This window comes from Leisingera sp. UBA4491 (assembly GCF_002388965.1).
GTDB classification, from domain to species: Bacteria; Pseudomonadota; Alphaproteobacteria; order Rhodobacterales; family Rhodobacteraceae; genus Leisingera; species Leisingera aquaemixtae.
On the sequence record NZ_DGNN01000017.1, the window covers coordinates 1 to 55998 of the forward strand.

The 55998-nt window shown below is 65.1% G+C and carries 54 protein-coding genes and 1 pseudogene (1 of these 55 only partly in view); 35 read left to right on the forward strand and 20 right to left on the reverse strand.

The genetic code is table 11. The annotated features are described in order from the left end of the window. Both B2P87_RS09230 and B2P87_RS09235 read left to right on the forward strand, forming a co-directional pair. A partial coding sequence (locus tag B2P87_RS09230) for a hypothetical protein (RefSeq protein ID WP_349678060.1) occupies positions 1–362 on the forward strand: 362 nt, incomplete at its 5' end. Between the two features lie 93 nt (positions 363–455). Continuing rightward, entirely contained in the window at positions 456–869 is a 414-nt protein-coding gene (locus B2P87_RS09235) for a hypothetical protein (RefSeq protein ID WP_141891206.1), read from the forward strand. A gap of 137 nt (positions 870–1006) precedes the next feature. Here the strand turns inward: B2P87_RS09235 and B2P87_RS09240 are convergent, their stop codons facing one another. Beyond that, positions 1007–1174 (reverse strand): hypothetical protein, encoded by a 168-nt coding sequence (locus tag B2P87_RS09240; protein WP_167510263.1) that lies wholly within the window; start codon positions 1172–1174, stop codon positions 1007–1009. 189 nt (positions 1175–1363) lie between these two features. Here B2P87_RS09240 and B2P87_RS09245 point away from each other — a divergent pair. Next, positions 1364–1779, forward strand: a pseudogene (locus tag B2P87_RS09245) (VOC family protein). 540 nt (positions 1780–2319) lie between these two features. Further along, positions 2320–3360 (forward strand): radical SAM/SPASM domain-containing protein, encoded by a 1041-nt coding sequence (locus B2P87_RS09250; protein WP_058285022.1) that lies wholly within the window; start codon positions 2320–2322, stop codon positions 3358–3360. Positions 3361–3438: 78 nt separating this feature from the next. Here the strand turns inward: B2P87_RS09250 and B2P87_RS09255 are convergent, their stop codons facing one another. Then, entirely contained in the window at positions 3439–4236 is a 798-nt protein-coding gene (locus B2P87_RS09255; RefSeq protein WP_141891207.1) for a phytanoyl-CoA dioxygenase family protein, read from the reverse strand. A gap of 99 nt (positions 4237–4335) precedes the next feature. Here B2P87_RS09255 and B2P87_RS09260 point away from each other — a divergent pair, with 99 nt between their 5' ends. Then, on the forward strand, positions 4336–5265 hold the full coding sequence (locus B2P87_RS09260) for a LysR family transcriptional regulator (protein WP_141891208.1): 930 nt from the start codon (positions 4336–4338) through the stop codon (positions 5263–5265). Here B2P87_RS09260 and irrA read toward each other — a convergent pair. After that, positions 5230–5646, reverse strand: coding sequence for an iron response transcriptional regulator IrrA (gene irrA, locus B2P87_RS09265; protein WP_058285244.1), 417 nt, complete (start codon positions 5644–5646; stop codon positions 5230–5232). The two genes, B2P87_RS09260 and irrA, sit on opposite strands and share 36 nt — an antisense overlap. A 215-nt stretch (positions 5647–5861) precedes the next feature. Between irrA and fabA the strand changes: the two genes are divergently transcribed. Genes fabA through B2P87_RS09280 form a run of 3 tightly spaced genes read left to right on the forward strand, consistent with a single transcriptional unit; the run spans position 5862 to position 8444 of the window. After that, on the forward strand, positions 5862–6371 hold the full coding sequence (fabA, locus tag B2P87_RS09270) for a bifunctional 3-hydroxydecanoyl-ACP dehydratase/trans-2-decenoyl-ACP isomerase (RefSeq protein ID WP_058285019.1): 510 nt from the start codon (positions 5862–5864) through the stop codon (positions 6369–6371). 45 nt (positions 6372–6416) lie between these two features. Then, the gene (gene fabB, locus B2P87_RS09275; protein ID WP_141891209.1) at positions 6417–7646 is read left to right on the forward strand and encodes a beta-ketoacyl-ACP synthase I; all 1230 of its coding nucleotides are present in this window, start codon (positions 6417–6419) and stop codon (positions 7644–7646) included. A 6-nt stretch (positions 7647–7652) separates the two neighbouring features. Beyond that, positions 7653–8444, forward strand: a complete 792-nt coding sequence (locus B2P87_RS09280) for an enoyl-ACP reductase FabI (RefSeq protein WP_141891210.1) — start codon at positions 7653–7655, stop codon at positions 8442–8444. Positions 8445–8712: 268 nt separating this feature from the next. Here the strand turns inward: B2P87_RS09280 and B2P87_RS09285 are convergent, their stop codons facing one another. Next, the gene (locus B2P87_RS09285) at positions 8713–9141 is read right to left on the reverse strand and encodes an FKBP-type peptidyl-prolyl cis-trans isomerase (protein ID WP_141891211.1); all 429 of its coding nucleotides are present in this window, start codon (positions 9139–9141) and stop codon (positions 8713–8715) included. A 137-nt stretch (positions 9142–9278) separates the two neighbouring features. Here B2P87_RS09285 and B2P87_RS09290 point away from each other — a divergent pair, with 137 nt between their 5' ends. The 11 genes from B2P87_RS09290 to B2P87_RS09340 all read left to right on the forward strand — a co-directional run bounded on the left by B2P87_RS09290 (position 9279) and on the right by B2P87_RS09340 (position 19276). Next, positions 9279–9965: a haloacid dehalogenase type II gene (locus B2P87_RS09290; protein ID WP_141891212.1), complete on the forward strand. Its 687-nt coding sequence runs from the start codon at positions 9279–9281 to the stop codon at positions 9963–9965. 8 nt (positions 9966–9973) lie between these two features. Then, positions 9974–10804, forward strand: a complete 831-nt coding sequence (locus B2P87_RS09295; protein WP_141891213.1) for an alpha/beta fold hydrolase — start codon at positions 9974–9976, stop codon at positions 10802–10804. Beyond that, positions 10801–11778, forward strand: a complete 978-nt coding sequence (locus B2P87_RS09300; RefSeq protein WP_141891214.1) for a threonine ammonia-lyase — start codon at positions 10801–10803, stop codon at positions 11776–11778. The genes B2P87_RS09295 and B2P87_RS09300 overlap by 4 nt, the downstream gene beginning before the upstream one ends. 43 nt (positions 11779–11821) lie before the next feature. Next, positions 11822–13018, forward strand: a complete 1197-nt coding sequence (locus B2P87_RS09305; RefSeq protein ID WP_141891215.1) for an endonuclease/exonuclease/phosphatase family protein — start codon at positions 11822–11824, stop codon at positions 13016–13018. A gap of 132 nt (positions 13019–13150) precedes the next feature. Next, positions 13151–13942 (forward strand): 3-oxoadipate enol-lactonase, encoded by a 792-nt coding sequence (gene pcaD / locus B2P87_RS09310; protein ID WP_141891216.1) that lies wholly within the window; start codon positions 13151–13153, stop codon positions 13940–13942. Beyond that, entirely contained in the window at positions 13935–14645 is a 711-nt protein-coding gene (locus B2P87_RS09315) for an alpha/beta fold hydrolase (protein ID WP_141891217.1), read from the forward strand. The genes pcaD and B2P87_RS09315 overlap by 8 nt, the downstream gene beginning before the upstream one ends. Next, positions 14645–15982 carry a class-II fumarase/aspartase family protein gene (locus B2P87_RS09320; protein ID WP_141891218.1) on the forward strand — a complete coding sequence of 446 codons (1338 nt, stop codon included), beginning with the start codon at positions 14645–14647 and terminating at the stop codon, positions 15980–15982. The genes B2P87_RS09315 and B2P87_RS09320 overlap by 1 nt, the downstream gene beginning before the upstream one ends. Positions 15983–16151: 169 nt before the next feature. Further along, the gene (locus B2P87_RS09325; protein ID WP_141891219.1) at positions 16152–17240 is read left to right on the forward strand and encodes a Zn-dependent alcohol dehydrogenase; all 1089 of its coding nucleotides are present in this window, start codon (positions 16152–16154) and stop codon (positions 17238–17240) included. 24 nt (positions 17241–17264) lie between these two features. Further along, the gene (locus tag B2P87_RS09330; protein WP_141891220.1) at positions 17265–17633 is read left to right on the forward strand and encodes a hypothetical protein; all 369 of its coding nucleotides are present in this window, start codon (positions 17265–17267) and stop codon (positions 17631–17633) included. 3 nt (positions 17634–17636) lie between these two features. Next, positions 17637–18869 (forward strand): mandelate racemase/muconate lactonizing enzyme family protein, encoded by a 1233-nt coding sequence (locus tag B2P87_RS09335; RefSeq protein WP_141891221.1) that lies wholly within the window; start codon positions 17637–17639, stop codon positions 18867–18869. Positions 18870–18991: 122 nt separating this feature from the next. Then, positions 18992–19276 (forward strand): ArsR/SmtB family transcription factor, encoded by a 285-nt coding sequence (locus B2P87_RS09340; protein WP_058285005.1) that lies wholly within the window; start codon positions 18992–18994, stop codon positions 19274–19276. A gap of 140 nt (positions 19277–19416) precedes the next feature. Here B2P87_RS09340 and B2P87_RS09345 read toward each other — a convergent pair whose 3' ends face one another. Together B2P87_RS09345 and B2P87_RS09350 are read right to left on the reverse strand one after the other, a co-directional pair. Further along, positions 19417–20265: a fumarylacetoacetate hydrolase family protein gene (locus tag B2P87_RS09345; protein ID WP_141891222.1), complete on the reverse strand. Its 849-nt coding sequence runs from the start codon at positions 20263–20265 to the stop codon at positions 19417–19419. 32 nt (positions 20266–20297) lie between these two features. After that, entirely contained in the window at positions 20298–23243 is a 2946-nt protein-coding gene (locus B2P87_RS09350; RefSeq protein ID WP_208764495.1) for an ABC transporter transmembrane domain-containing protein, read from the reverse strand. A 247-nt stretch (positions 23244–23490) separates the two neighbouring features. On the opposite strand from B2P87_RS09350, the gene B2P87_RS09355 reads away from it, so the two are divergent. Next, the gene (locus B2P87_RS09355) at positions 23491–23883 is read left to right on the forward strand and encodes a DUF3307 domain-containing protein (RefSeq protein ID WP_058285002.1); all 393 of its coding nucleotides are present in this window, start codon (positions 23491–23493) and stop codon (positions 23881–23883) included. Positions 23884–24006: 123 nt separating this feature from the next. On the opposite strand, the gene B2P87_RS09360 is transcribed toward B2P87_RS09355, so the two are convergent. After that, positions 24007–24465 (reverse strand): Lrp/AsnC family transcriptional regulator, encoded by a 459-nt coding sequence (locus tag B2P87_RS09360; RefSeq protein WP_141891224.1) that lies wholly within the window; start codon positions 24463–24465, stop codon positions 24007–24009. A gap of 146 nt (positions 24466–24611) precedes the next feature. Between B2P87_RS09360 and B2P87_RS09365 the strand changes: the two genes are divergently transcribed. Next, positions 24612–28034 carry an indolepyruvate ferredoxin oxidoreductase family protein gene (locus B2P87_RS09365; protein WP_141891225.1) on the forward strand — a complete coding sequence of 1141 codons (3423 nt, stop codon included), beginning with the start codon at positions 24612–24614 and terminating at the stop codon, positions 28032–28034. Between the two features lie 32 nt (positions 28035–28066). Here B2P87_RS09365 and B2P87_RS09370 read toward each other — a convergent pair whose 3' ends face one another. Beyond that, positions 28067–28732, reverse strand: coding sequence for a TetR/AcrR family transcriptional regulator (locus B2P87_RS09370; protein WP_008556855.1), 666 nt, complete (start codon positions 28730–28732; stop codon positions 28067–28069). Between the two features lie 418 nt (positions 28733–29150). Here B2P87_RS09370 and B2P87_RS09375 point away from each other — a divergent pair, with 418 nt between their 5' ends. The 5 genes from B2P87_RS09375 to B2P87_RS09395 are packed head-to-tail and all read left to right on the forward strand — an operon-like array spanning position 29151 to position 36360. After that, entirely contained in the window at positions 29151–30932 is a 1782-nt protein-coding gene (locus tag B2P87_RS09375; RefSeq protein WP_141891226.1) for an ABC transporter ATP-binding protein, read from the forward strand. Next, entirely contained in the window at positions 30925–32838 is a 1914-nt protein-coding gene (locus B2P87_RS09380; protein WP_141891227.1) for an ABC transporter substrate-binding protein, read from the forward strand. Before B2P87_RS09375 ends, B2P87_RS09380 begins: the two co-directional genes overlap by 8 nt. Beyond that, positions 32838–33866 (forward strand): ABC transporter permease, encoded by a 1029-nt coding sequence (locus tag B2P87_RS09385; RefSeq protein ID WP_058284997.1) that lies wholly within the window; start codon positions 32838–32840, stop codon positions 33864–33866. Before B2P87_RS09380 ends, B2P87_RS09385 begins: the two co-directional genes overlap by 1 nt. Further along, positions 33863–35017 carry an ABC transporter permease gene (locus B2P87_RS09390; protein WP_058284996.1) on the forward strand — a complete coding sequence of 385 codons (1155 nt, stop codon included), beginning with the start codon at positions 33863–33865 and terminating at the stop codon, positions 35015–35017. The genes B2P87_RS09385 and B2P87_RS09390 overlap by 4 nt, the downstream gene beginning before the upstream one ends. Continuing rightward, positions 35014–36360 (forward strand): CoA transferase, encoded by a 1347-nt coding sequence (locus B2P87_RS09395; RefSeq protein WP_141891228.1) that lies wholly within the window; start codon positions 35014–35016, stop codon positions 36358–36360. Before B2P87_RS09390 ends, B2P87_RS09395 begins: the two co-directional genes overlap by 4 nt. A gap of 106 nt (positions 36361–36466) precedes the next feature. On the opposite strand, the gene B2P87_RS09400 is transcribed toward B2P87_RS09395, so the two are convergent. Next, positions 36467–38968, reverse strand: coding sequence for a mechanosensitive ion channel family protein (locus B2P87_RS09400; RefSeq protein ID WP_141891229.1), 2502 nt, complete (start codon positions 38966–38968; stop codon positions 36467–36469). A gap of 393 nt (positions 38969–39361) precedes the next feature. Between B2P87_RS09400 and B2P87_RS09405 the strand changes: the two genes are divergently transcribed. Genes B2P87_RS09405 through B2P87_RS09435 form a run of 7 tightly spaced genes read left to right on the forward strand, consistent with a single transcriptional unit; the run spans position 39362 to position 45876 of the window. After that, on the forward strand, positions 39362–40588 hold the full coding sequence (locus B2P87_RS09405; protein ID WP_259943409.1) for a glycosyltransferase family protein: 1227 nt from the start codon (positions 39362–39364) through the stop codon (positions 40586–40588). Beyond that, positions 40585–41829 (forward strand): glycosyltransferase, encoded by a 1245-nt coding sequence (locus tag B2P87_RS09410; RefSeq protein ID WP_141891230.1) that lies wholly within the window; start codon positions 40585–40587, stop codon positions 41827–41829. The genes B2P87_RS09405 and B2P87_RS09410 overlap by 4 nt, the downstream gene beginning before the upstream one ends. 6 nt (positions 41830–41835) lie before the next feature. Then, on the forward strand, positions 41836–42924 hold the full coding sequence (locus tag B2P87_RS09415; RefSeq protein WP_141891231.1) for a glycosyltransferase family 4 protein: 1089 nt from the start codon (positions 41836–41838) through the stop codon (positions 42922–42924). Further along, a complete protein-coding gene (locus B2P87_RS09420; RefSeq protein WP_141891232.1) occupies positions 42921–43508 on the forward strand; it encodes a histidine phosphatase family protein in 588 nt (195 codons plus the stop codon). The genes B2P87_RS09415 and B2P87_RS09420 overlap by 4 nt, the downstream gene beginning before the upstream one ends. Beyond that, positions 43505–44641 (forward strand): glycosyltransferase family protein, encoded by a 1137-nt coding sequence (locus tag B2P87_RS09425; protein ID WP_141891233.1) that lies wholly within the window; start codon positions 43505–43507, stop codon positions 44639–44641. The genes B2P87_RS09420 and B2P87_RS09425 overlap by 4 nt, the downstream gene beginning before the upstream one ends. After that, entirely contained in the window at positions 44638–45396 is a 759-nt protein-coding gene (locus B2P87_RS09430) for a polysaccharide deacetylase family protein (RefSeq protein ID WP_141891234.1), read from the forward strand. Before B2P87_RS09425 ends, B2P87_RS09430 begins: the two co-directional genes overlap by 4 nt. Then, positions 45397–45876 carry a class I SAM-dependent methyltransferase gene (locus B2P87_RS09435; RefSeq protein ID WP_141891235.1) on the forward strand — a complete coding sequence of 160 codons (480 nt, stop codon included), beginning with the start codon at positions 45397–45399 and terminating at the stop codon, positions 45874–45876. Positions 45877–45935: 59 nt separating this feature from the next. Here B2P87_RS09435 and B2P87_RS09440 read toward each other — a convergent pair whose 3' ends face one another. Then, a complete protein-coding gene (locus B2P87_RS09440) occupies positions 45936–47078 on the reverse strand; it encodes an alpha-D-ribose 1-methylphosphonate 5-triphosphate diphosphatase (protein ID WP_141891236.1) in 1143 nt (380 codons plus the stop codon). Positions 47079–47128: 50 nt separating this feature from the next. Here B2P87_RS09440 and B2P87_RS09445 point away from each other — a divergent pair, with 50 nt between their 5' ends. Next, positions 47129–47812: a DUF1045 domain-containing protein gene (locus B2P87_RS09445; protein WP_141891237.1), complete on the forward strand. Its 684-nt coding sequence runs from the start codon at positions 47129–47131 to the stop codon at positions 47810–47812. Here B2P87_RS09445 and phnN read toward each other — a convergent pair. Genes phnN through phnG form a run of 7 tightly spaced genes read right to left on the reverse strand, consistent with a single transcriptional unit; the run spans position 47794 to position 52860 of the window. Continuing rightward, positions 47794–48354, reverse strand: coding sequence for a phosphonate metabolism protein/1,5-bisphosphokinase (PRPP-forming) PhnN (gene phnN, locus B2P87_RS09450; RefSeq protein ID WP_141891238.1), 561 nt, complete (start codon positions 48352–48354; stop codon positions 47794–47796). The two genes, B2P87_RS09445 and phnN, sit on opposite strands and share 19 nt — an antisense overlap. Beyond that, complete coding sequence (phnL, locus tag B2P87_RS09455; RefSeq protein ID WP_141891239.1) at positions 48351–49034, reverse strand: phosphonate C-P lyase system protein PhnL; 684 nt, start codon at positions 49032–49034, stop codon at positions 48351–48353. Before phnL ends, phnN begins: the two co-directional genes overlap by 4 nt. A gap of 10 nt (positions 49035–49044) precedes the next feature. Beyond that, positions 49045–49815 carry a phosphonate C-P lyase system protein PhnK gene (gene phnK / locus B2P87_RS09460; RefSeq protein WP_141891240.1) on the reverse strand — a complete coding sequence of 257 codons (771 nt, stop codon included), beginning with the start codon at positions 49813–49815 and terminating at the stop codon, positions 49045–49047. 49 nt (positions 49816–49864) lie between these two features. After that, a complete protein-coding gene (locus B2P87_RS09465; protein WP_141891241.1) occupies positions 49865–50722 on the reverse strand; it encodes an alpha-D-ribose 1-methylphosphonate 5-phosphate C-P-lyase PhnJ in 858 nt (285 codons plus the stop codon). Continuing rightward, positions 50719–51819 carry a carbon-phosphorus lyase complex subunit PhnI gene (locus B2P87_RS09470; RefSeq protein WP_141891242.1) on the reverse strand — a complete coding sequence of 367 codons (1101 nt, stop codon included), beginning with the start codon at positions 51817–51819 and terminating at the stop codon, positions 50719–50721. Before B2P87_RS09470 ends, B2P87_RS09465 begins: the two co-directional genes overlap by 4 nt. Before the next feature lie 4 nt (positions 51820–51823). Then, positions 51824–52408, reverse strand: coding sequence for a phosphonate C-P lyase system protein PhnH (phnH, locus tag B2P87_RS09475; RefSeq protein WP_141891243.1), 585 nt, complete (start codon positions 52406–52408; stop codon positions 51824–51826). Beyond that, the gene (gene phnG, locus B2P87_RS09480; protein WP_141891244.1) at positions 52408–52860 is read right to left on the reverse strand and encodes a phosphonate C-P lyase system protein PhnG; all 453 of its coding nucleotides are present in this window, start codon (positions 52858–52860) and stop codon (positions 52408–52410) included. The genes phnH and phnG overlap by 1 nt, the downstream gene beginning before the upstream one ends. Before the next feature lie 107 nt (positions 52861–52967). Between phnG and phnF the strand changes: the two genes are divergently transcribed. Then, a complete protein-coding gene (phnF, locus tag B2P87_RS09485) occupies positions 52968–53681 on the forward strand; it encodes a phosphonate metabolism transcriptional regulator PhnF (RefSeq protein ID WP_141891245.1) in 714 nt (237 codons plus the stop codon). Between the two features lie 233 nt (positions 53682–53914). Here phnF and B2P87_RS09490 read toward each other — a convergent pair whose 3' ends face one another. The 3 genes in view from B2P87_RS09490 to B2P87_RS09500 are tightly spaced (each overlapping or abutting the next) and all read right to left on the reverse strand, a layout consistent with a single transcriptional unit that may run on beyond the window. Next, positions 53915–54718 carry a substrate-binding domain-containing protein gene (locus B2P87_RS09490; RefSeq protein ID WP_141891246.1) on the reverse strand — a complete coding sequence of 268 codons (804 nt, stop codon included), beginning with the start codon at positions 54716–54718 and terminating at the stop codon, positions 53915–53917. After that, the gene (locus B2P87_RS09495) at positions 54715–55425 is read right to left on the reverse strand and encodes an ATP-binding cassette domain-containing protein (protein WP_058284975.1); all 711 of its coding nucleotides are present in this window, start codon (positions 55423–55425) and stop codon (positions 54715–54717) included. Before B2P87_RS09495 ends, B2P87_RS09490 begins: the two co-directional genes overlap by 4 nt. Beyond that, positions 55425–55998, reverse strand: the 3' portion of a protein-coding gene (locus tag B2P87_RS09500; protein ID WP_027244766.1) for an ABC transporter permease. The gene runs 131 nt beyond the window's last position; the window shows 574 of its 705 coding nt (coding positions 132–705); its start codon lies off the right edge, out of view — the gene reads right to left on this strand; the stop codon is at positions 55425–55427. The genes B2P87_RS09495 and B2P87_RS09500 overlap by 1 nt, the downstream gene beginning before the upstream one ends.

The window sequence follows — 55998 nt, forward strand, 5'->3', positions numbered from 1 at the left end:
ATTTCGCGGGGGGCAGGTCAGATCTGAAAGACTTCTTTCAGAACCAATCAGAGGCCCTGCAGAACGCTGCGGTGCTGCTCGGCGGCCAACCTGCGCTCCGCTGTGTTCATGCGCTGTTGGATGATCTGACAATTCAACCCAGCATCACGCGCCGCATGAAGACAAACCTGGTAAAGCTTCAGAAGGTGCTGACCCTGGAAAATGTCCACGACATGGACCGTATCGAGGCCGCGCTTTTTGCTGAGATTGATCCAGCCTCACCTATCGTGGAAGAGATTTGCCTGCTGTCGGATCAACTCGACGATTTGCTCCAGCCAATCCTGTCAGAGAGGCACGAGGCATACTCGGCTGTGCCCGTGTGAATTCCCAAAGCTGGGGTGTTCCTGCCCATCCCGGCTTCTTGAGAGGCATTGAGACCTCAAACTTCAGATACGCCAAAGCAAAGGAGATTTCGCATGGCGCAAGACATCAATGGGCAGCTCGAGCACGCGGTACTGTCATCTATCAAACAGGGCCGATGGCTGGCGGAAGAGTGGGAAGAGGTCGGCATATATCCGGGCAAACGGTTGCAAGCCCTTTTACCGCAGTTGTTGCAACGGCTGAAGGATGGGGAGCCGTTGGCCGTCAATGACGAAGATGCGCTGGATCTCATGGCTGAGGGAATTGTCGAAGCATTGAACGAGCTCAAACCAGAGTATGGAGATTTGGCTATGCGCATCGATACGTCGGAGCACCTAATCTTCGATCAGCCACGAGAGCAGTTAAGGCGACTGGCTGAACGGTGGAAGTCCTTCCAAGGACTTCGGCGTCATATTCGGGATCTTCAGGCGGCTTTACGAAAAATCAAGCTGGCGCATCGGCGTACATAAATTTAGCACAAAGCTATTCAGGAAAGCTTCGGGCCCAAGAGCTCTATTTGGGGCCCGAAGCCATTTCTTATCGGTCTATATTGGCGACGGCTTTACCTCGCTCAAAATGGCTCGCTAATCGTGGTGATATATACCGCTCAATCGAACTCAGCTGTCAGTGTCGGATCTTCGGACCACAATAGCATTTCGCCGAAGAAACGGTTCGAACTTTCACCAGTTGGGTCCACCAAATCTTCATGAAATGCATCGTGTAGCTCAACTGTATTTGGCATACGCATTGCTGTTCCTTCGGCAACCAGCGCCATAAACCTCCCTGCTATGCCACGTGCTTGCGGATCAGCCCTGCGGGACGACGTGATCTTTCACCGTATGCGCAACAAGGCCCGCTTCTAACGATTAGGAAGGGGCCGTTTGCAGTGACGAATCCTGCGCAAGCCTGCAATATTGCAGAAGCTTCACTGCAATGACCGGCCTTCCGGAAAAAACCGCAAAGCATGATTGCCTATATCACAGTCGGTGCGGATGATATCGCGCGCGCGAAACGGTTTTATTCTGCGTTCCTGCCCGCCCTTGGTTATCAGCTGAAGGAGGGGCCTGCGGGACTGAGTTTCAGCCTGCCGGTCAAACCGGGTCACCCCCCGTGCAGCCGGACTTTTACGTTAAACCCTCTTTCGATGGTCGCCCGGCCTCGGCCGGCAACGGCTCTATGGCCGCGTTCGAGGCGCGCAGCCAAAAGCAGGTGCGCGATCTTCACGCCGCCGCGCTTCTCGCAGGCGGTTCCGGCGAGGGTCAGCCGGGCTTTTGCGACGATTACGGACCGCACTTCTACGCCGGCTATCTTCGCGACCCCCAAGGCAACAAGATCGCACTTTTCTCCAGCAATCCGAATGAGCCTGGGCGCGACGGATAGCGGGGATATCGCGGCGGACAACAGCCATCCGCCGCTTTGCGGAAGGTTGGAACAAACGGCGCTGACCGCGCGTCGGTCGCCCCGTGGCCTGAGCGTCGGTCCGGAACGGGCACACCCCGAACTGTCAGGACATTGACGGGCAGCGCCCGGATGCCGGCGGCGCTGGAGCCCGAACGGGATCAGGGGGAGGCAGCCCCCTCCGCGGATAGCGGCGTTTGCCTCCAGCTGCAGGCAGCTGCGCCGCGCTGCCTTGAAGTCCGTCCAGCTGCGTTCAAGCGGATTTCCCCAGGACGCCAGCAGGTGCGCCCTTTGCCGCCTTTCAATCCACTGACTAATCTGCGCACAATGGGCCGCACGTCTTCTGGTGCGCATTCAGATCAGGCCGCTGCCGGTCCGGCGTCCCCCTCCCAAGGCACCGCTCCGACGGACGGCGCGCTGCAGCAGCTCACGTAATGCTCACAAACCGTGACGCGACAAAAGGTTGCCTGCCACTCCCTGAGCCTTAAGGTAGGTTCTGCCAGCCCCTGCGGAGATCCTCGCATGAAAGATCAAGCCCCCGCGCCGGACCTCCGTCCGGACACCGCGCAGCCAGACCTTCCCGCCAAGCCGCCCGGGCTGCATGAGCGGGCGCTGCATCTGATGGCCCGGCTGCTGCCGCTGGCCTTTTTCCGCCGCCCGCCCAAGATCATCATCATCGACGCCACCAACAGCTGCAACCTGCGCTGCCCGGTCTGCCCCGTCACCTTTGCGATGAGCCGCAAGCGCGGGATGATGAAACCGCATGTGTTCCGCAAGATCATCGACGATTTCAAGGATCAGCCGGAAAAACCCGCGATCTACTTCAGCTTCTCGGGTGAGCCGACGCTGCACAAGGACCTGCCCGATTTCATCGCCTATGCCCATGAAAACGGCCACGACACCTACTTGTCCACCAACGCCACCCGCCTGACGCCGGAGATGAGCGAGCGGCTGATCCGCTCCGGGCTCGCACGGGTGAACCTCTGCATGGACGGGTTCTCCAAGGAGGCGCAGGAGGCTTACCGGGTCAATTCCGACTTCGATAACGTCAAGGCAAGCATCGAGGAATTCCTCAGCATCAAGAAAGACCTGGGCTTCAAAACCCCAATCACCGTGCTGCAGACGCTGCTGACCAGCTACTCTGAGCCGCAGATGGACGAAATGGAAGCCTGGGCGCGGGAGGCGGGTTTTGACCGGGTGCGGTTCAAGACCTTCTCGATCGGCTCTTACACCTCTGCCGATCAGAAACGCGAGTTCGCCCACTTCCTGCCGCGCCAGAAGAAACTGCGCCGCCACCCGCGCCACACCAGCCACGCGCTGTGCACGGTGCCGCTGTTCCAATCCGTGGTGTTCTGGAACGGCGATCTGGGCCTGTGCTGCATCGACTATGACCAGGTGATTCAGCTGCCCAATGTGGAGGAGGACGGCTTCCTGGCCGCCTACCGCTCGGACGAGGCCGCCCGCGCCCGCAAGCGCGGCTTCCTGAAGCAGTTCGGCATCTGCAAGACCTGCTCCTTCTCCAACGCCGAAAACATGGGCATCCGCCGCGACCTGAAAAAATAGACTTTTACGGCCTTCATCTTTCCCCAAATACTCTGGGGGTGAAGGCCGCCAGGCCGAGGGGGCAACGCCCCCTTCCCTTTACCGCTGCAGCAAGATCGGAAACCAGTCTTCGCGCAGGCGCTGGCCGGGCTGCATACCGTGGCCCGGAAACGGCGGCGAGGTGCGGCCCGGCCGCTCGACATAGCGCGCGTCATCGCCCACCAGCCGCAGCGAAAACGCGCGGCGGCGCGAGGCCGAGGTATTGCCGCGGGCGCCGTGCAGGGTCTTGTAGTTGAAGGCCACCGCATCGCCCGGCTGCATCGGGTATTCCAGCACCGTCATGCCTTCGGCATCCGGATCCGGGACGGGCATGTACTGGCCCTCGTCCGGAAAGAAATCCTCCTCCGATACCCAGCGGGTCGGCAGCACTTCCTTCTCCCATTTGTGGGAGCCGGCCACGCAGCGCAGGGTGGCCTCTTTCACCTCATCCAGCGGCGACCAGAAGCTGATGGTCTGCTGCCCCTCGACAAAATAATAGGGGCCGTCCTGATGCCAGGGAGTGGCCATCGAGGTGCCCGGCTCCTTGACCAGCACATGGTCATGGAACATTTGCACTGACTGGGATTGCATCAGGTCGGCGGCGACTTCGGCAACCGGGGATTCTTCAATCGCTTGCTGGAATTCGGGAATGCGGGTCCAGTTGCAGTAGTCATCAAAGAACCGGCCGGTCTGCCCGGCCTTTTCGTTGTCCGACGCATAAGGCCCGGGGTTTTCCATATTGGCCGCAACGCCTGCACGCAGCAGCTCGGCTTGATCTGCGAACAGGCCGCGGATCAGGACCACGCCGTCGCGCTGGAACTGCGCCACATGTTCCGGGGTGATGAGGGGGTGGACCATTGCTGTCTCCGCTGCTGAATGATGCAAATCCGATGCGCCATTCCTGCCGCGGCACAGGTATAGTTTCAAATCATATCTTTTTAAGATACCCTTCGGCACATGTTATACCTGACCCTGCGCCATTACGAATACGTCTGCGCCGTCGCCCGGCACGGCAGCCTGTCGGCGGCGGCGGATGCCGTTCATGTAAGCCAGCCCGCGCTTTCGGCGGCGTTGAGCCGGATCGAGGAGCACCTGGGCCATGTGCTGTTCCTGCGCAGGCGCGGCGCGGCGCTGGCGCTGACGCCGCAGGGGCGGCGGTTTGCCGGGCAGGCGCAGGCGCTGCTGGATCGGGCGGCGCGGCTGGAAAACTCCAGAAACGCCGGTGCCATGCACAAGCTGACGCTGGTCTGCTTCTCCGACTTGGCCCCGTTTTTGCTGGCCCCTGCCCTGAAGGCCCTGCGCGCGGCCCTGCCCGATGTGGAGGTCAGCCACCGTGCCTGCGGCTTTGACCCGTTGATTTCCGCGCTGAGCACAGGCGCGGCGGATCTGGCCATCACCTATGACCTGGGGCTGGATGCGGCTTTCAGCCGGGCCGAGCTGGACAGGATCGCGCCGCATGCGCTGGTGCCGCCGGAGCATCCGCTGGCACAGCGTCGCGGCCTCTCGCTGGCGGAGCTGTCGCAGCACCCGCTGGTGCTGTCGCAGGAAGGGCTGTCGGTGCAGCACATGCTGGGTCTGTTCAAGATGCAGGGACTGGTGCCGCGGATTGCGCACCGGGCGGAGACGCTGGAGCTGCTGCGCAGCCTGGCTGCCAATGGCGAGGGCGTGGGGATCAGCTACAGCCTGCCGCCCGGCGGAATCAGCTATGACGGCAAAGCCCTGTGCGCGGTGCCGGTCAAGGATGCGGCGGCGCAGGAGCCGGTGATTCTGGCAGCCCACACAGGAATGCCGGAGGCATCCCCGGCCTTCAAAGCACATGAAATTCTCCGCAAAGCGCTGAGCGGCCGCCGGTCAGACCTTGCGCAGGCGGATCACCACATCGACTGAGGCGATCTCCATCCCTTCCGGCGCTTCCGGCAGCTTGTGAATCACCAGATCCTGAGCGGGCGCATCGCTGACCCGGCCCTCGTCCTCCCAGAAGAAATGCGGGTGGTCGTGGGTGTTTGTGTCGAAATAGCTTTTAGACCCATCGAGCGGTATCTCCTGCAGCACGCCCGCATCGCAGAACGCGCGCAGGGTGTTGTAGACGGTCGCCAGCGACACCGCGGCACCCTTTTTCTTGGCCGACTCGAACAGGCTTTCGGCGGTGATATGGCGGTGCTTGCCGTCGCCGACCAGCAATTCGGCAAGCGCAACCCGCTGCCGGGTGGGTCTCAGCCCGGCCTCTGTCAGCCAGCGTGTGGCCACTTCTTCGCTGTTTGGCGTCATGAGCAGGTCCTGCATCGCGTTGCTGACCGTATATATAGGAGCAACACCCAAGGTTTTTCAAATGAAATTCATTCGCAGCTGAACTCCCCTTTCCGGTGCGTCTGTGGCACATTCAGCGCAGGAAGTGACGCGGGGTCCCCTTGCAGGACCCTTTCGCGCGGTGCTACAGGGAGCCAGATATATAGACCCGAACCCCAGGCAGGAGAGACGCCCGAATGGCCGATTACCCCAGCAGCTTTGACAAGAACGATTTGCTGAAATGCGCGCGGGGCGAGCTGTTTGGGCCGGGCAACGCCCAGCTGCCTGCGCCGCCGATGCTGATGATGGACCGCATCACCGAGATTTCCGGCGACGGCGGCGAGCATGGCAAAGGCCATGTGATTGCAGAGTTCGACATCACCCCGGACCTGTGGTTTTTTGACTGCCATTTCCCGGGCAACCCGATCATGCCCGGCTGCCTTGGCCTGGATGGCCTGTGGCAGCTGACCGGCTTCAACCTGGGCTGGCGCGGCTGGAAGGGCCGCGGCTATGCGCTGGGTGTGGGTGAGGTGAAGCTCACCGGCATGGTGCGCCCGGACCGCAAGATGCTGACCTACCGCGTCAACTTCACCAAGGCGGTGCAAACCCGCCGCCTGACCATGGGTGTCGCCGACGGCATTGTCGAGGCCGACGGGGACGTGATCTATCAGGTCAAAGATATGAAAGTGGCCCTGTCCGAGAGCTGACAGGCTTTCCGGCAGGACAAGAGTCACAGGAACAGGAGTACGCACATGCGCCGCGTCGTCGTCACCGGTCTGGGGATTGTCTCCTCCATCGGGAACAATGCCGAAGAAGTCACAGCCTCGCTGAAAGCCGGTAAGTCCGGCATCGTTGCCAGCCCGGAAATGGCCGAGCACGGTTTCCGCAGCCAAGTGGCCGGCACGCTCAAGATTGATGTGGCTGAGCATGTGGACAAGCGCGCCCTGCGTTTCATGGGCCCCGGTGCGGCCTATGCCCATATCGCCATGAGCCAGGCGATTGCCGATGCGGGCCTCAGCGAAGATCACGTGGTGAACGAGCGCACTGGTCTGGTGGCCGGGTCCGGCGGCCCGTCCACCTCGGCCATGCTGGCGGCGCATCAGACGGTGCTGAAGACCGGCGCAACCAAACGCATCGGCCCGTTTGCGGTGCCGAAGTGCATGTCCTCGACCATCTCGGCCAACCTGGCGACCGCGTTCAAGATCAAGGGCATCAACTACTCGATCACCTCGGCCTGCTCCACCTCGCTGCACTGCATCGGCAATGCGGCCGAGCAGATCATGATGGGCAAGCAGGATGTGATGTTCGCGGGTGGCGGCGAGGAGTTGGACTGGACGCTGAGCTGCCTGTTCGATGCGATGGGGGCGATGTCCTCCAAGAAGAACGACGCGCCGGAAAAAGCCTCCCGCGCCTTCGACAAGGACCGCGACGGGTTCGTGATCTCCGGCGGCGGCGGCATCGTGGTGCTGGAAGAGCTGGAGCACGCCAAGGCCCGCGGCGCCAAGATCTATGCCGAGGTGACCGGCTTCGCTGCAACCTCTGACGGCCATGACATGGTGGCGCCCTCCGGCGAGGGCGGCGAGCGGGCAATGCGGCTGGCGCTGGCCACCCTGCCCGAAGGCCGCAAGGTGGATTACATTAACGCACACGGCACCTCGACCCCGGTCGGCGATGTCGGCGAGGTTGAAGCCGCGCGCCGGGTGTTCGGCGAGGGCAAGGTGCCGCCGATTTCCTCCACCAAGTCGATGACCGGCCACGCCCAGGGCGCTGCCGGCGCGCTGGAGGCAATCTTCTGCCTCCTGATGCTGGACAACGACTTCATCACGCCGTCGATCAACGTCGACACCCTCGCCGAAGGCATCCTGCCGGGCGAGATTGCCACCAGCATGGTGGAAAACGCCGGCCTCGACTCGGTGATGACCAACAGCTTCGGCTTTGGCGGTACCAATGGCTCGATGGTTCTGAGCAAGTACAAGGGATAAGTGACGATGGCGGGACTTCTGACCGGCAAGCGCGGCCTGATCATGGGCGTTGCCAACGACCGCTCCATCGCCTGGGGCATTGCCAAGGCCATGGCGGACGCCGGGGCCGAGCTGGCCTTTACCTATCAGGGCGAGGCCTTCGGCAAGCGGCTGGAGCCGCTGGCCCAAAGCGTCGGCTCGGATTTCATGGTCGACGTGGATGTGACCGACGACGTCTCGCTGGACGCCGCGTTCGAACAGCTGTCGGCACGCTGGCCCACGATCGACTTCGTGGTGCATGCGATTGCCTATTCGGACAAGTCGGAGCTGACCGGGCGGTTCCTGAACACCACCCGCGCCAACTTCAAGAACTCGATGGATATCTCCGCCTATTCCTTCATCGAGGTGGCGCGCCGCGCCTACCCGCTGATGAAGGACAACGGCGGCACCCTCTTGACCCTGACCTATCAGGGGTCGAACCGGGTTGTGCCGAACTACAACGTGATGGGCGTGGCCAAGGCGGCGCTGGAATCGGCGACCCGCTATTTGGCCAACGATCTGGGCCCGGAAGGCATCCGGGTGAACGCGATCTCGCCCGGGCCGATGAAGACCCTGGCGGGTGCGGCTATCGGCGGTGCGCGCAAGACCTTCAAGCACACCGCCCAGAACGCGCCGCTGCGCGATAACGCGACGCTGGAGGCGGTGGGCGGCACTGCCGTGTACCTGGCATCCGACGCCGGCGCCTGCACCACGGGCGAGGTTATCCGGGTGGACGGCGGCTTCCACGTGCTGGGGATGCCGCAGCAGGATCACCTGTAACCGCTTCCCCAAAGGCCCCTGTTCAAAAAAGGCGCTCCCCCAGGGGGCGCCTTTTTCTGTCTCTTCTCCAAGCTTCAAACAGCGCGCGCTGTTCTGCATCCGGCCTGCGGCGCTCTCCCGCCCGTCGCCGGGCTTCTGGCGAAGCCCGCTCCCGTTGGGCGTGGCACCGCGCTCTGCACGGTGCCACGCCCAACGCCGCCAAGCGTCTGCCGGCGCAGCCGGGGGACCTGCGGGCGCGGGAGCACTCCCCGCCCCCGCAGGTGGAACCTTAGTTGATAGACACCAGCTCGATGTCGAAGACCAGATCTTTGCCTGCCAGGAAGTGGTTGGCATCCAGCGTCACGGTCTCTTCGGTCACTTCGACCACGGTGACCGGCAGCACATGGCCGTCGGGGCTTTGCATTTGCAGCTGAGTGCCCAGATCCAGCGGGATGTCGGCAGGGATGCCTTCGCGCGGGATTTGCTGGCGTGCCTCGGGATTGATCGGGCCGTAGCCATCGGCGCAGGCGATTTCCAGCGTCTTCTTGCCGCCGGGCTCCATGCCTTCCAAACCGGCATCCATGCCGGCAATGACCTGACCTGCGCCCACGGTGAACTCCAGCGGGTCGCGCCCTTCGGAGCTGTCGAAAACGGTGCCATCCGTCAGCTTGCCTGTGTAGTGGATGCGCACGGTGTCGCCGTTTTTTACCCCGGTCATGAGACCTCCAATCGGTTGCGGGTTGATAAAGGGGCGCAGCCTAGCGCCCGCAGATGTGATGTAAACCCGTATGCGGGCAATTTCCGGCTTTGCCAGCCCGCCGCCTTCGTGCAACTCTCGCCGCAACGGAGGGAGCCATGCCGATTACCACCTGTATCTTTGACGCCTACGGGACCCTGTTCGATGTGGCAGCCGCTGCCCGCCAGGCCGCCGGCGAGCCGCAGTTTCCGCATCTGCAGGACAACTGGGCAGAGCTGGCCGGCCACTGGCGGCTGAAGCAGCTGCAATACACCTGGCTGCGCGCCATCACCGGGGCCCATGCGGATTTCTGGGATGTGACCCAGGACGGGCTCGACTGGGCGATGGAAGCCGCCGGGCTGGACGGTGACGCAGCCCTGCGCCAGCGCCTCCTGGATCTTTACTGGGAGCTTCAGGCCTACCCGGAGGTGCCCGCGATGCTGAAGGCGCTGAAAGACGCTGGATTGAACACTGCGATCCTGTCGAACGGCTCGCCTGCGATGCTGGACGGTGCGGTGCAGTCAGCAGGCCTGGGCAGCGTGCTGGACGACGTGCTGTCGGTGGAAAGCGCCGGCATCTTCAAACCAGACAGCCGCGTGTACGATCTGGTGGGCAAGCGTTTCGGCTGCGCCAAAGACAATGTGCTGTTCGTGTCCTCCAACGGCTGGGATGCGGCGGGGGCTGCGGGGTACGGCTTTGTCACCGCCTGGGTGAACCGGGCGGGGGAGCCGGTGGACAGGCTGCCCTGGAAACCCGCGCATATCCTGCCGGACCTCACCACAATTCCCGACCTTGCCAGGAGCTAGGCGCACCCATGGCGTACTTTGAAACTTCTGACGGGCTGCGGCTGTATTACACGGACAGCGGCGCGGGCCTGCCGCTCCTCTGCCTCGCAGGCCTCACCCGCGACAGCCGGGATTTCCGCTATTTCGCGCCACATGCCGGGCAGTACCGGATGATCACCCTGGACGCGCGCGGCCGGGGGCAGTCGGCGCATGATCCCGCCTTCGCGAACTACAACGTGCTGCGCGAGGCGCAGGATGTGCTGGAGCTGCTGGACCATCTGGGACTGGAGCGCGCCGCGGTGCTTGGAACGTCGCGCGGCGGACTGGTGGCGATGACGCTGGCGGCAATGGCCAAGGACCGGCTGGCGGCGGTGATCCTCAATGACGTGGGCCCGGAGATCCCCCCGGGCGGCATTGCCCGGATCATGGAGTATGTGGGCCGCCGCCCGGCCGCCAAAACCCATGCGCAGGCCGCGCAGTCGCTGGCGGCGCTGATGGCGCCGGCCTTCCCGGACGTGCCCGCGGCGCGCTGGCGCGAGGAAGCGGAGGCGTTCTATGACCAGAGCGCAGAGGGGCTAAGCCTGCGCTATGACCCGCGGTTGCGTGACGCACTGCTGGCGCAGGCCGAGGCTGGCCCGGCCCCGGATCTGTGGCCGCTGTTCCTGGCGCTGGAGGGGCTGCCCTGCGGCGTGATCCGCGGCGCGAACTCGGACATTCTGAGCGCCGGAACCTTCGCAGAAATGCAGCGCCGCCTGCCCGGCCTGCACGCTGCGGAGATCGCCGGACGCGGCCATGTGCCGTTTCTGGACGAGCCGCAGGCGCTCGCCCTCATCCATTCAGTTCTGGACCCCGTCAAATGACCTCAATTGCCATGATCGAAGCCGCGGCCGAGCGGCTGAAGGGCCATGCCCGCGTCACCCCGCTTTTGTCCTCGCCGTTTCTGGACGAGATTGCCGGACGCCGCGTGCTGGTGAAGGCGGAATGCCTGCAGCATACCGGATCGTTCAAGTTCCGCGGCGGCTGGTCGGCGGTCTCGGCACTGCCGGAAGAGACGCGCAAGCGCGGTGTCATCGCCTATTCCAGCGGCAACCACGCGCAGGGTGTGGCAGCCGCCGCCAAGGCGCATGAGGTGCCTGCCGTGATCGTGATGCCTGCCGACGCGCCCCGGCTGAAGATCCAGAACACCCGCGATCTGGGCGCCGAGGTGGTGCTGTATGACCGCGCGGGCGGCGAGAGCCGCGAGGCGGTGGGCGCGCAATATGCGGAAGCGCGCGGGCTGACCCTGATCAAACCCTATGATGAGCCGCAGGTGATTGCGGGCCAGGGCACCACGGGGCTGGAGATCGCGGAACAGGCCGCCGCTGAAGGCGTCACCCGGGCGGATGTGCTGGTCAATTGCGGCGGCGGCGGGCTGTCCTCGGGCATTGCGCTGGCGCTAGAGGCCCGCGCGCCGGGCCTGCGGGTGCGGACGGTGGAACCGGAAGGCTTTGACGACGTGGCCCGGTCGCTGGCGGCGGGCGAAATCTGCCGGAACCCCAGCCAGTCCGGCTCGATCTGCGATGCGATCCTGACACCGCAGCCGGGGGAGATCACCTTCCCCATTCTCAGCCGGCTGTGCGGGCCGGGGCTGGTGATCACCGAGGAGGAGGCGATGCGGGCGATGGCGATGGCCTTCCTGCGGCTGAAAATCGTGCTGGAACCCGGCGGCGCGGCCTCGCTGGCCGCGGCGCTGTTCCACCCCGGACGGCTCGCCGGCGCCGCGGTGATTGCGGTTGCCACCGGCGGCAATGTGGATGCGGAGCTGTTCCGGGAGGCGCTCTCGCGCTATGCTTGACCCCTGGCCGCGCGTTTCATGGCGCGGCAGTCAGGGGGCCGTCATGACACGCTTCACAATCGCCTCGTTCAACGTCAAGAATCTGATCGGACCGGAGCGGGAATACTACCGCTTTCAAAGCTACACGCCGGAGGAATACGCCTGGAAGGCGGATTGGATGGCCGACCAGCTGCTGACGCTCAACGCCGATATCGTGGGGTTTCAGGAGATCTTTGACGAAGCACCGCTGCGCCAGGTCATCGCCGAAACTGACCGGCGCGGGGCGGAGGCCAACGCCGCCAGCATCCCCGACCCTTCCAAACGCTATCACCGCAAGGCGGTTTTTCAGAAGCTGGCGTATGGCTCTTACGCCGAAGCGGAACTGGCCTTTGCCCCCAACCTTAACGACACCGGTGATCCGGGCGAGCGGCGGCCCGGACTGGCAGTGCTGTCGCGGTTCGGCTTTGCGGAGGATCCCGAGGTGATCCAGGACCTGGATCAGCCGCTGGACATCCCGATGGCCTGCCTGGGCGAGGAAGAGGACGCAGGTTTTTATACCCTGCGCCGGCTGTCGCGGCCGATCCTGAAAGTACGGGTGCCGGTTGGGGATCAGGTTATTACCGTGTTCAATTGCCACCTGAAATCGAAACTCGGCGAATACATCAAGCCGCAGGGCGCGCCCTATCCGCCCGAAACCGTGCTGACCGCCTATGATGCGGCGGGCCGGGCGATGGGATCACTGCGGGCGGCGCTGAGGCGGATGGGCGAGGCCTGGGTGCTGCGCCGCGCGGTGCTGGACGAGCTGGAGCAGGGCCGCCCGGTGATGGTGCTGGGGGATTTCAACGACGGCGAACATGCGGTCAGCAGCGAGATCATCGCCGGCGAGATGCCGTTCACGAACTACGCCTGGATGCTGCGCCATGACGCCCGGCACCCCGGCGACCGTTACAGTGCGGAGGAAGACAAACAGATCCGCGAGGACGTCGACCGGGTGCGGCTGCGCTCTGCCGAGAAGATGTTCCTGAAAAGGTCTTTGCGCAATGTGGTCTATACCACAGCCTTTGGCGGCGTGCATGAGAGTGCCGACCAGATCTACATGTCGCGCCATTTCGACCCGTCCTGGCCCGGTTCCATCGGGGAAATGCAGTATTACAGCGTCTTCAACGATCATCTGACCGACGGCAGCCACCCGGAAGCGCCTTACAACAAGCCCGCCTCCGATCACGCGCAGATCATGGCCCACATGGAGCTGCGCGGCTGAGGCGGGCCGGACAAACCGGTTTTTCCGGCCAATTTTCTTTGGAAAGAAAATTCCCCCGCCCGCGGCAGGCGGCTGGTTTACCTCGCCGCCTTGGCACAGGTAAAGTGCTGCGGAACAGCAAAGAGGCGCTCCATGCAGATTGCAGACCTGGGCGATGTCCAGCTTCATTACCGCATTGACGGGGACCCTGACGGCGCCCCCATCGTTTTTGCCAACTCGCTTGGCACCGACCTGAGGGTTTGGGATGCGGTGGTGGACCGGCTGCCTGCAGGCCTGCGCATCATCCGCTATGACAAGCGCGGGCACGGGCTGTCCTCCTGCCCGCCCTCGCCCTATTCGATGGGTGCGCTGGTGCGCGACGCGGAGCGGCTGCTGGATCACCTGCAAGTGCGCGACTGCATGTTTGTGGGGCTGTCGATCGGCGGCATGATCGCGCAAGGCCTGGCGGTGAAGCGGCTGGATCAGATCCGGGCGCTGGTGCTGTCGAACACCGCCGCTAAGATCGGCACCGCGGAGATGTGGAAAGAGCGGGTGCAGACAGTGCAGTCCGACGGCATCGAAGCGCTGGCCGAAGCGGTGATGGAGCGCTGGTTTGCCCGCGGCTTCCGCGCCACGCCAGAGCTGCAGCTGTGGCGCAACATGCTGGTGCAGCAATCCCGCGACGGCTATGCCGGCTGCTGCGCGGCAATTGCCGGCACCGATTTCTATACCCCCACCAGCGGGCTGCGGCTGCCCTGCCTGGGCATTGCGGGATCTGAGGACGGCTCCACCCCGCCCGATCTGGTGCGCGAGACGGTGGACCTGATCCCCGGCAGCCAGTTCCACCTGATCCGGCGCGCGGGCCACATTCCTTGCGTCGAGCAGCCGGAGGAATACGCGGCGCGGCTGACCGCGTTTCTGAGGGAGACCGGGCACATTGGCTGAGGTTCTTCTGATTCACGGTTCCTGCCACGGCGCCTGGTGCTGGCGCGATGTTGTCCCGGCGCTGGAGGCGCGCGGCCACACCGCCCGCACAATCACCCTGCCCGGCCATTGCGACGGGCGCGATCCGGCGGGCGTCACACTTGCAGAAACTGCCGAGGCGGTGCTGGCGGCCTCGACGCCGGACACCATTGTGCTGGGCCATTCCTGGGCCGGGTTTCCCATTTCCGCCGCGGCAGAGGCCGGTCCTGACAGGTTGCGCGGCCTGATCTACCTGTGCAGCTATATTCCGGTCAGCGGCCTGTCCCTGATCGGCATGCGCAAGGCCGGGCCGCGGCAGACGCTGACGGGCGCCACCAGCAAGAACGCGGCCGGCACCAGCTACAGCTTCGTGGCAGAGATCGCGCCGGAGCTGTTCTATCATGACTGCCCGGCTGAAACGGTGGAGTTCGCGTTGGAACACCTGTGTCCGCAGCCAATCCCGCCGCAGGACACGCCAATCCGGCTGGGCGACCGGTTCGAAGGCGTGCCCAAGGCCTATATCCGCTGCACGGAGGACCGGGTGATCCCGCCGGAATACCAGGCGCAGATGGCGGCACAGCTGCCGCCGCAGCGGGTCTTTGAAATGCAAACTTCCCATTCGCCCTTCTTCGCGGACCCAGAGGGGCTTGCGGATCTGATCGGGCACATCGCAAAGGACTTCTGATGGCAGGTTCGGTTTTTGACAGCCAGGTGTATGGCGGCCTGTTCGGCTGCGGCGAGGCCAGCCGCCTGTTTTCGGACAGTGCGGAGGTGCGCGCCATGCTGCTGGTGGAGGGCGCACTGGCCAAAGCGCAGGGTGACGCGGGCGTGATCCCGCAGGAAAGCGCCGCCGCCATCGCCCGTGCGGTGGTGGAAATCGCCGTCGACCCCGGCGTGCTGAAACAGCCCAGCGCGCAGAATGGCGTGCCGGTGCCGGGGCTGGTCGCCGCCTTCCGCGAGGAGATGAAAGCGCCGGAGCACGCGCAGTATGTGCATTGGGGCGCCACCTCGCAGGACATCATGGACAGCGCGCTGATGCTGCGGCTGCGCCAGGTTCTGGCGCTGGTGGAAGCAGACGTGAAGGCCGCTGCGGTATCGCTTGGCGCGCTAGCCAGAGCCCATGCGGACCTGCCGATGGCTGCCCGCACCTATGGGCAGCACGCCACCCCCACCAGTTTCGGGGCGGTGGCGGCGGGCTGGGGCACGCCGCTTTTGACCCTGCTAGAGGAGCTGCCCGCGCTGCGCCAGTCCTGCCTGCTCGTGTCCCTGTCGGGTGCAGCGGGAACGTCCAGCGCGCTGGGGCCAAAGGCAGCAGAGGTGCGCGCTGCGATGGCCAAGGGGCTGGCCCTGCAAGATCCGGGGCGCAGCTGGCACACCGACCGCACGCCGATCCTGCGGATCGCGGACTGGCTGCAGCGGGTGACGCTGGCCTTCGGCAAAACCGGCGAGGACTGCATCGCGCTGGCGCAAAGCGGCATTTCGGAGATTTCGCTGGGCGGCGCCGGTGCCTCGTCCACAATGCCGCAGAAGCAGAACCCGGTGGCGCCTTCGGTGCTGGCGGCGCTGGCGCGGCAGGGCAGCGGCTTGTTCTCTGTCCTTCAGGGGGCCTCGGTGCTGCAGCATCAGCGCGACGGGGCGGCCTGGTTCAGCGAATGGATGAGCCTGCCGCAGATCGTTCTGGGCGCGGCCAGCGCCGCAAAGACGGGCAAGGACCTGTGCGCGGGCCTGGCACCCGATCCGGAGGCGATGGCCGCCGCGCTCTCCGGCGGGCTGGGCATGATCCACGCCGAGGCGCTGAGCTTTGCCCTGGCAGAGCAGATGCCGCGGCCCGATGCGCAAGCGGCCGTGAAGGCGCTGTGCCGGGAGGCGCAGGCCTCGCAGACGCCGTTGCGGGAGCTGGTGGCGCGCGACTATCCGGATCTCGACGCGGCGGCGCTGTTTGATCCGGGGCAGCAGATGGGCCGGGCGCCGTGGGATGCCTTGCAGTTTGCCAAACGGGCTGAGGAGCTAGGCAGCCAGTAAAGGACGTTCAGGAGAGAACGCCTGTTCACGCTGCTCCTCATGGCCATCGGCTGCACAGTGTTTCAGTGCAGCGAGTCTTCCGTGACGTAATACCGCCGCCGGGCTGCCGTATTCCCGCTTGATGCAGCCAGGCCGCCGCGCCACCTTGCCTGAAACGGGGAGGAAAACCATGCAAACCATCAAAGCCGCCGTCTGCCATGCCTTCGGAGCCCCGCTTGTGATCGAACAGGTGAAGCTGGCCCCACCCGGCATGGGCGAAGTGGAGGTCACGCTGGACGCGGTTGCCATTTGCCACAGCGACATCTCCTATGCCGAAGGCGCCTGGGGCGGGCATCTGCCTGCGGTCTACGGGCATGAGGCCGCCGGGGTGATTACCCGCCTCGGCGGGGGTGTGCAGGGGTTTGCCGAAGGCGACTCCGTTGTGGTCACCCTGATCCGAAGCTGCGGCACCTGCCCGTCCTGCGCAGGCGGCAGGCCGGTGATCTGCGAAACGCCCTATGACGGTGTGAACGGCCCGCTGAAGACAGCCGAAGGCGGGCCGCTGGAGCAGGCCATGGCCTGCGGCGCCTTTGCCGAGAAGGTGGTGGTGGACCAGCGCCAGATCGTGAAGATCCCGGCTGAGATGGGCAAGGACGTGGCGGCGCTGATGTCCTGCGGGGTGATCACCGGCGTTGGCGCGGCGGTCAACGCCGCCCAGCTGCGGGCGGGGCAGGACGTGGTGGTGATCGGTGCCGGCGGGGTCGGGCTGAACGCCATCCAGGGCGCCCGCATTGCCGGCGCCCGGCGCATCGTCGCGGTGGACATGAGCCAGGAAAAGCTGGACATCGCCAAAGAGTTCGGCGCAACCCACGGGGTTCTGGCGACTGAGGACAAGCCGTGGAAGGCGGCCTTTCAGGCGCTTGGCGGCCGCGGTGCAGACGCGGTGCTGGTCACCGTCGGCGCTATCCCTGCCTACGAGCAGGCCCCGCGCTATCTGGCACGCGGCGGCAAGGCGGTGCTGATCGGCATGCCGCATTCCGGCGCCAAGGCCAGCTATGAGCCGGTGGTTCTGGCCGCCGTGGGACAGGGGCTGATCGGCTCCAAGATGGGTGATGTGGTGATCCAGCGGGACATTCCCTGGATGGTCGACCTTTACCAGCAGGGCCGCCTGAAACTGGATGAGCTGATCTCGGGCCGCTGGTCCCTGGAGCAGATCAACGAGGCCATTGCCGACACCAAGACTGGCTCTGCCAAGCGCAATGTGATTGTGTTTGACTGACACGCACAAACCGGAGCGCAGCCCGTGCTGAAATTCCTGACCAGCCTGTTCAAGCCTGAGCCGGTGAAACCGGCCCCGGCCACCTCGGACACGTCGATGCTGTTTGCGGTGGAGGAGATTGTCCCCTTCCTGACGCGGCTTGCGAACAACCCCCGTTTCGGCCTGCCGGGCGGGCTGGCGGCCTCGGTCGCCGCAGGGCTGCCGGACCTTGCCGAGCAGCAGAGCCGCCGCTGGCGCATCGACGGCGGCTTTGACACGGTGCCTGCGCATTTCGAAATTGAGGTGATGATGGAGCGCGGCGGCGAGGCAGATGTCACCTTCTTCGCCCCGCAGCCCGCGGTGGAGGAAATCAACAGGGAACTGGCCGCCTTTGATGCGGCGGCGGAGCGGTAGGTCATGAAGCTGCAAGACCTGGACGTCATCGTCACTGCCCCGCCTGCTCCCGGCTGGGGCGGGCGCTACTGGATTCTGGTGAAGGTCACCACCGAAACCGGTATCACCGGCTGGGGCGAATGCTACGCGTCCTCCGTCGGGCCGGAGGCGATGACCCATGTGATCCGGGATGTGTTCGTGCGGCACATGGCCGGGGAAAACCCCGAGAACATCGAGCTGATGTTCCGACGGGCCTATTCCTCGGGCTTCACCCAGCGCCCGGACCTGACGGTGATGGGCGCGTTTTCGGGACTGGAGATCGCCTGCTGGGACATCCTGGGTAAAGACCGGGGGCGTCCGGTTCACGCCTTGCTCGGCGGGCGGATGAACGAGCGCATCCGCGCCTATACATACCTCTACCCGCTGCCGCAGCATGATATGACCGCCTTCTGGACCTCGCCCGGAATGGCTGCCGAGGCCGCAGCGCAGAAAGTGAGCGAAGGCTACACCGCGCTGAAGTTCGACCCGGCAGGCCCCTATACCCTGCGCGGCGGACACATGCCTGCAATGTCCGACATTTCGCTGTCGGTAGCGTTCTGCAAGGCAATCCGCGAGGTGGTTGGCGATAAGGCGGATCTGCTGTTTGGCACTCACGGCCAGTTCACCACCGCAGGCGCCATCCGCCTGGGTCAGGCGCTGGAGCCCTATTCGCCGCTGTGGTTCGAGGAACCCACCCCGCCCGACAACATCGAAGACATGGCGCGGGTTGCCCGCAGCGTGCGCATTCCCGTGGCCACGGGCGAGCGGATGACCGCAAAATCCGAATTCGCCGCGGTGCTGCGCGCCGGGGCCGCAGAAATCCTGCAGCCCGCCCTGGGACGGGCCGGCGGCATTTGGGAAATGAAAAAGGTCGCGGCGATTGCCGAGGTCTTCAACGCCCAGATGGCACCGCATCTGTACGCCGGGCCGGTGGAATGGGCCGCGAACATTCACCTCGCCGCCTCGATCCCCAACATTTTGCTGCTGGAGACCATCGAGACCCCGTTCCACGACCAGCTGATCAAGGGCTCGATCCGGGTCGAAAACGGCTTTGTCACTCCGCCGGATGCGCCCGGGCTGGGCATTGATGTGGACGAAGCTCTGGCGCGCGCGCATCCCTTCACCGGCAGCGATCTGCACCTCAACATGCAGGAGGCCCCCTGCGATTATGCCAAGGGGAATGCCTTCGCCGGTGGCTCTCCGCCTATTGTGCAATGAAACGCAACTGCGGGGTGACTCGGCTGCCGGAAGTGGTCATGTTGCCGGCAAAAGACGACCGCAGGACCTGAGCATTGCCCCTTTCGCCCCAAGACGCCCTTCCCCCGGAAACCCCTCAGAACATGCAAGAAAGCGCCGCCGCCGCGGCTGCCTTCCTCAAGGCGCTGGCCCATGAGGGCCGGCTGATGATTCTGTGCCATTTAGGCGCGGGCGAACGGTCGGTCGGTGAATTGGAGGCGCTGCTGGACATGCGCCAGGCTGCGGTCAGCCAGATGCTGGCCCGGCTGCGCGAGGAAGGCCTGGTTGCCACCCGGCGCGACGGAAAAACGGTGTATTACTCGCTGCAGGATCCGAAGACAGAAGAAACCATTGCCCTGCTTTACAAGCATTTCTGCAGCGGCATCTGAGCGGCCGGGCAGCAGCCCGTTCTGAAACCAATGGCCTGCCCCGAAGCGGCAGCCGCGCTGCGCTTTGCGCAGCGCCACGCCCAACCGGAAGGGCGCATTCTGCGAATGCGCCGGAACGGGCGGGAGCGCCCCCCCTTGCCTCAACTGTCTGCGCGCACGGTTTGGGTCTGGACGCCCAGGCCCTCGATCTCCAGCCGCATCACGTCGCCCGGTTTCAAATAGACCGGCGCGGGCTTGATCCCCATGCCCACGCCCGGCGGTGTGCCGGTGGCGATCACGTCGCCTGGGTGCAGGGTCATCAGCTGGCTCAGATGCGCGATGATCTGCGCAACTGTGAACACCATTGTGCGGGTGCTGCCGGTTTGCCTGCGCTCGCCGTTCACGTCGCAGGTCAGCCACAGGGCCTGGGGATCGGGCACCTCGTCGCGGGTTACCAGCCAGGGGCCTACGGGGCCGAAGGTGTCGCAACTTTTGCCCTTGGTCCATTGGCCGGTCAGCTTAGTCTGAAAGTCGCGCTCCGACACATCGTTGATCACGCAATAGCCCGCCACGTGGTTCAGCGCCTCTGTCTCCGGCACATATTTGGCAGCGGTGCCGATCACCACGCCCAGCTCCACCTCCCAATCCGACGCCACCGAGCCGCGCGGCAGGATCACCTCGTCATTTGCGCCGGTAATCGAAGACGTGGCCTTGAGGAACAGAATAGGATGCTCCGGCAGCGCCATGTCCATTTCTTCGGCGTGATCGGTGTAGTTGAGGCCGATCCCCAGGAATTTGCCCGGTTGTCCGACACACGGCGCCAGGTCCGGCGTGCCCGGCACCAGCGGCAGCGTCTGCGGGTCCAGCGCGGCCAGCCGGGCCAAGGCCGCGTCATCCAGTACAGCCCCGGTGATGTCCGGCACATGCGCCGACAGGTCCCGGACCGCGCCTGCGCTGTCCAGCAGTCCCGGACGCACATCTCCACCAATGCGGTATCGCAGCAGTTTCATCAGTGTCTTCCCTGTTTCCTATTGGTTCCGGTTCAGTTGGAGACGTAGCCCGCCACCACCTGCAGCAGCTTGAAGGCGGTTGAGGCGTCGTTTTCGACGACCGCCAGGAATTCCTCCTCGCCGATCCGCAGGCAGCGCAGGTCGCTTTCCGCAATCATGCTCAGCGCCCGCGGCTCCTGCCGGATCAGGCCCAGCTCCCCCACCAGCCGGCCCGGGCCGACCCGGGCAATCAGCCGGTCCTCCCCGCCCTCTTGCGGCAGGTAAAGCCCGGCCTCGCCTTCGAGGATCATATAGGCGCCGTCCGAGGCCTCATCATCCTTGAGGAAAACCGCCTCGCCCTTGGCGGCCTCATACCAGCGCGCGCCAAAGGCCAGCAGGCGCAGCTGGCGGCGGTTCAGGCCAGAGAACAGTTCCGTCTGCTCCAGCGCCCGCAGCTTGCGGGCAAGGTCCTGGCTGGCCGCCCCCTCGCTTGCCGCCACTGCCTGCGCCTCGTCGCTGACCAGGCGTCCCTGTCGCATTTCATAGAACACGTCGAACACATCGGGATTCTGGAAACCGGACGCCAGGTAAATCAACGTGGTGTCCGGCAGCAGCTTGCGCAAGTTCTTATGCACCGCCACCCGGGTTTCGAGGTCATAGCTTGCCATGGCGGTATCCAGGATCAGGATGTCCGGCCGCTTGATGGTGGCCCGGCAGAAGGCCAGCGGCTCGGCAAAGCTGGCCGCCAGCCCCTGCCCGCCGACGGCGATCGGCATGTCGAAGATCAGCTCCACCACCTTGTCGCGCAGGCCTTCGCGCACCATCAGATCGGAAACCAGCTTGCGCACCTCATCCGCCTTGGAGCCGGCCGCATCCGAAATTTTGCCGAACAGCGCGTTTTCCAAAACCGTCAGGGTGGGGGCGAAACTGTCCCTGGAGAACGGTACGAAGCTGGACCCCAGCGAGTCCAGGAGGCTCTGCCCGTGGCTGCGGCGGAAGCCCAGGATTCGCTCTTTCATCCCGTCCTCGAAAGCCGGGCCAATCTGTTCGGCAGAAATGGTGAAAGGCACGATCAGCAGCTGCGCCAGTTCTTCGCGGCTGAGCTTTGCGGCATTGCCGGAACCTTGCCGGTCCATGAGTGCAATCGCCGCCTCATAGGCCTCCACATCCAGCCCCAGCTTACGGAACAGCGGGTGACCGGTGCCATCCATGCCGAAGATCTGCCGCAGCATTTCCACCACATCGCGAGTCAACGACACCAGCCCCTCGTCCAGCCCCAGCTGTTTGAGCTGGGCCAGGAACTCCGCGTGACGCAGCAGCGTTTCAACCGTCATCGCCTCCTGGGATGCGGCAAACAGCAGGTTCTCCGCGACCGGCAGCGCCGGGTTGTAGCTGTCTGCGTCCAGAAACCGCACATGCACGTCCAAGCCCGCGTCCTCGATGGCCTGGCGCACAGCAGGACGCAGCCTGACCAGCTGGTCTGCCAGGCCCGGGTGGTTGGGGGCCTCGAAGAACTGGTCGATGCCGCGGCGGAACAGTGCAGTGTCGGACCCTATCCCTTCCACCAGTTTCAGCCACCAGCCCCGCAGCTCCTCCTCGCTCGTGAACCCGGCCAGTTCGGGATCCAGCCAGCGCGCGTCAAAGGGATCGGGGCTGTTGCCTGCGCGGATGGCAGTGTCCAGCCGCTCCAGGTCTTGGCCCTGGTCCAGCGGGCGCAGCCGCATCGGCATCATCACATTGTCGCCGAACGAGCCCTGGAACAGAACCGGCCGCGAGGTGGCATAGCCGATCCGCGCCGCCAGCGTGGCCTGGTGCAGGCTGCTGAGGTTCTGATCCGCGACCGTGACGGTGCCGGAGGACGGCAGGATTTCCCGGGTCAGCAGTTCCGCCAGGGCGCGCCTGTCTTCCTCCGAGGGGGCGGCAATCCCGATCACCTGCCCGGCGGGGAAGGCCGCGCTCAATTCTTCCAGCACAAGGTTTCCATCGGCGTCCCGCACGGTGACGGAGTCCAGCACAATATCGCCGTTGAGATGCGACAGCTCCTCCGGCTCGCCGGTCATCAGCTGCTCGCCGACCATCCCCTGCGGCGCAAAACGTTCCAGGACCACGTCCCAGCGCAAGCTCATGTCCTGGGTCTGGTTGTAATAGGCCAGAAGCTCTTTCCAGGGGGCGGCGAGATCCTTGTAGGCAGCCAGCGCCGCCACCAGCGCCCCCAGCGAGACCTTACCCTGCAAAACGAGGTAGCCGCCGATTGCGTAGAAAAAGAACGGCGTCAGCTGGGTGATGAAGTTGTTGAGGAACTTCATGAAGAATTTCTTCTGGTAGATCTGGAAGCGGATATCATACAGCCACCCCAGCCGGTCGGTGATCACCGCCATCCGGTAGCGCCAGCCGCCGTTGATCCTGAGCGTCGCGGCCCCCGCGGCGCTTTCGCCGATCTCGGTCGCGAGGGCGCGCACCTGTTTGATCCGTTTCTTGTTCAGCTGGTTGATCTGCCGCTGCAGCATCGGGATCAGCCAGCCTTGCACCGGAATGAGCGCAATCGCCGCCATCCCGAACCAGAAGTTCTGCAGGAACAGAAAGAACAGGATGGTCAGCATTTGGCCCGCCTGCAGCACCGGCTGGCTGACCGCATCCCCCATCAGCCCGCCCATCGGTTCCGACTCCGAGGTCACCATCGACACCAGTTCGCCCTGGCTGACGCGCTCAAAATACGGTTGCGGAAACCGCAGGACCCGGGCGATCAGCTGATAGCGGAAGCGGCGCAGCATCCGCTCGGCCAGCACCCCTTTCATGGTGTTGATGCGCATTTTCAGCAGCCCGTGGCACAGCACCGACACCAGGAAGGCGCCGCACAGGATCCACAGAAAGGTCAGCTGGTCAAAACTGTATCCCAGCACGGTGACGATATCGGTTTCCGAGCCGATGGCATCATTGATGATCCGCTTGGGCAGCTCCAGTGTCAGATACAGCAGCGGGAACAGGCAGGCGGTGACCATCAGCAGCACCAGCTGATCGCGTTTCGAGTATTTCCAGATGAAACGGAACAGAGAGCGTTCGATGGGAAAGCTCCATCAATGGCGGCTTCGGGTGTGGTCTGCCTTATGGGTAGCGCGGTTTGACGGGCACAGGCAATGGGCAGAAACCCGCTTTGTCCCGTTACGGCACCCTGCGGGCACGGCATTTGCCAGGCGGCGAAAAACCCGTAAGGTTCCAGCCAGGTACACTTGCTGGAGGTCATTCGGTTTGCCGGATTATGTCGGTTCTGTTCTGCTGCTGCTCTGTGCTTTGCAGGTCAAGCACCTGTTTGCCGACTTCTTTCTGCAGACGCCGAAAATGCTGTCCGGCCGCTGCGCCTATGTCCACGCCGGGCGCGCGCAGCATGCCGGGGTTCATGTGATCGGCTCGGCCATTGTCTTTTTGCTGTTCGGCGCGCCGGTGACGTTTATCCTGGTGCTGGGACTGCTGGAGTGGGTGGTGCATTTCCACATCGACTTCGGCAAGGCGCGCTTTTCTGAGCGCAAGAAGCTGAATCCGCAGCAGGCGATGTTCTGGCAGGCGATGGGCTCGGACCAGGCGCTGCACCAGCTGACCTATATCGCCATGGCCTGGGCCTGGGTGAAATACGCCGCGATGTGAAGGCGGCTGCCGGCTGGGGGCCGGCCCCCAGACCCCCGGAGTATTTTCCGGAAAAGTGAATGGCCGGGCTCGCGGGTTCATCTTTCTGCAGGTACTGCGGCGCCGCACCCGCTGGCGCATTGTTCAGGGCACCACAGGCCTGTCCCGTTTGATGGTGCGCAGCACCACATTGGTCTGGGCGCTGGCAACCGCCGGCAGGCGGAACAGAAACTCCTCCAGGAACCGGTTGTAAGCGTCCAGATCCGGGGCCAGCACCCGCAGGTGGTAATCCGCCTGGCCGGTGGTGGCGTAACATTCCTGAACCAGCGGGCTGGTTTCCACCGCGCGGATGAATTCCACCAGTTTGTCCGGGTCGTGCCGGGTCAGATGCACATGAACGATGGCCTGGAACCCCAATCCCATTGCGGGCGCGTTCACCACCGCGCCGTAGCGCTCGATGATGCCTGCCTCCTCCAGAGCCCGGACCCGGCGCCACAGGGCAGACGGCGACATGCCCACCGCCTCTGCCAGGTCGGCGTTGGAAATGCGGGAATCCTCCTGCAGCAGGGTCAGGATGCGGCGGTCGCGGCGGTCGAGCTTCATTTTCCGGTCAAATTTTCCGTGTCTATGCATCGATCCGGTGAATATACCCATAAATCTTCGCAAAACCAGCAAGTCTGGCAATTCTTTTCAAGCTGGCAGGATTATCTTTCCGCGATCTATTTAGCCGTGCAAGGACTCCCCCTGCGATGACCAAGCTGAGCCACGATTTCCGCAGCTACAAGCTGGACGACCGTTATGAGATGACCAAGGGCCGGGTGTTCCTGACCGGCACCCAGGCGCTGGCCCGGGTGATGCTGGACCAGGCGCGCCGCGACCGCGACGCGGGGCTGAACACCGCGGGGTTTGTGTCGGGCTACCGCGGATCGCCGCTGGGCGGCGTGGACCTGGAATTCTGGCGCGCCAAGGCGCGGATGCAGGAGAACCGGATCAAGTTCATGCCCGCCGTGAACGAAGACCTGGGCGCCACCGCCGTTCTGGGCGCCCAGCAGGCAGTGCTGGACCCGCATTGCGAAGTCGAGGGCGTGTTTTCCATGTGGTACGGCAAAGGTCCGGGCGTCGACCGCTCCGGCGATGCGCTGAAGCATGGCAACGCCTACGGCTCATCTGCCAAAGGCGGGGTGCTGGTGGTGGCGGGCGACGACCACGGCTGTGTCAGCTCCTCGATGCCGCACCAGTCCGATGTGGCCTTCATGTCCTGGTTCATGCCAGTGCTGAACCCGGCGGATGTCTCTGAATACCTGACCTTCGGCGAGTACGGCTTTGCCCTGTCGCGCTACTCCGGCACCTGGGTTGGCTTCAAGGCGGTCTCGGAAACCGTGGAAAGCGCGCGCTCGGTCGAATTGCAGCCGGATCGCGAATTTATCTACCCCGAGCTGCCGGACTACCCCGGCGGCTTGCATATCCGCCGCGCCGACCTGCCCTCCCCCGAGATCGAAACCCGTATCCACGCCAAGCTGGACGCGGTGCGCGCCTTTGCCGAGGCGAACCCGATCGACAAGCGGATCTATGACATCAAGGAGGCGCGGTTCGGTTTCGTGTCCACTGGCAAGGGCCATCTGGACCTGATGGAGGCGCTGCGGCTGCTGGGTCTGGATGAGGCCGCCTGCCGCCGTCTGGGCATCGACATCTACAAGGTTGGCATGGTCTGGCCGCTGGACCGCACCGATGCGCTAAAGTTCGTGAAGGGCAAGCAGGAGGTGCTGGTTGTCGAAGAAAAGCGCGGCATCATCGAGAGCCAGTTCAAGGAAAACTTCTATGACTGGCCCGGCAGCAAGCCGGAGAGAATGGTCGGCAAATACGACAGCCAGGGCGAGCCGCTGATCCCCTGGACCGGAGAGCTGAGCCCGCTGTTGCTGGCACCCATCGTGGCGGCGCGGCTGGACAAGTTCTTCCCCGAAGAAAACCTGCCCGCCAAGGCGAAGGCGCTGACTGCGGAGCCGCCGAAGGTGCTGAACGTGCCCGGCGCCACCCGCACGCCCTATTTCTGCTCGGGCTGCCCGCACAACACTTCGACCAAGCTGCCGGAGGGGTCCAAGGCGTTTTCCGGAATCGGCTGCCATGTGATGGCCAGCTGGATGGACCGGGACACGGCAGGCTATGCCCAGATGGGCGGCGAAGGCGTGCCTTGGACCGTGGCGTCGCAGTTCAACGGCAATAAGCACGTGTTCCAGAACCTCGGCGAAGGCACCTGGTACCATTCCGGTTCTCTGGCGATCCGCCAAGCGGTCGCGGCGGGCACCAACATCACCTACAAGATCCTTTACAACGACGCGGTGGCGATGACCGGCGGCCAGCCTGTCGACGGGCCGGTCTCTGTGTATGGCATCGCCCAGACCTGCCGCGCCGAAGGGGTGGAGCGGATTGCCCTGGTCTCCGACAACGTCGGCAAGTTCAGCCGCGGCGACTTTCCGGCGGGCACCACCTTCCATGACCGCAGCGCGCTGGACACGGTTCAGCGGGAACTGCGCGAGATTCCCGGCGTCACCGTGCTGATCTACGAACAGACCTGCGCCACAGAGAAGCGCCGCCGCCGCAAGCGCGGCAAGATGGAAGATCCGGCGAAGTTCGCCTTCATCAACGATCTGGTCTGCGAGGGCTGCGGTGATTGCTCTGTGGAATCCAACTGCCTGAGCGTGGAGCCGAAGGAGACGCCCTTTGGCCGCAAACGCAAGATCAACCTGTCGACCTGCAACAAGGATTTTTCCTGCCTGAACGGCTTCTGCCCCAGCTTTGTAACCGTCGAAGGTGCCGCCCGCCGCAAGAAGAAGATCGCCGGGCTGGATGCCGCTGCGCTGACGGCCAAGCTGCCCGCGCCCGAACTGCCCGCGCTTTCAGAGCCGTTTGACCTGCTGGTCACCGGGGTTGGCGGCACCGGCGTTGTCACCGTGGGCGCACTGATCACAATGGCGGCGCATCTGGAGGGCAAGGGCGCAAGCGTGTTGGATTTCACCGGCTTTGCCCAGAAGTTCGGCACGGTTCTGAGCTATATCCGGCTGTCGACTGCTCCGGACACTTTGAACCAAGTGCGGATTGATCAGGCCGGCGCGGATGCCGTGATCGGTTGCGACGTGGTGGTCAGCTCTGCGCCCAAGGCCTCCGTCCATTACCGGGCCGGCACCAAGGTTGTGCTGAACCGGGCAGAGATGCCGACCGGCGATCTGGTGCTGCGCCGGGATGCCGACCTGATGGCAGGCGTGCGGGAAAGGACGATTGCCGAGGCTGTCGGCCCGCAGAACCTCTCCGGCTTCAACGCCAATGAGGCGGCGGAGAAGATGCTTGGCGATGCGGTGCTGGCCAACGTGATGATGCTGGGCTTTGCCTGGCAGAAGGGCCTGGTGCCGGTCAGCGCCGGGGCGCTGGACCAGGCGATTGAGCTGAACGGCGTGGCGATCGACAAGAACCGTCTTGCCTTTGCCATCGGGCGCGCCATGGCGGTGGATCCGGGTCTGGTTGCCAGCCATTACGAGGACGCCCCGCAGAAGGAGGAAACGCTGGACGAACTGATTGAACGCCGTGCCACCTTCCTCACCGGTTATCAGAACATGGCTTATGCCAGCCGCTATACCGCAGCCCTGAACCGGTTCCGCGCGGCCCTGCCGCAGGACGCGCAGGAAGAGCTGACCGCAGCAGCCGCCCGGTCGCTGTTCAAGCTGATGGCCTACAAGGACGAATATGAGGTCGCCCGGCTGCTGACCAGCGACGGGTTCCAGCATCAGCTGGAGGAGGAATTCGAAGGCGATTTCTCTGTCAAATACCATCTTGCCCCGCCGCTGATGAACTGGAAGCGGGATGCGCGCGGGCGCCCGGCGAAACGGGCGTTTGGCGCATGGATGCGCCCGGCGATGAACCTTTTGGCCAAGGGCAAGGCGCTGCGCGGCTCGGCCTTCAACATCTTCGGCTTTCACGAGGAAGCCCGGCTGCACCGCGACCTGCTGGCGTGGTATGAGGGCGTGCTGGACACCGTCGCGCGCCGCTACGGCGCAGACAAGCGTGCACAAAGCCTGGAGCTGCTGAGCGCGCCGATGGACATCCGCGGCTACGGCCCGGTCCGCCTGCAGGCCGCCAAGGACGTCCGCGCGAAGGCTGAGGAGACGCTCCGCAACCTGTAAAGCCGACCGCCGGCCCGGCCGGGGCCGGCGCGTCACACATCCCAGTGCTGGCGGGTGAATTCGGTGAAGGCTTCCATCTCCTCCGGCAGCGGCTCGCGCCCGGTGAACACCTTCAGGTACTCCGGTGTCGCCTCCAGCCTGTCGGCGTGGCTTTCGTTCGGGTCGGCCATGTCATAGCCAAGCTGCATGTAATAGAGCACCTTGGCGCGTGTCACCGCCTCGCGCTGCGGATAGCCGTAACGTTCGAACATGGCGGTCAGCGCCTCCACCCGGCGGCGGTCGGAGCGGTCCAGCAGGCTGCGCACCTTGCCGGAACGGCGCGACCAGTCGCGCACCGCAAAGTCCAGCGCGGTGTTGAACAGGTCGGGGTTGGTGATGCAGTGAAACACGTTCAGCACCGCCCCGGTGATGGTCCCGGCGGGTGCCTCAGCCTGACGCACCATGCCCGCGGTGTTGGTCTGCTCCCAAGTCTTGAGCAGCGCATCCAGCAGATCCTGGCGCGACTTGAAGTACCAGTAGAAGGACGAGCGCGAGACCTGCATCCGCTCTGCCAGCGCCAGCACCTTCACCCGCTCCACCCCGTCAGAGATCAGCACGTCCATCGCCACGTTCAGCCAGTCGTTGCGGGTGACCTTGATATTGCCGACCAGCGGCTCGGCCTCCGGATTGTCGCGGTGAAGAACAGGTTTCTGCGCCATATGCGTCCCTTGGGATCGTTCGCCTTTGCGGTCATCTTATGCCCGGGCGGCTGCTGGCGCCAACATGGCAAAGCCGCCGCCCGGCGATAGCGGAACGATGCAAGTGGCCTTCGGGCCACAGGCCCGGCGCGGCCGGGCGGCAAAGCACCTGAACACCCCGAATACGCAAGTGTGACCAGGCGTGAAGACCCTGTTCCAGGCAAGCTGAACCGTCACGCAGCCGGGGCAGATAGCGGCAGACGCCCTGGCGCAGCGCAGGGCTGCACCGCGCAAATACCGGTGAAATCTCCCTTTCCCCGCGCCCCTTTGACCAAATGGGGTTTGACTAAGCAGGCCCCGGCGCGCGATGGTGAGGCCAAAAAACAGGGGAACACACGATCTCATGCACGCCTTGAACCGGCCGGGCGGACACATCTGAATGCGCCCGCTGCTGTCCGTCGAAAACCTCAGCATTGGTTTTAACAAGGACGACTCCGTCGTGAAAGACGTGAGCTTTGCCGTCCGGCCGGGCGAAACCCTGGCCCTGGTCGGGGAAAGCGGCTCCGGCAAGACGATCTCCTGCCGCGCGGTTCTGCGCATCCTGCCGAAAGTGGCGCAGCTGCGTTCCGGGCGCATTCTGCTGGACACCGGCAAGGACCAGTTGGATTTGGCAACGCTGGCGGAACGCCGGATGCGCGACGTGCGCGGCAACATCGTGTCGATGATCTTTCAGGAGCCGATGCGCTCCCTGTCCCCCTTGCACCGGATCGGCAACCAGGTGTCCGAAGTGCTGTGGCTGCATGGCCGCAAAAGCGAGCGCGAGGCCCGCAAACTGGTATTGGAGTGTTTTGAGCGGGTCGGCTTCCCGGAACCCGAACAAACCTACCGCTCTTACCCATTCGAATTGTCCGGGGGGATGCGGCAGCGGGCGATGATCGCAATGGCGATGGTGGCCAAGCCTCAGCTGCTGATCGCCGACGAGCCGACCACGGCGCTGGATGTGACCACTCAGGCGCAGGTGCTGGGGCTGATGAAGGATCTGCAGCGCGAGACAGGCATGGCGATGATCCTGGTGACGCATGATCTGGGCGTGGTCGCCAACATGGCTGAACAGGTGGTGGTAATGCACAAGGGCCGGGTGATGGAATCCGGCGGCGCAGAGCCGATGCTGCGCGCGCCCGCCCATCCTTATACCCAGGCGCTATTCAAGGCCGCGCCCGGTATCCCGGATGAAGCGGTGGTCGCCATCCCGCCCTCGCGCGAAGACCTGATCCTGGAGATGAGATCGGTCTCCAAGACCTACACGCTCCGGGCCGGAAGGGGCTGGCAGGCGCCGACCCTGATCCACGCCTGCCGCGAGATCGACCTGCGGATGACCCGCGGCGAGACACTGGCGGTCGTGGGTGAGAGCGGCTCCGGCAAGACCACCGCAGCGCGGATCGCGCTGGGGGCAGAATTGCCTGACCCCGGCGGCGAGGTGCTGTTCCGCCCGGCGCAGGGAGAGCCGCCGGTCACCGTCCACGACATGGACCGCGCCGCGCGCACCGCCTTTCAGCGCCAGGCGCAGATGGTGTTCCAGGATCCCTACTCCTCTTTGTCGCCCAGGATGCGCATTCAGGACACGCTGATGGAGCCGCTGGACATCCACCGCATCGGCAGCCGTGCTGAGCGCCGCGACAAGGCGGCGGAAATGCTGCGTCTGGTCGGACTGTCGCCGGACATGCTGAAACGCTACCCGCACGCGTTCTCCGGCGGCCAGCGCCAGCGCCTGTCGATCGCTCGCGCCCTGATGCTGGACCCGGCGCTGATCGTCTGCGACGAGCCGACCTCGGCGCTGGATGTGTCTGTGCAGGACCAGATCCTGCGGTTGCTGGAAGAGATCCGCGATCAGCAGAAACTGTCCTATCTGTTTATCAGCCACGATCTGGCGGTGGTTGCCCGGATTGCCGATGAAGTGGCCGTGATGCGGCGCGGCCTGATCGTCGAGCAGGCGCCGCCGGAAACCCTGTTCTACAACCCCCAGCACCCCTACACCAAGGCGCTGATCGCCGCCCAGCCGGAACCCGATATCGACCGGCCCATCGACTTGAAACTGGTGGCCCAAGGCGCCGGTGCGCCCGAATTCTGGCCCGAGGAGTTCCGCTTTGACGGCGCCGAGGCGCCGCCGCTGGTGAACATGCTCCACCTGGAACACGGCCACAAGGTACGCTGTCATGTTTGATGCCCTGAAACCGTTCCTCGCCGCCGCACTCTGCTTGGCACCGCTCGACGCACAGGCAGAGCCGGAAGTGCAGGAAAGCGCCTTCTGGCAGTCCGAGGTCAAGGCCGGCTACATGCCGCCCGCCGCCAAGCGTATTCCCGACGTGCCGCTGGTGGTGGATCTGGCGGCCAAGGGGCGGGAATTCGGCATTCAGGGCGGCACCCTCAACACCATGGTCACCCGCTCAAAGGACATCCGCCAGATGGTGGTCTATGGCTATGCGCGGCTGGCCGGTTATGACGAAAACTATCAGCTTAAGCCGGACATCCTGCTGAGCTTTGAGGCCGAAAACAACCGCCGCTTCACCCTGAAACTGCGTCCCGGCCACCGCTGGTCCAGCGGCGATCCCTTCACCTCGGCCGATTTCCGGTACTGGTGGGAGGACGTTGCCAACAACGAATTGCTGAGCCCGGCCGGGCCGCCCGACTTCATGCTGGTGCTGGGCAAGCTTCCGCGCGTGAGCTTTCCGGATGAGACCACTGTCATTTATGAGTGGGACGCGCCCAACCCGGCCTTCATGCACATGCTGGCCCAGGCCCGCCCGCCATTCATTTACCGGCCGGCGGAGTACCTGAAGCAATTCCATGCCGATTATGCCGATCCGGAGGTTCTCGCCGAGGAAGTCGACTATGCCCGCGTCAAGAGCTGGGCGGCGCTGCACAACAAATACGACAACATGTACAAGTTCGATAACCACGATTTGCCGACATTGCAGCCCTGGATCAACGCGTCGCCCGGCAAGAAGATCCGCCATCAATTCGTGCGCAACCCCTACTACCACCGCATCGACAGCCGCGGCGTGCAGCTGCCCTATATCGACACCGTGGAAATGGAGATCGTCACTGCCGGTCTGGTGGCGGCCAAGTCGAACGCGGGCGAAGCCGACCTGCAGGCCCGAGGCCTCGGGTTCCGCGACATTCCGATCCTGCGCAAGGGCGAGAAGGACGGCAGGGACTACAAGACCTACCTGTGGGCGTCCGGCGCCGCCTCTCAGATTGCCATCTATCCGAACCTCAACGTGAACGACCCGGTCTGGCGCGAGATCCTGCGCGACGTCAGGGTGCGCCGGGCCCTGTCGCTGGCCATCAACCGGCGCGCCATCAACCGGGCGCTTTATTTCAATCTGGCCGAACCCGGCGCGATGGCAGTGCTGGAGCAGAGCGAATTCTTCGATCCCGCCCTGCGCGAGGCTTGGGCGGACTTCAATCCGGAGCTGGCCAACCAGCTGCTGGACGAGGCAGGCCTGACCGAAAAGGACGGCTACGGCATCCGCTATCTGCCAGACGGGCGCCGGATGGAGCTGGTGGTCGAAACCGCGGGCGAGCGTGAAGAAGTGGAGAACGCGCTGCAGATTATCACCGACGACTGGCGCGACGTCGGCGTGAAGCTGGTGATGCGGCCGCTGGACCGCGACATCCTGCGCAACCGGGTGTTTTCCGGCACCACCATGTCGTCTGCCTGGTTCGGCTGGGACAACGGGCTGCCGCAAGCCTATACCTCGCCGGCTTATCTGGCGCCGACCGATCAGGTGTTCCTGTCCTGGCCGAAGTGGGGGCAGCACTACCAGACCGGCGGCAGCGCGGGCGAGCCGCCTGATATGGCCCCTGCCCAGCGGCTGCTGGCGCTGCTGCAGGACTGGAACATGGCCGCCACCCATGAAGAACGCGCCGCCGCCTGGCGCGAGATGCTGAAAATCCACGCGGATCAGGTCTATGCCATCGGTGTGGTGGCCGCCGCACCGCAGCCAGTGGTGGTCAGCAACCGCCTGCGCAATGTGCCGGAAAAGGCGATCTGGGCCTGGGATCCGGGGGCGCATTTCGGCGTCTACCACCCCGATGAGTTCTTCTTCGAGGGCGGCGAAGGCTGATGGAAATACTGCGATACGCCATATACCGCTTTGGCACCATGCTGCTGACGCTGCTCGTGGTGTCGGTGCTGGTCTTTGCCATCATCAACCTGCCGCCCGGCGACTACCTGTCGAACCAGATTGCGGAACTGCAGGCCACCGGCCAGTCCGCAGGCGTTGCCAAGGCCGAGTTCCTGCGCAAGGAGTACGCGCTGGATAAGCCGCTGTGGCAGCAGTACATGATCTGGATGGGCTTCATGCCCGGCCCGCACGGGTTTTCCGGCATGATCCAGGGCAACTTCGGCTGGTCCTTCGAGTTCGACAGCCCGGTGGCCGATATCGTCGGAGACAGCCTGTGGCTGACCGTGCTGGTGAACCTCGCCGCAGTGGTGTTTGTCTATGCCGTGGCGCTGCCGCTGGGGGTGCTGGCCGCCGCCCGGGCCCGCACCTGGGTCGATTACACCACTGCCTTCGTCGGCTATCTGGGACTGGCCACGCCCAACTTCCTGCTGGCGCTGATCCTTTTCTACTACGGCCACCGCTGGTTCGATCTGCCGATCGGCGGGCTGATGGCGCCTGAATTCGAAGGCGCGCCGATGAACTGGGAGAAGGTCAAATCCATTCTTGTCCACCTGATCGTGCCAACCTTCGTGATCGGCACCGCCGGCGCCTCTGCCATGATGCAGCGTCTGCGGGCCAATATGCTGGATGAACTGGGCAAACCGTATGTGGAGACCGCCATTGCCAAGGGCATGGCGCCCTCGCGTATGCTGGCGAAATACCCGCTTCGGGTCGCCTTCAACCCCTTTGTCGCCGATATCGGCAACCTGCTGCCCGCGATGATTTCCGGCTCGGTGCTGGTGTCGGTGGTGCTGGGGCTGCAAACCATCGGCCCGACCCTGCTGACCGCGCTCAAGACTCAGGACATGTTCCTCTCGGGCTTCGTGCTGATGTTTGTCGCCTTGCTCACCCTGATCGGCACCATGATCTCTGACGTGCTGCTGGTGCTGCTTGATCCCAGAATCCGCTACGAGGGGCGCAACTCATGACCCAGCTGCCCGACGGACGGTATGTCGACGACGAACCCTTTGACCCGCAGGCCTCGCTGCTGGAGCTGGAGCGCAAAGATCTGGACGCCCCCAACTGGCTGCTGATCTGGCGTAAGTTCAAGACGCACAGGCTGGGGCTGATCTCGGGTATTTTCCTGCTGATTGCCTACGGCCTGATCCCGTTCGCCGGCTTCATCGCGCCTTACGGTCCCAATCAGCGGTTTTCAGAGCATCTCTACTCGCCGCCGCAATCCATCAAGCTGTTTCACGAGGGCGAATTCGTCGGACCCTTCGTGTATCCGATGACCTCCGAGGCAAACCTGGAAACCTTTCAATGGGAGTTCAAGCCAGACACCTCGCGGCCGCTCAAGCTGTCGTTCTTCTGCGAAGGCAGCACCTATAACCTGGCCGGTTTCATCGAAAGCAACCGCCACCTGTTCTGTGCCAGCGAGGACGCGACGATCTTCATTCTGGGCTCCGACCGTCTGGGCCGCGACATCTTCAGCCGGGTGTCCTACGGGGCGCAGCTGTCCCTGACGGTTGGCCTGATCGGCATCACCGTTTCATTTGTGCTCGGCATCTTCTTTGGCAGCGTCGCAGGGTATTTCGGCGGCCGGGTCGACTGGCTGGTGAACCGGGTGATTGAAATCCTGCGGTCGCTGCCGGAGCTGCCTTTGTGGCTGGCGCTGTCTGCCGCGGTGCCTTCGAACTGGTCGCCGGTTGCGGTGTTCTTCATTATTTCGATCATTCTCGGCATTCTTGACTGGCCCGGGCTGGCCCGTTCGGTGCGCTCCAAGTTCCTGTCCCTGCGGGAAGAGGAATATGTCCGCGCCGCCGAGATGATGGGCGCCTCCTCCGGTCGGGTGATCCGCAAGCATCTGCTGCCGAACTTCATGTCGCACCTGATTGCCTCGGCCACCCTGTCGATCCCGGCGATGATCCTGGGTGAAACAGCGCTCTCGTTTCTTGGCCTCGGCCTGCGCGCGCCGGCGGTCAGCTGGGGGGTCATGCTGAATGACGCGCAGAACCTTACTGCGGTCGAAATCTATCCCTGGCTGGCCGTACCGATGCTGCCGATTGTGATCGTTGTTCTGGCCTTCAACTTCCTCGGCGACGGCCTGCGCGACAGTTTGGATCCCTATCAGCAATGACTCTGCTTGCCACCCTGCCCGACACCGGCACTTTCCGCCTTACCGGCACCGGCCGATGGTCCAGCGCTTTTGCGGTGACGGAATTGGCCAATGCCTCGATTGCCGCCGTAGGCGTGGAGCTTGCGCAGCTGATCGAAGCACTGAATCTCGCGCCCTCAGCCCCCGAAGTCACCGTCGACCAGCGGCTGGCGTCGCTCTGGTTCGGCTACAGTTTCCGGCCTGAAGGCTGGGAGCTTCCCAGCCTGTGGGACGCAATCGCGGGCGTGTATGAAACGCAGGACGGCTGGATCCGCCTGCACACCAACTTGCCGCACCACCGGCAAGCCGCGCTGCGGGTGCTCGGGTGCGCGGGAGAGCCCAGCGCCGTCACCGCCGCAGTGCGCCATTGGCAGGCGGACAGGCTGGAAAGTGAGATCGTGGCCGCAGGCGGCGTGGCCGCGGCCATGCGCAGCCGCGCGGACTGGCTGGCCCATCCGCAAGGCCGCGCCGTCGCCGCAGAGGCGCTGATCCAGTGGACCTCCCCACGCACTGTCCGGTTGCGGGACCGGCCGCAGGCAACGGCAGCGCGGCCGCTGGCCGGGCTGCGTGTGCTCGACCTCACCCGGGTGCTTGCGGGACCGGTCTCCACCCGCACGCTGGCCGGTTTCGGCGCCGATGTGCTGCGCATCGACCCGCCCGGCTGGGACGAGCCGGGGGTGATCACCGACATTTCCCTGGGCAAGCGCATGGCCGCGCTGGATCTCACCAAGGGCGAAGACCGGCTGGTGTTCGAGACCCTTCTGGCGGATGCGGACGTCCTGGTGCACGGCTACCGCCCCGGCGCGCTCGACGGGCTGGGCTACGGGGCGGACACCCGCCGCCGGATCGCGCCCAACGCGGTGGAGGTGACGCTGGACGCCTATGGCTGGACCGGCCCCTGGGCAGACCGCCGCGGCTTCGACAGCCTGGTGCAGATGAGCGCAGGGATCGCCGATGCCGGCCGCGCCTGGGCCAAGTCAGACAAGCCGGCACCGCTGCCGGTGCAGGCTTTGGACCATGCCACCGGTTATTTGATGGCTGCCGCCGTGCTCTCTGCGCTCGCCGCGGCGGCCCGGGGCGCGGAAGTTCCCACGGCCCATCTTTCCCTGGCGCGCACGGCTGAGCTGCTTGCCGGACTGCCAAAATCTGCTGATGGGCTGGACCTTGCGTCCCCCGCGGACAGCGACTACGCCGAGGAGACCGAGCGCAGCGGCTGGGGCCCGGGCCGCCGTCTGGCACCGCCGCTCCGGGTTGGCGCGGAGCCGATCCGCTGGATCCTGCCCGCTGCCCGTTGCGGCAGCGGCGCGGCTTGCTGGCCCGGCTGACCGCAGAGGACGGCACGCGCCGCGCGGCAGCGCGGCGCCAGGCCCAACCCCAAGCGGAGCGCGCCAGCGGTCCAGCGCGGGGGCGGGAGCGCTGTCGGCTGCGGGCTTAGCGGTCGTCGCCGCCAGGTCCGCCCATATCCTCCAGCATGTCATCGTCGATGGCGGCCTGCACGGCACCTGTTACGGCTTCCTTCTGTTTCGGCGTCAGCTCCTCCTCCTGGTCCGGCGCCAGCCGCACGGTGACCTCGCGGTGGGCAAACTTGATGCCTTCGCGGGCAAACAGCTCGCGGATTTCCTGGTACACCCGTTTGCGGACAATCCACTGGTCCCCCGGCTTGGTCATGAATTTCACCCGGATGATCATCGCCGAATCCTGCATCTCGATCACGCCCTGGGACTTCAGCGGCTGAATGAACGTGTGCCCGACAACCGGGTCGTCCATCAGGGTCTGGCCCAGCTTCTTGATCAGCTTGCGGACCTTTTCCACGTCGGTGTCGTAGGTGACCCGCAGCGGCAGCTTCATCATCACCCAGTCGCGGGAATAGTTGGTCAGCACCTTGATCTCGCCAAACGGGATGGTGTGCAGCGCGCCCAGGTGGTGGCGCAGCTGGAAGGAGCGGACCGAGATTTTTTCCACCGTGCCCTTCACATCGCCGATGTCGATGTATTCACCCTTGCGGAACGCATCGTCGATCAGGAAGAAGGCACCGGAAAAGATGTCCCGCACCAAGGTCTGTGAGCCAAAGCCCACCGCCAGGCCGACCACACCGGCACCGGCAAACAGCGGGCTCACGTTGATACCCAGCTCCAGCAGCAAAATCAGCACGATAGAAACCAGCACCACCGCCAGGATCGCGCCTCGGAACAGGGGCAGCAGCGTCGCCAGCCGGCTGGCACCGCCCGCGCCGCCTTCGTCGCCCAGCTCTGCATCGACGACGTCCGCGGCCTCCTCGTCGATCTTGCTGTCGATCCAAATCCGGAACAGGTGATAGACGATATAGCCGATAAACAGGATCACCGTCACATCCACCACCCGTTCGGCGGCAGTGGAATCGATCCAGCTTGCGTCCGGGTTCCAGACGATCAACAGCGAGTATGTTCCGACCACAAAGGCCAGGATGCCCGCAACCCGGCGGGCAAGATCCTCGTAGGTGGCAATCGGGTGCTTGGACCGCGGCGCTATTTCCTCTTCGCCGGTATCGTCTTCCGGTTCCGGCGTTGCGCCGTCCTGCGGCACGTCAACGGCTACCGCATTCATCGTTCCGGCAGCTGCCGGCCCGGAAGTATCCGGAAGGATCTTCTCCGCTGCAGACGCCTCAGCGGCGCGGGTGGCGGGTTCCGCCTCAGCGTCCTGTGCGGCGGATTCCGGCTCCCCGGCTTCCGCCGCAGGTTCCTCCACCTCTGCCGCTTCGCGCTTTACCAGACGGGCCCGGCTGAAATAGCGCTCGATGCCATAGTTGATCGCCCCGTAGACCACCAGGATCGTGGTCAGAACGAAATAGCTGCCCGCCATCAGGGGGATCGAGATATCCTGTTCCAGAACCAGATCAAAGGCCAGCTTGAGCCAGCCGAACGCCATATAGACCATCAGCACCGGCGCCCAGGCCACGGCCAGAACGCGCACCAGCCGGGAACACTCCCCGGGTGCCCGCCCCGCGCGGATGGCGTTAGAAATCGCCCGCCTGTTGACCAGAACCATCAGCAGGTTGCCCAGCATCCCGACCAGGGCCAGAACGCCGTAAACCAGCGCATAGACGTTGTAATTCAGGCCGAAATCCCCGACCCAAGTGGCAAACAGCGTCGAGGAGATGTCGTAGGTCGCCAGTACCGACGCCCAGATGTAGAGCCGCTTGGCGTCCCAGTCGGTGAAAACGGGGATCCGGTACTGGGCCAGGAATGGCGACAGCACCATCCGCCACAGATCCGATACCGTACGCGCCAGGAAAAAGGCGGTGTAAACAGCCGTCACGGTGAACTCAATGGACGGATCGCCTGAGGCGCCGAAAATCAGGTAAGAGATCAGTGCCGCAAAAACCATCGCAAAAACGGTGGCGCCAATCCCCATCAGGAACCTGAACACCAGGAAGGGCATCTTTTCCTGATAACCGCGGGGGGCCGCCTGGATCCGCGCGACCACGAACCGTTTGGCAAAACGCTTGCCGTAAATCTCCGTCGACAGCCAGCGGCCGATCAGCAGGAACAGCACGCTCCAGCCCATCACTTCGACATAGGTCATGATGCGCCCGTCCGGGCTGGTCTGGCGCAGGATGTACTGCATTTCGAAGATCGAATAGGGCAGTGCTTCCAGCCGGCTGTTCAGCTCTGCCCGGAAGGCAGCGACCCTGGATTGCGCCTTCATCAGGACCGAAGGCTGCTCCATCACGTCAGAGGCCGGATGCCCGGTGTCCGGCGCTGCTGCCGGCGGCGCGTTCAGAAGCTTGCCGCTGCTGTCGACCACGACCACGCTGACACCGCTTTCGGCCGCTTGTTCAATTGCCTTGGAGAGCGCGTCCCCCACAGCTGTTTCACTTTCCTGCGCGCCGGCGTGAGGCGCCAGGCTGAAGCTCAGCAGCAGGCACAGCAGGACCCTGAACAACATTCTCAGCATGGCCGCCTATCCTTCTGGAAACTTGATCCAAATTAACCACGCGCAACAGCGTTGCGTAAATGGCGCGCGCGCAATTTCCTGTGCGTTATGCAATAAAGGCGCATGATTGCATGCGCATGGGGTCCGGGCTATACAAATCCAGATATCCGCCCTGCGGGCGGTCAGCTGCGCCCGTGGCCCTGCAAGCCAGTGCCTGAACCGGCAGCTGCAAAGGCAAATACTGACCGCGCCCCCTGCCCCATCCGGCTGCGGTGCGCGCAATCTGAGGCGGACGATGGCGGAGCACAACAGCACGCGCCCTGGGACAAGCGGCAGCACTGGCTGGCGTGCTCCCGGCGCCGCCGGAACCATCCCTTTGCCCGGTGCGGTCCGGAACCCGGAACAGGCGGCCCGATGACGGCAAGAAGCACGCAAACGCCAGCAGCGAACCCCGGCACGCGCGGACCGCGGATCATGTTCTACAGCCACGACACCTTCGGGCTGGGCCATCTGCGCCGCTCTCGGGCGCTGGCGGGGGCGATCACGGCGGCAAACCCGGATGCCTCGGCGCTGATCCTGACCGGTTCGCCAGTGGCGGGGCGGTTCTCCTTTCCGACCCGGGTAGACCATGTCCGCCTTCCCGGCGTGATCAAACGCGCAGATGGCTCCTATGCCTCGCGCACGATGGGCATGAGCATCGAGGAAACCGCTGATCTGCGCGCGGCCCTGATCCGTTCGACGGTGGAACAGTATGAACCCGATGTGCTGGTGGCCGACAAGGAGCCGACCGGATTCCGCGGCGAGCTGATGCCGGCGCTGGAGCTGCTGAAATCCAAGGGCCGGTGCAAGATGGTACTGGGCCTGCGCGACGTGCTGGATGAACCGGAAGTGCTGGCCGCCGAATGGGAGCGCAAGCACGCCGTTGAGGCGACCCGCGACTTCTATGACGAGATCTGGGTATACGGGCCGCGTTCGGTTTATGACCCGACCGCCGGGCTGCCCTTCACGCCGCAGATGCAGGCGCGGATGCATTGGACCGGCTACCTGCGCCGCGACCTTGGCCAAGTGGGAGAGCCGCCGGAACAGCCTTATCTGCTGGTCACCCCCGGCGGCGGCGGCGATGGCGAGATGATGGTGGACCTGGTGCTGTCGGCCTATGAAGCCGACCCGGAGCTTTCACCCCGCGCGGTGCTGGTTTACGGCCCCTTCCTGTCCGGCGAGACCCGCGAGGATTTCGAGCAGCGTGTTGCCCGGCTCGATGGCCGCGTCACCGCTGTCGGCTTTGAATCGCAGATCGAGACGCTTTTTGCCGGCGCCCAGGGTGTTGTCTGCATGGGCGGCTACAACACCTTCTGCGAGGTTCTGTCCTTTGACAAACCCGCGGTGATCGTGCCCCGCACCACCCCGCGGCTGGAACAATGGATCCGCGCCAGCCGGGCCGAGGAAATCGGCCTGACCACTATGCTGGACGAGACCCGCGATGGCTGGAACGCCCCGGCGCTGGCCAAGGCAATCCGCGCGCTGGCCACCCAGCCGCCGCCCTCTGCCGCGGGCTCCGAGGGTCTTTTGGACGGCTTGGATTACGTGACGCAGCGGGTCAGCGCCCTGCTGCGCGACAGCCGCCGGGAGGCTGCTGAATGACCGCTTCCCGCCCGCCCCTCGCGGTGGTGGTCAAAGGCTGGCCGCGGCTGTCCGAGACCTTCATCGCACAGGAACTGGTCGCCTTGGAAGCCGTCGGCCATTCATTCGAGATCTGGTCCCTGCGCCACCCCACCGACATCAAGCGCCACCCGCTGCACGCGCAGCTGCACGCCAAGGTAAACTACCTGCCCGAATACCTGTACCAGGAGCCTGAGCGGGTCTGGCGCGCCCGTGCCAACGCGCAAGAGCTGCCGGGCTACGCCGAGGCCTACCGCATCTGGCGGGCCGATCTGCGCCGCGACCTGACCCCCAACCGCATCCGCCGTTTCGGCCAGGCCTGCGTGCTGGCGGCCGAGATGCCGGATGAGGTTCTGGGCCTCTATGCGCATTTTCTGCACACGCCTTCTTCGGTCGCGCGCTATGCCGCGATCATGCGCGGCCTGCCGTGGAGTTTTTCGGCCCATGCAAAGGATATCTGGACCTCGCCGGACTGGGAGCTTCAGGAAAAACTCTCCGCCGCCCACTACGGCGCGGCGTTCGGTGCGACCTGCACGGGCTTTGGCGCCAGGCATCTGCAAGAGCTGGCCGATACGCCGGGCCGGGTTGACCTGGTCTATCACGGGCTCGACCTGTCCCGTTTCCCCGCTCCGCCGGAGCGCAAAGCCCGGCAGCCGCAGGACCCGATCCGCTTCATGTCGGTTGGCCGCCTGGTGGAGAAGAAGGGCTTTGACCGGCTGATTGCCGCGCTGGCGCTGCTGCCTGCGGGTCTTGACTGGCACTGGACCCACATCGGCGGCGGCGGTCTGGGCGATCTCTTGCAAGACATGGCCCGGGATGCGGGCATCGCGGACCGCATCACCTGGCACGGGGCCTGCGACCAGCCCGAGGTGATCGAGGCGATGCGCAGCTCCGACCTGTTCGTGCTGCCCAGCCGTGTCGCCTCGGACGGTGACCGCGACGGGCTGCCCAATGTCTTGATGGAGGCCGCCTCGCAAACCCTGCCGATCCTGTCGACCCCGGTGTCCGCCATTCCGGAATTCATCACCCACGGCACCCATGGCCTGCTGAGCGAAGACAGCCCGGAGGCGCTTGCTGAAACCCTGCTCTACGCCGCCCGCCATCCGCAGGATCTGGCCAGAATGGCCGAGGCCGCGCTGGACCGGTTGCGTTCGGATTTCGGCATGGATCCCGGCATCGCCCAGCTTTCGAAACGGTTGACGGCGATGCTGCACGGCGGCTGACGGGTCATGCAGCCGGGAGCCGGAAAACAGGTCGCCTTTTACGCGCCGATGAAGCCGCCGCACCACCCGGTGCCCTCCGGTGACCGCGAGATTGCCCGCAACCTGATGGGCCTGCTTCGCAGCAGCGGCGCGGATGTGCAGCTGGTCTCCGACTTCAGGTCCTATGAAAAACGCGGCGAGGCGGCATTGCAGACAGACCTGCGGAAGGCAGCAGAGGCGGAGGCCGCCCGGCTGATCCGGGAGATGCCGGCGGCAGACCTCTGGGTCACCTACCACAACTATTACAAGGCGCCGGACCTGATCGGCCCCGCCGTGGCCCGCGCCCGCGCGATACCCTATGTGCAGATCGAATCCACCCGCGCCAAAAAGCGCCTGACCGGGCCATGGGCGGGATTTGCCGAAGCCGCCCACGCCGCTGCCGATGCCGCTGCGGCGATCTTCTATTTCACCGGACAGGACCACTTCGCGCTGGAGCGCGATCGCTGCGGCGGCCAGATTGTAGCTCCCTTGCCGCCCTTCCTGCCGCTTGAGGGTCTGCCCGCCGCGTCTTCCTTGGACGGCCCGATGCTGACAGCAGGCATGATGCGCGCTGGCGACAAGCTCGCTTCCTACCGGATAATTGCCCAGACGCTTGCGCATTTGCCTGGTGACTGGCGGCTGGACATCGCAGGCGATGGCCCGGCCCGGTCTGACGTTGAGGCGCTGATGGCCCCCTTTGGCGGCCAGGTCCGATTTCTGGGACAGCTCTCGCGCGAGGATCTGTCGGCGGCATATATCAAATCCTCCCTGTTCCTGTGGCCCGGCGTGAACGAAGCCTTCGGCATGGTCTATCTTGAGGCGCAGGCCCACGGCCTGCCGGTGGCAGCCCAGAACCGCCCCGGCGTGCGCGATGTGCTGCTGCCCCGCCCCTACCCGGACCCCGAAGACGGCGCGGCGGCTTTGGCAGCTTTCACGGCCGGCCTGCTGGCAAGCCCCGCCCTGTGCAGCGGCATTGGCCGGGAGGCCCGTGAATACATCGCCCGGAACCACCTCGCCCCCGCGGCTGCCCGCCGGTTTTGGGACATCGCCGCCCCGCTGATGGAGACACAGACATGATCCGCCTCGCCCTATTGCGGCACGGCCACACCGCCTGGAACCGTGCCGGGCGCATTCAGGGGCGCAGCGACATACCGCTGGACGCGCAAGCCCGCGAGGATTTGAGCGGTTACGCCCTGCCCGCCCCGTGGGACACCGCAGAGCTATGGTCCAGCCCGCTGGTGCGTGCAGCCGAAACCGCAGAATTGGTGGCAGGCCGCCCGCCCCGTACCGCGCTGGAACTGACTGAGATGAACTGGGGCGGCTGGGAGGGGCTGCACGGGCTGGACCTGAAGGCCGATCCCGCCAGCGGCTTCCGCGATATCGAGGACTGGGGCTGGCACTACCGCCCGCCCGGCGGCGAGAGCCCGGCAGAGGTCTGGGCCCGCATAGCCCCCTGGCTGCACGGCCTGACGCGGGATGCGGTCGCGGTCTGCCACATCGGCATCATGCGGATGATCCTAGCCCGCGCCCACGGCTGGAATTTCGACGGCCCCGCCCCCTTCCGCATCAAACGCAACCGGCTGTTTGTGGTGGAGGTTGACGGCGCCTCGCTCACACCCTGGGCTGAACCTGTGCGGCTGATCCGCGAGGACACGCCATGAAGGTTCTGATTGCCGTCACCCACCTCCTCGGCACGGGCCATCTTTCGCGGGCTCTGACGCTGGCACGCGCCTTTACCGAGGCCGGACACCGGGTGCAGGTGGCCTCTGGCGGATTTCCAGCTCCGCAGCTCAACGCCGAAGGGGTCGAGGTGATCCAGCTGCCGCCGCTGCGCTCGGACGGGGTGGATTTCACCCGGCTGCTGGACGCGCATGGATCTTTGGCCGGCGAAGCGTACCGGACCCGCCGCAAGGACGCCCTTTGCGCGGCCCTGCACAGGCTGCAGCCCGATGTGCTGATCACCGAACTCTACCCCTTTGGCCGCCGCTCCTTGCGCCAGGAATTCCTGGCGCTGCTGGAATCAGCCGCTGCGCTGCCCCGGCGGCCGGTGATCCTGTCCTCCATCCGCGATATCCTCGCACCGCCCTCCAAACCGGAGAAGGCGGAAAAGGCCGATGCAGTCATTGCCCGGCACTATGATGCTGTTCTGGTCCATTCAGATCCCGCGGCCACCAGGCTGGAGGCCAGCTGGCCGGTCTCGCCGATGCTTGCCGGCAGGCTGCGATACACCGGTTATGTCGCGCCGCCCGCCGCCGGCCCGCATCCAAAGCTGGCAGGCCGCGGCGAGGTGCTTGTCAGCGCCGGCGGCGGCAGCGTGGGCACGCCGCTGTACCGGGCTGCCCTGGAGGCGGCCAGGCAGATGCCCGACACCCCCTGGCGCCTGCTGGTTGGCGGTTCAGACGCCGGCGCGCGGATTGCAGAATTTGCCAAGGCCGGTTCCCCCGCCCTGCTGGAACCGGCGCGCAAGGACTTCCGGCAGATGCTTTCTAACGCCGCCGCCTCGGTCAGCATGTGTGGCTACAACACCGCGCTTGACCTGTTGCAAGCCGGCACGCCCGCGGTCCTCATCGCCTTCGATGCGGGCAATGAGACCGAACAGGGCCTGCGTGCTGCCAGCCTCGCCCCGCTGAACGGCATGGAGGTGGTCAAAACAGCAGACCTCACCCCCGAAGCGCTATGCGCTGCGGTCAAGGCAGCAATGCAGGCTCCGCCGCGACTGGCAGGCGGTTTCAGGTTTGACGGAGCCGCCCGGAGTGTGGAGATTGCCGCAGAACTTGCGGGAGGGCGCGGATGACACCGGATTGGAGCGGGCTGGACCGGGAACTGGAGCACTGGCAGGAGGCGGGATTGACGCTGCCCTTGTGGTGGCGGGACGATGACGCGATGTCCCAGTCAGCGGAACTGGACCGTTTGGCGGACCTCTCCGCGGCGCTTGATCTGCCGGTGCATCTGGCGGTGATACCGCAGGGCGTCACCCCGGATCTGGCCCGATTTGTTGCAGACCATCCGCAGCTGATCCCGGTTGCGCACGGCTGGGCGCACCAGAACCACGCCCCTGCAGGCGAGAAGAAGGCGGAATTCGGTTCGCACCGGCCGCTGGACGAGCTGCTGGACGATGCCGAGCGCGGCTTGACCCGCCTGCGCAAGCTGTTTGGCGCCAGCCTGCGGCCGATGTTCGTGCCGCCCTGGAACAGGGTCTCGCCGGAGATGCTGACCTGGCTGGCCGGCGCCGGCTTCACCGCGGTCTCCACCTTCGGTCCGCGCAGCAGCGCCAAACCCGCCTCCGGCCTTCTGCGGGTGAACACGCATCTGGATCCGATCGATTGGAAAGGCTCCCGCAGCCTGCTGCCGCCAGAGCGGCTGATCGCGCAAGCCGCGCGCCAGCTGCGCGAGCGCCGCCTGGGCGATGCGGACAATACAGAGCCTTACGGCCTGCTCACCCATCACCTGGTGCATGATGAAAAGGTCTGGGAGTTCACTGCCGCGCTTGCCAGGCGTTTGCTGGCAGGACCGGCCGAAGCCTGGATCTATGATGAAAGGATGTCCTGAATGAGCCGTCTCGACTCCATGCTGCGCCGCCTGACAGCCCAGCGCGATGGCCTGAATTGGGCCGCCGAGCAGATCCGCACGATGGAGGGCGACGTTCTGGACATGGGGCTTGGCAACGGGCGCACCTACGATCATCTGCGCGCAATCCTCCCCGCCCGCCGGATCTGGGTGATCGACAGGGTGCTGCAATGCCACCCCTCCTGCATCCCGCCGGACCAGGACTTTCTGCAGGGCGAGGCAAAACCAATGCTGGAACGGCTCGACGCCGAAGGCCGCCGGATCGCCTTGGCGCATTATGACTTCGGTTTCGGAGTGAAGGAAAAGGACGTCGCCGAGGCCGCTGCCCTGTCCCCTGTGATTGCCAAGGTGATGGCGCCAGGCGGCATCATTGTTTCCGGTCAGCCGCTGGCCGGGTTCGAGAAGCTTGTCGGCCCCGAGGGCATCCCGCCCGGCCGCTACATGTTTTACCGCGCCGGCTGATCAATGTCCCGCCCGGCCCCGGGCCGGTCAGCGAACGCCCCGCCCCTGCAGTTGGGCGTTCAGGCCACCCGCAAGCCGCGCGACCACACGCCGCGCACCGCTGGCGCGCCCGCTGTCACACGGAACCGGATCAGATCGGCGCGCTTGCCTGTCTGCAGCCGCCCGCGGTCGTGCAGCCCCACCGCATCGGCCGGCGCATGTGTGACCGTGCCCAGGCCCCGCGCCGTGTCGCCCCACAGGTCGCCCAGCCTCACAGCCGCCATCAAAAGAGCCGCCGGCACATAATCCGACGACAGAATGTCCAAAAGCTCGAGCTCCGCCAGCTCATACGCTGCCACATTGCCGGAGTGCGAGCCGCCGCGGATCAGGTTCGGCGCGCCCATCATCACCTTGATGCCATGGGCGTGGCAGGCCTGCGCGGCCTCCACCGTGGTGGGGAACTCCGCCAGCTGAATGCCGTGGCTTGCCGAAACGGCCACCTGCCCTGCCGTGGTGTCGTCATGGCTTGCCAAGACCGCGCCAAAGCGCTTTGCTGCCTTCACCGCCTCCGCCTCATGCAGGTCGCCATAGGTCTCGCGCAGCTCTCTCAGATGCGCGATATGCGCCTGGAATCCGGCATCATCGAACCCGTGCTTGCCCTTCACATACTGTTCCAGCTTGGACAGGTCGCGGAACTGCCGCTGCCCCGGTGTATGGTCCATCAGCGACACCAGCCCGACCCGGTCCGCCTCGCCAAAGGCCTCCAGCTCCGCCACCAGAGAATCCGAGCAGACCTCCGCCCGCAGGTGCAGGAAATGCGAGATTTTCAGCGCCTCCGCTGCCCGAAGCTCCAGCAGCTCGCTAGCCAGCCCGCGGGCATAGGCGCCATAGCGGCTTTCCTTGCGGCTGATCGAGCCGACACGCATCGCATCGAACACCGTGGTGATGCCAGTGCCCGCAAGTTCCGCATCATGGGCAATGATCGCGCTGGCGTGCGGCCAGTCCACCTTGGGGCGCGGCTGGATGTGACGCTCCAGGTTGTCGGTATGCAGTTCCACCAGACCCGGACAGACAAAATCGCCCCCGCAGTCGATGGCGCCTGCCGGAACCGCGGCGCCCTCCGCAATATCCGCGATCTCACCGCCGGAAACCTTCACGCTGCCGGTGCGGGTCTCCCCCGGAAGCACCAGCGTGGCATTGGCAAGGATCAACTCTTCTGTCATCTGAGCTTCACATCTTTCGAGTTATGGAAGGCCACGTTTAGGAGGCCAATGTGACATTCACGCGATACGCGATCTACTACGCTCCGCCTGCAGACGCGGAATGGTGCCGGTTCGGTGCCAGCTGGCTGGGCTGGGACCTGGAAACAGGCCGCACCCGGCCCCACCCGGAGGGCACCGGGCTGGACGTGGCGGCGATAACGGAGGTTCCCCGTAAATACGGGCTGCATGCCACCCTGAAGCCGCCGATGCGCCTGGCTGAGGGGCAATCCCAGGCGGCACTGGAAGCGGCCTGCGCGGCGCTGGCCGCAGCACAGAAGCCGGTGACGCTCGATGGGCTGCACCTGGCCCGGCTGGGCCGCTTCCTGGCGTTGCGCCCCAGCGGCGGCGAGACCGCGCTGAACGCCCTGGCCGCCGCCTGCGTGACAGAGCTGGATCCTTTCCGCGCGCCGCCGGCCCAGGCTGAGCTGGACCGCCGCCGCGGCGCAGGCCTGAGCCCCGAACAGGACAAGAACCTCACCCAGTGGGGCTACCCTTATGTGCTGGAGCAGTTCCGGTTTCACATCACGCTCACCGGCAAACTGCCAAAGCCCGACCTGCCTGCTGTGGAAGCGGCGCTGGAGGAGCGTCTTATTCCGCTGCTGCCCGCGCCGCTGGTTATCCGCGACATCGTGCTGGCGGGCGAAGCACCGGACGGCAGGTTTCACCTGATCCACCGCTACGCCCTCTCCGGCTGAAGGGCTGCCAGCGCGGCGGCCACCGCCGCACTGAGCGCACCGCTGTTGCCGATCTCATGCACCCTGCGCAGCCCTTCCGGCAAGGTGTTGGCCGCCCGGGCCAGACGGCGCTGAACCTCTTCGGCGCCCTCCCGCCCGCGGGCAGAGAGCCTTTCGGCCAGCACCTCCGGCCGTGCCGTCACCGACAGCACGATGAAATCGCCGAACACCTCCTGCGCCTGCAGCAGCACAGCCCGGGACAGATTGACCAGCACGCCGCCGGCACCGGCCCGCAACGTCTCAATGTCGCGCGGGATGCCGTAGTGCAGGCCATGCGCCTGCCAGTGCAAGGCAAAGACGCCATTTCGCTCAAGGGCCGCGAATTCAGCCTCCGTCACCGCCTGGTAGTCCTCGCCGCCAGCCTCTGGCGCGCGGGTGATCACCCGCCGCATCAGCCGCAGCCGGGGATCGGAGACCGCAAGGGCAGATATCAGGCTGTCCTTGCCGGCGCCCGACGGTCCGACCACGGCAATGACCGGGCCCTTTTCCGCACGCGCGCTCATGCCGCCGCCTTGGGCGCAAAGTCAGAGACATCAACGAACCGGTCGCAAACCTGCTGGCGCGCCGCCTCATCGTGGAAGATACCGATGATCGCAGCCCCCCGCGCCTTGGCACCTTCGATCAGCGCCAGCACGGTGGCGCGGTTTTGCGCATCGAGGCTCGCCGTCGGCTCGTCCAGCAGCAGCGCCGGATACTCATAGGCGAAGCCGCGCGCGATATTCACCCGCTGCTGCTCGCCGCCCGAAAATGTGGTGGGGCTAAGGCTCCACAGACGTTCGGGAATGTTGAGCTGCGCCAAGAGCGAGGCCGCCTTGTCCCGCGCCTGATCCGCCGGCGTGCCGACCGCCAGCAGCGGTTCGGCCACAACATCCAGCGTAGGCACCCGCGGAACCACCCGCAGGAATTGGCTGACATATCCCAGCGTCTCGCGGCGCAGCGCCAGAATCTCCCGCGGCTCGGCCTTGGCCACATCCACGCCGCCCACGACCACACTGCCGGAAGCGGCCAGGTAATTGCCGTAGATCACCCGCATCAGGGTGGACTTGCCCGCGCCGGAGGCCCCGACCAGGCCGGCGCATTCGCCAGGCTTCACGCTCAGGCTGGCGTTCTCCATCACCGGGATCACTGCGCTGCCCTGGTTATGCAGGGTGAAGCTTTTGCTCACATTCTTCAGTTCAATCATCGCCCCGTCCTCAGACTTGCAGCACGCTGGAGACCAGCAGCTGGGTATAGGCGTGCTGAGGGTCGTCCAGCACTTGATCGGTCAGCCCGGTTTCCACCACATGCCCGTCCTTCATCACCATCAGCCGGTCCGCCAAAAGGCGCACCACAGCCAGGTCATGGGTCACGATGATCGCGCTCAACCCCATTTCGCGCACCAGACCGCGCAGCAGGTCCAGCAGGCGCGCCTGCACCGACACGTCCAAACCGCCGGTCGGCTCATCCATGAACACCAGCCGCGGACCGGTCACCAGATTGCGGGCAATCTGCAGGCGCTGCTGCATACCGCCGGAGAAGGCTGAGGGGCGGTCATCAATCCGGCTCTCCGAGATTTCCACGCGGCCCAGCCAGTCGGCCGCATGATCGCGGATCGCGCCATAGTGACGGTTGCCAACGGCCATCAGCCGCTCGCCGATATTGCCGCCGGCACTCACGGACATGCGCAAACCGTCGCGGGCGTGCTGATGCACAAACGCCCAATCGGTGCGGCCCAGCATCCGCCGCGCCGGTTCAGACATGGTGACGGTATCCACCGGCCCGTCAGCGCGGGTGTCAAAGATCACCTCCCCCCGGTCCGGCACAAGGTGGCCCGCCAGGCTGTTCAGCAGCGTCGACTTGCCTGAACCGCTTTCGCCTACGATCCCCATCACCTCGCCGGGATAGAGATCAAAGCTCACATCCGTGCAGCCGATCCGGGCGCCATACATCTTGGCGACGTCTTTCACTTGCAGCAAAGGCGTCATTGCCTTCCCTCCCGCCAGATCTTTTCCGAAATTTTTTGCATGTTCTCCATCACGCGGCTTCCTCTCCCAGGCGGCCGGCATGGCCCGCGTCACGCCGCGTGTGGCAGTAATCGGTGTCCGAACAGACAAACATCCGGGTGCCCGCGTCATCCAGGATCACCTCATCCAAATAGCTGTCCTCTGCCCCGCACAGGTCGCAAGGGTGATCTGCCTTGCTGGCCTCAAACGGGTAATCTTCAAAATCAAGGGACACGACCTGCGTATAGGGAGGCACCGCATAAATACGCTGCTCGCGGCCCGCGCCGAACAGCTGGATCGCCGCCATCTCCATCTTGGGGTTGTCGAACTTGGGGATCGGCGAAGGGTCCATCACGTACCGTCCCTCCACCTTCACCGGGTAGGCATAGGCGGTGGCAATCGCGCCGTGCTGCGAGATGTCCTCATATAGTTTCACGTGCATCAGCCCGTATTCCTGCAAGCTGTGCATTTTGCGGGTCTCGGTCTCCCGCGGCTCCAAAAAACGCAGCGGCTCCGGGATCGGCACCTGGTAGACCAGGATCTGATCTTCGGTCAGCTCTGCCTCGGGGATCCGGTGGCGGGTCTGGATGACGCTGGCCTTCTCCGTTTCCTCGGTAGTGGCAACCCCCGCCGTCTTTTCAAAGAACTTGCGGATCGAGACCGCATTGGTGGTGTCATCGGCGCCCTGGTCGATCACTTTCAGCGTATCGTCCGGCGTCAGCGTCGCGGCCGAGACCTGCACTCCGCCGGTGCCCCAGCCGTAAGGCATCGGCATCTCGCGGCTGGCAAAGGGCACCTGATAGCCCGGCACCGCCAGCCCTTTCAGGATCGCCCGGCGGATCATCCGCTTGGTCTGTTCGTCAAGGTATGCAAAGTTGTAGTCGTTCATTCCACAGCCTCCCGTGCGGCCAGTGTCTCTGCCAGCTCCGCCGCTTCGCGGCGCAGTTTGCGGACCAGTTCCAGTTCGGACTGAAAATCCACGTAATGCGGCAGTTTGATATGCTCCAAAAAGCCAGTCGCCTGGATGTTATCCGCGTGGCTCAGGACAAATTCCTCGTCCTGGGCTGCGGCGCCCACATTGTCCTCGCCCAGCTCCTCCCAGCGCAGCGCGCGGTCGACCAGCGCCATGGCGATGGACTTGCGCTCTGACTGGCCAAAGACCAGCCCGTAGCCGCGGGTGAACTGCGGCGGCACCGTATTGGAGCCCTTGAACTGGTTCACGGTCTCGCATTCGGTCAGCTCCACCTCGCCGATTTCAATGGCAAAGCCCAGCTCAGGGATGTCCATCTCCACCGGCACGGTGCCGATGCGCAATTCGCCGACAAAGGCATGATTGCGCGCGTAGCCGCGCTGGGTCGAGTAGGCCATGCCGAGGATGAAGCCTTCATCGCCGCGGGTCAGCGATTGCAGCCGCACCGCCCGGCCCGCCGGAAAAGACATCGGCTCCCGGGTCAGATCGCCCGGCACTGCGTCCGAGGACGGCTCTCGCTCGATAATGTCCTCGCCCTGCAGAAACCCGGTGATATGCGGCGTCGCTGCATTGCGCGGCTCGGACACCGGTGCCTCTGGCACCTCGCCCTCCGCCGCCAGTTTGAAATCCAGCAGCCGGTGGGTGTAGTCGAACGTCGGACCCAGCACCTGGCCGCCGGGGGCGTCCTTGAAGGTGGCCGAGATTCGGCGGTCGCAGGCCATCTCCCCGGTCTTCACCGGCTGCGAATAGCCGAACCGCGGCAGGGTGGTGCGGTAGGCGCGGATCAGGAAGATGGCCTCGATCAGATCGCCGCGGGACTGCTTGATCGCCAGCGCCGCCAGTTCCGGGTCGTACAAAGACCCTTCGGCCATCACCCGGTTCACCGCCAGGCTCAGCTGTTCGCGGATCTGGGGCAGGCTCAGCTCCGCAACACTGGTATCGCCGCGGCGCTCCTCTGCCAGCCAGGCATGGGCGTTCTCAATGGCGCGTTCGCCGCCTTTGACAGCAACATACATGGGCTCATGCCTCCCTGGTGATGCCGGTGGACCGGGGCAGCGCAGCCACCTGCGACCCCGAGGTGAAGAAGAAGTCCACTCCCAGCGGGTAGAGAGCGGCATTGTTCTGGAACGCAGTTAGTTCCGGCAGCTGCATCCGGGCTGTGTCTTTGATGCCGGGGCCGCTCAGCACCGCGTTGGGGGCAGCGAAACCGGGCGTTTCGACAATCAAAGTGGCCGAGCGGTCTGGATATTCAGGGGTGCCGATGCGGAAGCGGTCCAACGGCATCAGCGCCTCCCAGCTGCCAAGCGCGAAATCCGCCTGCTCCGCCGGGACAACCGGCGCGCCCGTGTGAAACGCCAGCCAGCCGCGCAAGGCACCGCTGTCCGTGCCCGGCGCCAGATAAACACCGGTTTCCGGATCGCACAGCGTCAGCAGCAGGCTGCCCGCCGCGGCTGAGATCCCGTCCGGCGGTGCCGCTCCGGTGATGTCCTGGACCTGGCCGGGCCGGGCCATGGCGTTCATCGCGGCGCGGAAGGCATGTGCCGCAGCCACCGGGGGATTGCTGAAGCCGCCCGCATAAACGGCATTCGGGGTTTCCAGGCTCATCAGTCCTCTCCCCGCACCATGGTGAAAAACTCGACCTTGGTCGCCGCCGCCTTGGCGGCTCGGGCGTTCTTTTTCGCCTGCCGCTCTTCTGCCAGCGGCTCCAGCACTGCCTTGCGCACGCCCGCCGCCGCACTGGTCTGCATCAGCGCATCAATCTTGGCGGCCATTGCCGCCTTGGCCTTGCTGCGCCCCTGCACATACCCGTGACCGACGGTGCCGTCGTCCAGCGACACCGCACAGCGGGTAACGGTCATTTCTCCCAGATTGAAGGGCGCACCGGTCCCGCCCATGCGGCCCCGCACCATGACCCCGCCAGCCTCGGGCGGGCGCAGCCATTCACAAACGGGATCAATCCCGCAGCCCTGCCACAGCTCAGTCAGCCGGGCCTCGTCAGCAGTGGCCAGCAGGCTCATCCAGCCTTTGCGGTCCGCTGCGGAAAATGTGGTTTTCATCTGTCTATGCCTCTTGGCCGGGTTGTCTACATCAACTATACAACTAGACAAATGTTAGCCGAGTCGCCCCGGCAGGCGCAATCGAAGACTTGTGAAAGTTCCATGACATGGCCCGCACCCCGGTTTGGAAATCCATCGCCATCGCCCTGACCGATGACATTGCCCAGGGCCGGTATGAGACCGGCGGCAAGCTGCCGGCCGAGGCGCAGCTGTCAGCCCGGTTCGGAGTCAACCGCCACACCGTGCGCCGGGCGCTGGCGGACATGGCGGCGCAGGGCCTGGTGCATTCCCGCCGCGGCGCAGGGGTGTTCGTGGCCGCCAAGCCAACCGACTACCCCATTGGCAAGCGCGTCCGGTTCCACCAGAACCTGGCGCGCGAGGGACGGATCCCGGGGAAAAGACTGCTGACGCTGGAAACCCGCGCCGCCGGGCTGCGCGAGGCTGAGGCGTTGCGGCTGACGGCGGGCGACCCGGTGCTGGTTTACGACGGGCTGTCGCTGGCCGACGGCCAGCCCATCGCCCTGGCCCAAGCCGTGTTTCCGGCCGGGCTGCTGCCAGGGCTGCGCGAGGCGCTGGAGGAGGAAAGCTCGATCACCAAGGCTCTGAAACGCTGCGGGGTCGAGGACTACACCCGCCGCGAAACCCGCATCGCCGCCAAGCTCGCCACCGCCACCCAGGCGCTGCACCTGCAGATCAGCGAAGGCGCCCCGATCCTGCGCACGACATCGGTCAGCGTGGACACAACGGGCACGCCGATCGAGTTCGGCCGCACCTGGTTTGCCGGCGACCGTGTGACACTGACGGTGGGCGGTGAAACCTGAAGCGGACCGCTCCCGCCTGTTCCGGCGCAATTGAAATTGCACCTCACAGTTGGGCGCAGCGCCGCGCTGGCGCGCAGCGCGGTGGCGCATCACAGCTGGCACAGCGCTTCTCAGACCGCTTATTCCCCTAAAGCTCTGTACCGCACGGGACCGCACCGCGCGCAGCGTGGTGCTTTGCCCAACCATTCAGGGCATCTGTGATGCCCGGAATGGGCGGGAGCGCCTCCGCTGCGTTACTGTTCTGCGTTGAAGACAAACAGCGTCTCGCCGTTGATCTGGTAGCCGTTAATAAGGTCCTTCGCCTTGTCAGAGACCAGCCAGCCCTCCAGCTCCATCGCCAGACCGTTCTTCACATGGCCGTGCTTTTCCGGGTTTACCGGGATATAGGCGTACTGGTTGAACAGCACCGGATCCCCGGCAAACAGCAGCGCCAGCCCGGCCTTGTTGCCAAAGTTCAGCCAGCTGGCGCGGTCCGACATGATATAGGCATCCATGCCCGCTGCCGTGTTCAGCGCAGCCCCCATGCCCGCGCCAACCGCCCGGTACCACGCGCCAAACCCATCGGGCTCCAGCCCGGCAGCCTGCCACAGCGCCAGTTCTTTCTTGTGGGTACCGCTGTCATCGCCGCGGCTGACGAAATTGGCCTCTGCCCCGGCAATCTTCCGCAGCGCGGCCGCCGCGTTCTCTGCGCCGGCCGTGCCGGCCCCATCGCCCTTGGGACCGATGAGGACAAAGTCGTTGTACATGATCTCGCGCCGATGGGTGCCGTTGCCGCCCGCCAGGAACGCCTCCTCGGCCTTCTTGGAATGCACCAGGATCGCGTCCACGTCGCCTGCCTCGCCCAGCCGGATCGCCTGGCCGGTTCCAACCACCAGCAACTGCACATCCAGGCCCAGATCTTTCTTGATCTCCGGCAGCAGGATCTCTGCCAGCCCGGAATTGTGGAACGAGGTGGTCACAGCCATCTTCATTTCTTCCGCCAGCGCTGCGGTGGCGAAGACCAGGGATGCAAAGGCACCAGTAATCAGACGTTTCATTCGACAATATCTCCGTTCAGAAAAGCACGCCCCTGCGGCGTTTGCGGCCCGGCAAAAAACGCCTCCGCCGGGCTGAATTCGTGAATGCGGCCGCCCAGGACAAAGATCACCTCATCCGCCAGCCGCCGCGCCTGCCCCATGTTGTGGGTGGACATGATCAGCCGTGTGCCGCTGTCAGAGGCATGGGCCAGGATCTCTTCGATCTCGCGGGTGGCGCGGCCGTCCAGGGCGGCGCAGGGTTCATCCAGGAACAGAACCTCCGGCTCGCGCACCAAGGCGCGGGCCAGGGCGAGCTTCTGCCGCTCGCCGCCCGACAGCATGGTGGCCTGGCGCTGCAGGATCTCCCCAAGGCCGACACGGCCTGCCCAGTCCGCTGCCCGCGCGCGCGCCTCACGGCGGCTCATGCCGGCCAGCCGCAAGGGATAGGCGATGTTGTCGATCACCGTGCGGCGCATCATGACCGGTGTCTGGAACACAAACGCCTGCCGCTTCTGCGCCTCTTCCAGTGGGCAGGCCCAGTCCAGGCTGCCGCCGTTCATCCGCACAATGCCATGCAGCATCTTCAGAAGCGTGGTCTTGCCCGCCCCGTTAGGGCCAATGACAATGGATGTTCCCCGCCCGCCAAGCGTCAGGTCAACCGGTCCGACCAGCACCTTGCCGCGGCGGCGCACCTGGGCGCCTTGGGCCACCAGCGGGAACATCTGCATCACCAGCGCCCCTCGCTTTCGGTGCGGCCCAGCCAGTGGATCGCCAGGTTGACCGCAATCGCCAGCGCAATCAGCACAAACCCAAGCCCCAGCGCCATGGCGAATTCCCCCTTGCCGGTCTCCAGGGCAATCGCCGTGGTCAGCACCCGGGTGGCATGGTCGATATTTCCGCCCACCACCATGATTGCCCCGACCTCGCCGATCGCGCGGCCAAACCCCGCCAGCGCCGCAGTCAGCAAGGCGCGGCGGCCGTCCCACAGCAGCGCCTGGATGCGCTGGAACTGGGTCGCGTTCATCGAGATCAGAAGATCGTGGTAATCGCTCCAAAGCTCCCGCAAAGACTGATGCGCGACCGAGGCCACCAGCGGCACCACGATGATCACCTGCGCGATGATCATCGCCGTGGGGGTGAACAGCAAGCCAAAGACACCGAACGGCCCGGCGCGGGACAGGAACACATAGACCACAAGCCCCACCACCACCGGCGGCAGCCCCATCAGCGCGTTCAGCACCGCAATCGTGGCACGCCGCAGCCGGAAACGGCGCACCGCCAGAAAGGCCGCCAGCGGCAGC

Coding starts and splice junctions, on each gene's coding strand:
- B2P87_RS09235 (WP_141891206.1), top strand. CDS start 456: ATGGCGCAAGACATCAATGGGCAGCTCGAGCACGCGGTACTGTCATCT.
- B2P87_RS09240 (WP_167510263.1), bottom strand. CDS start 1,174: ATGGCGCTGGTTGCCGAAGGAACAGCAATGCGTATGCCAAATACAGTT.
- B2P87_RS09250 (WP_058285022.1), top strand. CDS start 2,320: ATGAAAGATCAAGCCCCCGCGCCGGACCTCCGTCCGGACACCGCGCAG.
- B2P87_RS09255 (WP_141891207.1), bottom strand. CDS start 4,236: ATGGTCCACCCCCTCATCACCCCGGAACATGTGGCGCAGTTCCAGCGC.
- B2P87_RS09260 (WP_141891208.1), top strand. CDS start 4,336: ATGTTATACCTGACCCTGCGCCATTACGAATACGTCTGCGCCGTCGCC.
- irrA (WP_058285244.1), bottom strand. CDS start 5,646: ATGACGCCAAACAGCGAAGAAGTGGCCACACGCTGGCTGACAGAGGCC.
- fabA (WP_058285019.1), top strand. CDS start 5,862: ATGGCCGATTACCCCAGCAGCTTTGACAAGAACGATTTGCTGAAATGC.
- fabB (WP_141891209.1), top strand. CDS start 6,417: ATGCGCCGCGTCGTCGTCACCGGTCTGGGGATTGTCTCCTCCATCGGG.
- B2P87_RS09280 (WP_141891210.1), top strand. CDS start 7,653: ATGGCGGGACTTCTGACCGGCAAGCGCGGCCTGATCATGGGCGTTGCC.
- B2P87_RS09285 (WP_141891211.1), bottom strand. CDS start 9,141: ATGACCGGGGTAAAAAACGGCGACACCGTGCGCATCCACTACACAGGC.
- B2P87_RS09290 (WP_141891212.1), top strand. CDS start 9,279: ATGCCGATTACCACCTGTATCTTTGACGCCTACGGGACCCTGTTCGAT.
- B2P87_RS09295 (WP_141891213.1), top strand. CDS start 9,974: ATGGCGTACTTTGAAACTTCTGACGGGCTGCGGCTGTATTACACGGAC.
- B2P87_RS09300 (WP_141891214.1), top strand. CDS start 10,801: ATGACCTCAATTGCCATGATCGAAGCCGCGGCCGAGCGGCTGAAGGGC.
- B2P87_RS09305 (WP_141891215.1), top strand. CDS start 11,822: ATGACACGCTTCACAATCGCCTCGTTCAACGTCAAGAATCTGATCGGA.
- pcaD (WP_141891216.1), top strand. CDS start 13,151: ATGCAGATTGCAGACCTGGGCGATGTCCAGCTTCATTACCGCATTGAC.
- B2P87_RS09320 (WP_141891218.1), top strand. CDS start 14,645: ATGGCAGGTTCGGTTTTTGACAGCCAGGTGTATGGCGGCCTGTTCGGC.
- B2P87_RS09325 (WP_141891219.1), top strand. CDS start 16,152: ATGCAAACCATCAAAGCCGCCGTCTGCCATGCCTTCGGAGCCCCGCTT.
- B2P87_RS09335 (WP_141891221.1), top strand. CDS start 17,637: ATGAAGCTGCAAGACCTGGACGTCATCGTCACTGCCCCGCCTGCTCCC.
- B2P87_RS09340 (WP_058285005.1), top strand. CDS start 18,992: ATGCAAGAAAGCGCCGCCGCCGCGGCTGCCTTCCTCAAGGCGCTGGCC.
- B2P87_RS09345 (WP_141891222.1), bottom strand. CDS start 20,265: ATGAAACTGCTGCGATACCGCATTGGTGGAGATGTGCGTCCGGGACTG.
- B2P87_RS09350 (WP_208764495.1), bottom strand. CDS start 23,243: ATGGTCACCGCCTGCCTGTTCCCGCTGCTGTATCTGACACTGGAGCTG.
- B2P87_RS09360 (WP_141891224.1), bottom strand. CDS start 24,465: ATGAAGCTCGACCGCCGCGACCGCCGCATCCTGACCCTGCTGCAGGAG.
- B2P87_RS09365 (WP_141891225.1), top strand. CDS start 24,612: ATGACCAAGCTGAGCCACGATTTCCGCAGCTACAAGCTGGACGACCGT.
- B2P87_RS09370 (WP_008556855.1), bottom strand. CDS start 28,732: ATGGCGCAGAAACCTGTTCTTCACCGCGACAATCCGGAGGCCGAGCCG.
- B2P87_RS09375 (WP_141891226.1), top strand. CDS start 29,151: ATGCGCCCGCTGCTGTCCGTCGAAAACCTCAGCATTGGTTTTAACAAG.
- B2P87_RS09380 (WP_141891227.1), top strand. CDS start 30,925: ATGTTTGATGCCCTGAAACCGTTCCTCGCCGCCGCACTCTGCTTGGCA.
- B2P87_RS09385 (WP_058284997.1), top strand. CDS start 32,838: ATGGAAATACTGCGATACGCCATATACCGCTTTGGCACCATGCTGCTG.
- B2P87_RS09390 (WP_058284996.1), top strand. CDS start 33,863: ATGACCCAGCTGCCCGACGGACGGTATGTCGACGACGAACCCTTTGAC.
- B2P87_RS09395 (WP_141891228.1), top strand. CDS start 35,014: ATGACTCTGCTTGCCACCCTGCCCGACACCGGCACTTTCCGCCTTACC.
- B2P87_RS09400 (WP_141891229.1), bottom strand. CDS start 38,968: ATGCTGAGAATGTTGTTCAGGGTCCTGCTGTGCCTGCTGCTGAGCTTC.
- B2P87_RS09405 (WP_259943409.1), top strand. CDS start 39,362: ATGACGGCAAGAAGCACGCAAACGCCAGCAGCGAACCCCGGCACGCGC.
- B2P87_RS09410 (WP_141891230.1), top strand. CDS start 40,585: ATGACCGCTTCCCGCCCGCCCCTCGCGGTGGTGGTCAAAGGCTGGCCG.
- B2P87_RS09415 (WP_141891231.1), top strand. CDS start 41,836: ATGCAGCCGGGAGCCGGAAAACAGGTCGCCTTTTACGCGCCGATGAAG.
- B2P87_RS09420 (WP_141891232.1), top strand. CDS start 42,921: ATGATCCGCCTCGCCCTATTGCGGCACGGCCACACCGCCTGGAACCGT.
- B2P87_RS09425 (WP_141891233.1), top strand. CDS start 43,505: ATGAAGGTTCTGATTGCCGTCACCCACCTCCTCGGCACGGGCCATCTT.
- B2P87_RS09430 (WP_141891234.1), top strand. CDS start 44,638: ATGACACCGGATTGGAGCGGGCTGGACCGGGAACTGGAGCACTGGCAG.
- B2P87_RS09435 (WP_141891235.1), top strand. CDS start 45,397: ATGAGCCGTCTCGACTCCATGCTGCGCCGCCTGACAGCCCAGCGCGAT.
- B2P87_RS09440 (WP_141891236.1), bottom strand. CDS start 47,078: ATGACAGAAGAGTTGATCCTTGCCAATGCCACGCTGGTGCTTCCGGGG.
- phnN (WP_141891238.1), bottom strand. CDS start 48,354: ATGAGCGCGCGTGCGGAAAAGGGCCCGGTCATTGCCGTGGTCGGACCG.
- phnL (WP_141891239.1), bottom strand. CDS start 49,034: ATGATTGAACTGAAGAATGTGAGCAAAAGCTTCACCCTGCATAACCAG.
- phnK (WP_141891240.1), bottom strand. CDS start 49,815: ATGACGCCTTTGCTGCAAGTGAAAGACGTCGCCAAGATGTATGGCGCC.
- B2P87_RS09465 (WP_141891241.1), bottom strand. CDS start 50,722: ATGAACGACTACAACTTTGCATACCTTGACGAACAGACCAAGCGGATG.
- B2P87_RS09470 (WP_141891242.1), bottom strand. CDS start 51,819: ATGTATGTTGCTGTCAAAGGCGGCGAACGCGCCATTGAGAACGCCCAT.
- phnH (WP_141891243.1), bottom strand. CDS start 52,408: ATGAGCCTGGAAACCCCGAATGCCGTTTATGCGGGCGGCTTCAGCAAT.
- phnG (WP_141891244.1), bottom strand. CDS start 52,860: ATGAAAACCACATTTTCCGCAGCGGACCGCAAAGGCTGGATGAGCCTG.
- phnF (WP_141891245.1), top strand. CDS start 52,968: ATGGCCCGCACCCCGGTTTGGAAATCCATCGCCATCGCCCTGACCGAT.
- B2P87_RS09490 (WP_141891246.1), bottom strand. CDS start 54,718: ATGAAACGTCTGATTACTGGTGCCTTTGCATCCCTGGTCTTCGCCACC.
- B2P87_RS09495 (WP_058284975.1), bottom strand. CDS start 55,425: ATGCAGATGTTCCCGCTGGTGGCCCAAGGCGCCCAGGTGCGCCGCCGC.